We start from the raw sequence: 47,442 nt of genomic DNA on the forward strand, positions 1-47,442 counted from the left end.
GCCTCCCTGGCAGTCTGTGTCGTGTCGCAACTACCAGTGTGTCAGGCCGTCCCGTTGTCCGCCCCTCCCCGATTTTCCGTCATGAACCTTTTTTTACAGGGTGTTTTTGGCGGTTTCGCTCAGCCAGGTCAGGGCGCCCTTGGTCGAGGTCCATGTCTCCCCGCTGGACAGGACGTAGAGGACTGCCTCGTCCTTCGATCCCAGGGCGTAGTGGGGCGGGGTCTGGTTCGGCAGGTGCTTCTCGCCAAGCAGGTACGCCGGCACATGGGGGTTATTCTTGATCGCCGCGACCAAAGCCTTGTTCGCCACCGACGTGGCCCCGCCCTGTTTGTATTTCAGCAGGGCGTCGGTATAGCCCCATTCGGCGAAGTCCGGCTCCTCGTACTCGTCGAGCAGCTCCCGGGTGGCCTCGAACAGGTTCAGGTGCAGCAGTTTCGGCGCCAGCACATGGCGGAGGCCCATATTGTCATTGGGGCACAGCCGGAGCATGTCGCGCCAGTGGGCCACGGCCTCATCGCGGTCCCCCATCTCCCAGAGGCACTCGGCCAGGGCCGCCCGGGCGCGCATGTAGGGGCGCGTTTCCAGGATCCCCCAGAAGTGCCCCTCCTCCTCCTCGAAGGCCTCCTCCCCCAGGACGTGCCGCACGGCCTCTTCCCCGGCGGCCACGGCCCTTTCCAGGGCGGCCCGCCTCTCGACGACGCCCTTGGCCTCCTCCTCGGCCAGCAGCAGCCAGGCGTTGGCGCAGAGATCCGAGATCCCGAGCGCCTGTTTCGCCAGGGCGACGCGCTCCCGTTTCGTCCCGCACTCCCAGGCATCATACATGATGTCCTGCGCCGCGTGGAGCGGATCGGCCTCCGCCTCGCCCAGGAGATCGTCGGCCAGCAGGCTCCTCTGGAGGTTGGCCATCATCTTTTCCATGGCCACCCGCGGGGGAAGGTCCTCCGGAAGCGGGGCCGGGGACGTTTCGGCTTTCCGGCGTTTCCGGGGCGCCGGCTTGGGGGCCTTCGTGCCGTCCTTGCGGCGGTTCTTGCTGACGGGCACGCGCGCTCTCCCCTCTGATACTGAGCAACACTCGCATTGACTCGGCGGGCCCATGGTCTCAACGGCCCGCCGAAGAAGATGAGTCCTTGATTTTCTCGCCGCAGCGCCCCTTCGGGGCGCGCGGCTCCGCGGCTCAGGTCCTCGCCCTCGCCATACGCCCCGAGAATGCGGTCGATCTCGGCCAGCAGGCTGTGCCGTTCGTGCTCCTCAGCCTCCGTCCTTGGGGACGGCTCGCCCGTGAGGGGGCGCATACCGTTGGTGTGGCCGTAGGGGAAGTCCGGCGCGGCCTCGACCCATGCCCAGCCCTCGGCCTTGATCTCGCCCGCCAGCGCGGTCAGTCGACCGCCGACAAGGCGCTCCAGGATTGTCATGTCCTGAAACCAGCCGCCGTCATCCTCGCTGAACAGGTCGCGCATGATGATGCCGCCGGCGGCCGCGTAGGCCTCTGCGCCCACGAACCGCGCCCGGCGGTCGTCGGCCGGGATCGCCGTCTCCGTCAGCAGGCGGCGGATGGTGAAGGAGGGGCGAACCTGCCCATAGCTGGACAGCGTCTCCCAGACCTGCTCCTGCCGCGCATGGTCGTCGGTGACCGTGAACGCCATGAGTTGTTCGAGATCCATCTCACCTTCGGCGTACTGGGCGAGCAGGCGCGGCGAGACGGCGGTCAGTTTCAGGCGCTGGCGCACCACGGCGGGGGTGACGAAGAATCGCGCCGCGATATCCTCAATGGACAGGCCGCCCTTCTGAAGGGTCTGGAAGGCGCGGAACTGGTCGAGCGGATGCAGCGCCTCGCGGTGGACGTTCTCGGCCAGCGAATCTTCCGCGCCGCTGCCGTCCTCCCGCACGATGCAGGGGACGGGCGCGGTGCGGGCCAGCCGCTTCTGCTTCACCAGAAGCTGAAGCGCGCGGAACCGCCGCCCGCCGGCCGGAACCTCATAGGCGCCGGTCTCGTTGCCGTCCTCGTCCCGGATCGGGCGGACGGCCAGCGATTGCAGCAGCGTTCTGTTCGCGATGTCCTCGGCCAGGTCCTCAATGGACTGCCCGGCCTTGACCTTGCGGACATTGGCCTGCGAGAGGACCAGCTTGTTGAACGGGATCTCCCGGACAGGGCTCAGGTTGACCTTGCCGGGCTTCGATTTGCCCGGGGCGGTCTTCTTTGTGTTCGTTGTCGTGGTCGTCATGGTGACGTCTCCTTCGTTGGTGTTGCGACGGACCGGAGAAGGACCCTCCCTCTCCGCTCGAATCCGTCACAAAACCGAAGACGTCCTTTGACTCTGACTGGCACCGCCGGGCGCGATGCCGGGGATGTTCCTCACCTCCGCCCCCGCCATCGCCAAGGCGTGGGCAATCTCCTCCAGCGGCGCGTAGGACAGCGCATGGCGCGGCGGCGGACAGGGTGGCCGCCCGACGGCGGGCATGGGACCGCGCACCACCAGATCGAACAGCACGTCGAAGGGCATGGCGCGGCTATCGATCACCGGCAGGCCCGCCGCAAGGCAGGCGGCCTTGATCGGTTCCACGTCATAGCCGGACAGGGTTGCGCCCGCGCCGAAATACAGCGTGAAACCGCCATGCCCGATGGACAAATGCCCGCCCGGCGTGGCGAGCGCGCCCGTGATAACCTCGGCGGTATGGGTGGAAATGGACTCGTGCGTCATGGTCAGGTCTCCGTGACGGACCGACGGAAGCCCTCTCCCGTCTCTGAAAACCCGTCACGAAGACCCGAACGGCCTCTGACTCTGGGGCGTTGGATGTATAATAAGTTGTTATTTGCTCTTTAGTATATTATACAGGGAGTTGTTTTCGCTTGGTGCCCATCTCGGTCGCTCAGACATTAATCAACTGTGTCAATATACGGACGAATGTTACTAGTAGACTCAGGGGCAATGATAGCTTGGATCGTATTTCGCGCGGACTCTCTTCGACCTTGATCAAAGAAAATAAACGTAGATTTTTTACTTAATATGCCGATGGGCATCAAGGGAGAAGTGGAGTGTCTACCTATTTTACGGATCGTGAATACGGAACACGGCCCCAAACAATCGAAATCATCGATGAGCGTTTGTGGGCCGGCCTCTCCAGCTTGATCCAGACGGGAATTGGCAACGGCTCATTTGGCTTGCGCTTTCCGGAACAGTGCCCAGACGGGAACGGTCCATGCGGATGTGACGAGGCGGCCTTCCGCCAGGTGCTAGGCGCCGAGGTGCCTTGGATCGAATGGCCGCTTTCTCCGAACGTTGTGCCTGACACGCCAGTGATCCTCGATCTACTCGAGTTTTGCGCCAGCGCCGTGGGTGAGCCGATTCAGGGCGCTTATCATTCCTACTATCGTCACCATCACTTGAGTTGGGATCGAGACGCTGGCCTTGCGCGATTTGTGGCCGACGTGAACCTCCTGTTTCGCCGCAACGCTGTCGCCTATGAACTCACAGCGACCGGACAGGCCCGTCGCCTTCTTCCGCAGGCGATAGCCAGTACGATCGGCTGGGCCTTGTTTCACACCGATGACGCGGAAACCGACAGGCTTCTTGAAGCCGCACGACAGCGAATTCTCTCGCCAAAGCCCGATGATCGCCGCGATGCGTTGGAAAAGCTGTGGGATGCGTTTGAGCGGCTGAAGACGTTGGAACCGGGGGCCGACAAGCGCGCGCAGGCCGATGCACTGCTCGACCGTGTCGCCGCGCCGGGTTCGGGTTTTCGCCAAGCGCTCGGGCGCGAAGCCGCCGAACTGACCAAAGTTGGGAATAACTTTCGCATTCGTCACTCTGAGACGACGCAGGAAGTGCTGACTTCTCTCGATCAGGTCGATTACCTTTTTACCCGCATGTTCGCATTCGTGCGCGTGATTCTGAGAGGAACCAACCGTGGCGGATGACCTCTATGGGCGCGTCGCCGGCCTCCTTCAGGGGATGACCCACGACCAACTCAGCGAGGAGCCGCAGCGGGTCGCGGGCTTGGTTGTGCCATCCGAGAAGGGCTTGTCAAGGCGGCAGCGTATCGAACAAGCGCTGGCGAACCTGACACAGAAGCAATTGGCGCGACTCGCGCTGAAGTTTGGGGCGGATCGTGGCGACATCCCCCTTGATGAAGCGGGCCGCAAGGTACTCGAAGCAAACGACCCGCCTATATCTCACATTACACGACGAGACCTCGCACGTGTCTTCGGAGACGATCTCGCCGGCGAGCGCGGCACGGTGGAAATCGTCGGACGCTATTTTGTCCTTTCCACACCGATTGAAGACCTCCTCGGAAGCAGTGGACAAAGCCTGCGTGACCAAATCGACCGGCATATGGATCAGAATCCGGGCGACTGGTCGGTGGAACATTTATTCAGTGAAATCGGTGCCTTTGATTGCTCCAACGCCAGATTTGGCGCATTGCTCGAAGAAGCCGTTCATCCGCTTTCCCGGTCAGGTGATGATCAAGCGGGGATAGTCGTCGCCCTGAACAAGATTCTCGCGCGCGATGGATACGAGCTCGTGCAGGAAAGTGAGCTCTCCGGTCATCCGATTTTCGGCTTCCGTCCTGTCGTGCGTGGTGTCGGTGGTCGACCCAAGAACTTGATCTTTGCCTCGCGAGGACCGAAGTCTGAGATCGGCTTCGCCGATGCGATCAACAACGACATCGTCATTCTGTCTGGCGAAGAGAGTTGCTTGGTCTACGACCGGCCGATCGGCGCGAGCGGCCTTCTATGGTCGGAACTCGTCACTTGGTGGGGCGAGATTACGCCGGGGGCGGATGCCGCAAAACTCGGAGCCCGCCTCCAAGAATCCTTAGCCTCGGACGCAGAGCGCAAGCTTTTCGCGACCTACTTTAAGGCCTATCGGTCCACTCTCGGCGAGGCGCTGCCTGCGCTCCTACCCCAAGTCTACCTTCACTATGATCCCGCCGTCGTGAAAACCCTGCGCCGCCGGCTTCCGCTACCGCGTCAGCGCATGGACTTCCTGATACTGCTTCCGAGCCGTCAGCGCATCGTGATCGAGGTTGACGGCAAGCATCACTTTTCGGAAAACGACCTTCCGTCATTGAAGGTCTATGCCAACATGGTGTCGGCCGACCGCGAACTGCGCCTTGCCGGATACGAGGTCTATCGGTTCGGCGCAAATGAACTGGTCGGTGACAGCGCCGAGGCGAGGATCACAGATTTCTTCGACAAACTATTTCATTTGTATCGCATACGGCAGTGAACTTGCTTGCTGACGTACCAAGCGCCGAGGGCCACAACGGCTCGAGAGTTGATAGGCAGCTTCCCGCCCATACAGTTGTAGCATATTGAACCGGCCCGGAACGACCCCCGCCAGCTCTTGAGCGAGGACCGTGTCAGATCGCTCAGGCCCCGACGCCATCATGATCGGTGAGGACCATGTCGGGCGTGAGGCTGACGAAGAGCGGCTGGATGTTGACGGTGTTGCCGTCCTCATCCGGCGTGATGGCGACGATGGCCGAGGCCGGTTGGCCGTTTACGAAGCAGGAGAACAGGGCGAGATTGTCGTAATCGCCGCTGGTCAGCGCCTCGAACGCGTCTTGGTGGGCGGGGGTGATGTTGGTGCTCATGGTCGCCTCCCTCAAGCTGCGATGTGGCCGGCGGTGGCCGCGTCGGCGGCATAGCGGCTGATGGGCTTGGTGGCCTTGAAGTGCCGGTCGACCTCGACAGGGAGACCGAGCCGCCCGCGTACACCGGCCAGCTCCGCGAGCGACACATAGCCGAGTTCCGGGAAGCCGAGCCCCAGATCGCACAGGCCGAACGCGATGTCGGGCTCGTCCGGGTCGATCTCGGTCAGGAGCCAGGTGCAGCCTGCGTCCGGCGTGAACAGCTTCACGACGGGGTGGAAGTCGATCTCGTCTTCGGTGCCGCGCACCGGATCCTGACGGCGGCCGTTGGCCAGCAAACGGTCGTAGATGGATTTCGGCAGAAAGGTCATGGGTCGTCTCCTCGTTTTGTTGAACCGACGGGGTGGAGAAGGCCCCTCCCTCTCCGTTCAAACCCGTCAACAAAACCGAAGACGTCCTCTTCCTCTATGGTCGCGTGGTGGGCAGCGCGTCGATCATTTCAGGCAATACAAAAGGGGAAATGCTGGCCGACGTGCCGCCCGGTTCCGCCGATGCCGGAGCGGATACGCCGGACGAGAAGCGGTCCCGGGCGATCAGGCGGAGATGTAGGGCTTGACGTCGATGGTGTCGGCGCGACCGCGCATGGTGAAGACATCGAACTGGACCTGCATCGGCAACAGAAGCTCCATCGAAACGCTGAAGGCCTTCTCGATGCGCAAGGCCATTTCGGGGGACAGGGCCGCCTTCTCGTTGACGAGATCGGACAGGGTCGCGCGACGCACGCCCAGGATTTTTGCGGCCCGGGACACGGACAGACCCAGTTCGGCGAAGATTTCCTCCCGGATGAATTCGCCCGGATGGACGGGCTTCATGCCGATTTTTTCAATCCGCTCGCTCATGGGCCTTCACGCACCGTTGGGGTGAGCGTGGCTGCCTGACGCATCCGAAAAGCCGTCCAGCGACACCGGCGGACGCCCCGGAAACTCCACAGTCAGTTTCAGCGAGCCGCCCATGGCCTCGACGTAGCTGCGCAGGGTGGAGAGCATCAGGTCGCTGCGCTTTTCGAGTTGGGCCACCGTGGCCTGGCGGATACCCAGCATCTCCGCCATCTGTGCCTGCGTGAGGTCTTGGGCCTTGCGCAGTTCTTTCAGCGTCTGATAGGCGGCATGCAGACGGTCGGCCTCGGCCTCGATCCGCGCCCGGCGCTCCGGCGGCAATTCCGCCATCTTTTCCCTCAGTGTCTTGGCCATCATCCTCCTCCTTTCCTGCGGCTCATGTGCCGCTCGAACCTCTCGTCGGCCTTGGCCACGAGCGTTTTGTAGAACCGTTTCTGACTGCCGCCCGATTTGTCTCCGGCCGCCAGCAGGATGGCATTGCGTTCGGGATCAAAAGCGAAGGCCACGCGCCAGACGCCATCGGCCGCCGTGCACCGCAGTTCCTTCATGTTGGCGTGCCGCGACCCATTCAGGGTATCAACATACGGGCGGCCCAGATGCGGGCCTTCGCGCTCCAACACGGCAACGCGCGCGAGGATGGCGTCCTGGACATCCTCGGCAAACGCATCGAATTCGGGCTCGAAGGCCTCGTCAAACAGCACGTCCCACATCGTTTAAATATAGCACAGAACCTATATAGACTTCAAGCTATATTTCCGCGCCCCATATCGCGACACAGTGCCGCGCCCGGGGCGGATGCAACGCCGCTGTGTCGAGCCGTGAAGGGGAAGAGGCCGCTTATTCGGCGGCCTCGCTGATCTGTAGAATGGGATCCGCCGCGCCGGGCTGGCGGCCGTGCAGGTAATCGGCGGCGCGCTGGGCGTGGGCGGCGGCGGAGAAGATGGCCCGCTTGTCGGCCTTCAGGACGCCAAGCCAGTGGTCGATATAGGCGGCGTGATCCTCGCGGACGTGCAGCGTCAGGTCCAGATCGGCGCACAGGAACGCCGCCCCCAACTCGGCCACCAGTTCCTCGCGCGCATAGCCTTCGTCGCCGAAGGTCTTGCGCCCGAAATCCCGGGCCAGGCGGTCGGGATGGCGAGTCGCGTGCGTTGCTTCATGCCCAAGGGTCGCATAAAAGCTGTCCGCGTCGCGGAAGGCCTCAATCGGCGGGATTCGGATGCGGTCGAGCGCCACGTTGTAGCTGGCCTCGGTGCCGCCGGTGACGATCTGGACGCCGATATTGGCAAAGAACGCCTCGGCGTGGGCAATGCGCTCCGGCCCGTCGGCCCGGGGCTCGGGCTTGGTGTAGTAATGCGCGGGCAGGTCCTCGATCTGCTCGACGTTGAACACGCTGTACGCCTTCATGAAGGGGATGTGCTGTTCGACGGTCTCGCCCGCGTCGGTCTCGTCCGTGCGGGTGATCGTGTTGGCGTAGACGACCGGCGAGCCCTTCTCGCCCTTGCGCACATGCGCGCCGAGCGCCAATGCCTGCCGGAAGGTCATCCACATGGGCGAAGCGAAGCCGTGTTCCATGGCGGCCGACCAGAGCATGAGGATGTTGATCCCCGCATAGGGCACGCCGTTGTGCCGGAGGGGCCGGTTGACCCGGCCGGCGGCGTGCTCGGCGCTCCAGGGCTTCTCCCACGGCCGAACGCCCTTTTCCAGTTCGGCGATGATGCTGTCGGTGACCCGGGTGTAGATGTCCTGCCGAGGGGTGGTTTCGCGTGTCATGGTCCGTCTCCTTTGGTTCGTGCGGTCGACGGGCCGGAGAAGGACCCTCCCTCTCCTCTTGAATCCGTCACGAAACCGAAGACTTGAATCCGTCACGAAACCGAAGACGTCCTCTTCCTCTGACTGCGTTGGCCGGGCGCGGGTGCTGATCGCTCGCGTGTCGGCGAATCCTCGTGGCGACGCTATCGCCGGCCTTGTGCCGCGCGGTCGGTCTGGACCGGAGCGGCCGGGTTCGGACCACCGTGCTGGTCTGATGATCCTTCCATGCGCGTGCGGGCGGGCCGCCGCCCACGGATGCCTTCTAACCCCATGATGATGTCGGGACGGGGCGAAAGGCTCCGATGGGCGGGGCCTCCACACACGAGATGGAGGATACGACCATGCACGGTCTCACCACATCCGATCTGGTCTGGCGACCGACCGCAGAGCTGCACGGCCTGCTGCGCGCGGCGTTCAACATGATCGCCGCCAGCACACCGGACAGCCCGAACCGCCGGGCGGCCCTCGCCGCAATCACGGCAATCCGCCGGGAACTGGCCCGGCGCGGGCCTAACCCGGGGCCATGACCCGGGTCACCGACGGGCGGACCGCACATGCGGCCCGCCCGTTCGCGCGAGGAATTCCGGGGCCTGGGTCGGCCTAAACTGGCGCCATGGACACGGCACGCACATCGCGACGGACGCGCGGCACGAAACGGGATGGGGACGGATCGGCGACCCTGGACCCCCGGGTGGTCGCGCTCGTCAAACTGCTTGCGCGACAGGCGGCGCAAGCGGAGTATGAACGTCTTCTCCGCACGCATATGTCTGCCAAGCCGCTCCCGCCGGAAGAGTCCGCGCCATGACGACCGCCTCGATCTACGCCCGCTATTCCTCGGACCTGCAACGGGAAGCGTCCATTGACGATCAGGTCAGGATTTGCAGAGAACGCCTGACCCGCGAAGGCTGGCGGCTGCATCAGGTCTATTCCGACCGGGAGATTTCCGGTTCGAACCTGCTGCGCGCGGGCGTGCAGGCGCTGATGGCCGATGCCGGGCGCGGGCATTTCAACATCGTGGTCGCCGAAAGCCTCGACCGCCTCTCCCGCGATCAGGAGGACATCGCCGCGCTCTACAAGCGCTTGTCCTTCGCGGGCGTCAAGATCGTCACGCTGTCCGAGGGCGAGATCAACGAGTTGCATATCGGCCTGAAAGGCACGATGGGCGCGCTGTACCTGAAGGACCTCGCCGACAAGACCCGCCGGGGCCTGCGCGGGCGCGTCGAGGCCGGAAAGTCCGGCGGCGGCCTGACCTACGGCTACGACGTCGTGAAGGCGCTCGACGCCAACGGCGAGCCGATCCGGGGTGAGCGCACCATCAACGAAGATCAGGCCCGCATTGTCCGCCGCATTTTCGAGGAATACGCCATCGGTCGATCCTCGCGCACGATTGCCGTGGACCTGAACAAGGACGGCGTGCCCGGCCCTTCGGGCAGGGAATGGGGCCACAGCACGATCAACGGCAACCGCGAGCGCGGCACCGGCATCCTGAACAACGAACTCTATATCGGCCGTCTGGTCTGGAATCGCCTGCGCTATGTCAAGGACCCCATGACCGGCAAGCGGGTCTCGCGCCTGAACCCGGAAGAGGACTGGATTATCCAGGACGTCCCCGAGATGCGGATCGTCGATCAGGACCTCTGGGACCGGGTGAAGGCGCGGCAGCAGAAGACGGGCGTGGATACGCGCGGCAAGGCCTCCAGGGGCGATGCGCCCGCCACGGCTGCGCCGAACGATGGCTTCTGGAACCGGCGTCGCCCGAAAACTCTGTTCTCGGGTCTACTCAAGTGCGGGGTGTGCGGCGGCGGTTTTGTGAAGATCAGCACCGAGCATTTCGGCTGCGCCACGGCCCGCAACAAGGGCACCTGCGCCAACATGCGCACCATCCGCCGCGACCGGATGGAAGAGACCATCCTGTCGGGGCTCCGGAATCACCTGATAGACCCGGCGCTGTATGAGGTGTTCGCGGAGGAGTTCACCAAACACGCCAACCGCCTGCGCATGGAGCACAACGCCACGCTGGCCGGGTACAAGGCGGAGCTGGAGCGGATCGACCGGCGCATCAAGAAGCTGATCGACGCCGTCGCGGACGGCATGCCGGGCAGCGTCGTCAAGGACGAGATGATCGCGCTTGCCGACCGCAAAGAGGACCTGAAGCATCGTCTCGCCACGACGGACGAAGCACCGACGCTCCTGCACCCCAATATGGCCAAGCTGTACCGCGAGCGGATCGCCGCGCTGGCCGAAGCGCTGAACCAGCCGGACCAGCAGACCGAAGCGGCGGACATCATCCGCACGCTCGTCGACCGCATCGACCTGCGGCCCGACGAGGGCGATCCGAAGGGCCTGGTGATCGACCTTCATGGCGCGCTGGCGGGCATCCTAAGCCTTTGCGCGGAAAGCAAAAAGGCCCCCGCTGTCTCCAGCGAGGGCCCAAGGATGCTTGAACAGCAAATAAAGGTGGTTGCGGGGAGAGGATTTGAACCTCTGACCTTCAGGTTATGAGTTCTACAATTACTTCTACGGCAAAATACTTCCATATGCGGTAACGTGCGATAAAGCCCTGTTTCGGGCTCATTTTCCGATTTTCTGCTTGTCGCCCATTTACGCCCTTGTTACCCTGAACTTGCTCTCTTCTGCTACCTATGTGTTGCCCGTCGGGACCGTCAGGAGAGATGCCTGAAGGTCGTGCGGCGCGGGAGGCAGACCATGGCAAGGATCACGAAACGAGTGGTGGACAGCCTGACGCCGGGCCCCCGAGACGTCATCCATTGGGATGATGAGCTACGTGGGTTCGGCGTGCGGGTCTGGCCGACCGGGCGGAAGGTCTATGTCGCCATGACGCGGGTGAAGGGCCGCCTGCGCAAGGTGACCATTGGGTCGCACGGCACCATGACGCCGGATCAGGCACGCACCCGCGCACTCGAGATCATCTCCGAGGCCAAGGCCGGACGCGACCCCGTCCGCGACGCCGATCTGGCCCGCAAGGCGCCGACCATGCGCGGCCTCGGAGACCGCTTCCTGGCCGAGCACGTCGCCGTGCGCTGCAAGCCGTCGACCCAGTCGGAATACAAGCGCGCGGTCGAATTGTTCATCAACCCGGCGTTGGGACCACGCCGCATCACCGACATCGAACGCCGCGACATCGCCGACCTGCATCATTCCCTCCGGCACATTCCGTACCAGGCCAACCGGACGCTGGGCGTGCTGTCGAAGATGTTCAATCTGGCGGAGGTCTGGGGCCTGCGGCCCGATGGCAGCAATCCGTGCCGCCATGTGGCCAAGTACCCGGAGCGCAAGCGCGAGCGGTTCCTTTCGCCCGAAGAGTTCGCCGCCCTTGGCGAGGTTCTCCGCGATGCCGAACGGGATGGGTCGGAAACGCCCTCGGCGATCGCCGCCATCCGCCTGCTGGCCCTGACCGGCTGCCGGCTGAACGAGATCATGACCCTGCGCTGGGAGCATGTCGACCTGCGCAACCGGGCGCTGCGGCTGCCGGAGTCAAAGACGGGTGCCAAGGTGGTGCATTTCGGCGAGACGGTGGCCGCCGTGTTGCGGGGCATTGAGCGCGTCGACGGGAACCCGTGGGTCATCACCGGCCGGAAAGAGGGTTCGCGGCTCACCGACCTGCAGCATCCATGGCGGCGCATCCGCGCCAGCGCCGGCCTGAACGACGTGCGCCTCCAAGACCTGCGCCATTCCTTCGCCAGTGGCGCGCTGAGCCTCGGTGAAGGGCTGCCGATGATCGGCAAGCTGCTGGGCCACAGTCAGGTCCAGACCACGGCCCGCTACGCCCACCTTGCCGACCATCCGGTCAAAGCTGCCGCCGGAAAGGTCTCGGACTACGTTGGGGCAGCAATGATGGGTGGCCGAGATCGGGTGGCGGCGCATTACAATTCTGAAAGAGGCCTGAATAAAAACAATGGAATGAATACAGAAAGAGGCAAGCCTTAAAAAAAGCAAAAAATACTTTTGGCCGATTGAACGTGCGTGCCGTCAATACCATATAGAAAATGCTGGCAAATCATTGCCGGCATGACCCGAAAAGGGGCACTCATGTCTTTCAAAACATTCTCTCAATCGCAGCCCAGCGCAAATAAGGACAAGTCGGATGACAAGGCGGCGGGTGCGCCGGCCGCCGGGAAACCGGCCGCCCAGCCCCCCGAAAAAGAGGGCGATGTGGCTTCGGCGCAGAGGCCGAAGTGACGGGACTCGGAAGGGGGGCGCCCCCTCCGCCTGCCTCCCCCCCGCCGGGATCGTCGCGACGCGGAGTTCGCGGATGACCGTCCGCACATCAAAGAAAACCGTCGCCTTCGCAAACCCCTTCACTCTCGGTGATTTCGACGAGCTTCTCCAGCCCGGGACCTACGACGTGGAAACGGACGAGGAACGACTGGAGGGCGTGTCGTTCGAAGCCTATCGACGGGTACAAACCCTGGTCCACCTGCCCGCGACACCTGCAACTCCTGGGCGGTCGCGAACGCTGACGGTCGATCCCGATGACCTGGCGGCAGCCCTGGCGCGCGATGCGGCGGTGTCGATCCAGACCGCGCCAGAGCCGCCGACAGCCCGCTAAACGGCCCGCTCAGCGTATCCAGAGATGCGATCCCGGACACCGCCGCGCGGACATCACGTTCCGGGATGGCCGTGCCCGGACTGGCCGTGATTGAGATAACCGCTGTCGAAGCCGGCCAAGTCCTCAAGCCCCGCCAAGTCGAGAATAATCACCTGTTGGGCCTTGAGCGTGATGAGCCCGCGTTCACGCAATTGCCTGAGAATGCGGTTGACATGGATGGCGCTGAGCCCCAGCGCGTCGGCCAAAACGTATTGATTGAGAGGGCACGCGAACCCGTTGTTCGTCACCCTGCCGATCAAGGCGAGGCGTTGCCCCAGTTCCAGAAAGAAGTGCGCCGTCCGCTCGATGGCGCTTCGCCGCCCGATATTCACCAGATGCTCGACCACCATCGCCTCGTCACGGGAGGTGGCCCACATGATGGCCGTGGCCAGACGTGGAAAGTCCTGGAAAATCTGGATCATTCTTTGCTGAGACACTTCGCTGATGACGGCGTCGGTCAGGCTCTCGAAAGAATGATCGGAGGTGCGCAACAAGATACTGCGCAATCCCATGAAATCACCGGGAAGCGGGAAGCCGATAATCTGCCGGCTACCGTCGGGAACGATTTTGTAGCAGTTGGCCCAGCCCTCAAGAAGCAGCCATGCGCGATGGTCCTGCTGCCCCTCGTATACGATTTCCGTTTGCGGCGCCACGCTGCGACGGATGGATTCCAGTTCGGCAACGCACCGCAACTCGTCCGGCATCAGCGGCATGAAAGAGCCAAGCTTTCTCGCCAAGGGGCTTTCGCTTGCGGACAAGGGTCGTGCTCCCGGGTCGCACCGTCGGCACCAAGCCAACAGGCTATCCCAGATTAGCACGCGGCGCCACGGGACGCGCTAGGCTTTCTCGTACAGTCGCCCTGGAGCGCGGCACGGCATCCCGCCAGACCCCACCTCCTTGAGGACCGCACGTGAAACCTGATCCCGATATCGCCGGTTTGGCGGCCCTGTCCATCTGCGAATCGCTGCTGCTGTCAATGACCGACCTTGAGATCATCGACCGCGACGAGGCCCACGCGATCCTTGAGGACGCCGCCACGGCCCATCGCAGAGCCATGGAGGAGGCCACCAATCAGCAGGTGCATCGGGACGTCGCCGACCTGATCGAACGCATCATCAAGGGCAGGAACTCGACCCGGCCCCTCTAGTGTCCCGAATCCGAAGTTCGCCCTCTTTTTCGGTAAGCGTCAAACGAACTTCGGATTCGATCAGGACGCTAGTAAATAATTGATTCTATTGTGGTTTATGGATTTGAAGTTCCTATGCGCGCGCGCAGAAATGGTAGTAGGAACTTTAAATTCACCACACTAAAGCAAATCCCGAGCGATCGGGAATAGATCGCCCCCCACAAAACCGGGGACGAATTGCGTAAATAAAAAAAGATAGAGCGTTTTACGTGACCCAAATGTCACGCAGAACGCTCTCGTGTTCGCCCATGCGGCCTGCCTGAAAGGGGGTCTGTCCATGCATTTGCTGCTCACCACTTCCCGGTTACCCGAACGCTGCTGGAGCTTCAAATAAACGGTGGACCCTGTGCTGCCGGGCACGCGCTCGGTATCGGCCCAAACGTCTCATGGAGACGCAAGCGAGGCTTACGCTGCGGTTTCACACCAATGAGCCGACCTGCCTGAACCAAGTTGACCGCCGGCTGGATCCCCTGAAAGCCTATGGGGACAGCCTTTCCATCATGGCGGACGAACACCTGTGGGGTCGGTTTACCACCGATACGTCAGTGTTTCATCTCGTGCTGCCGGACCGAGCACCCTATGCGGTCGGACGTGCCGGGGCATGACACGACGTGACAGGCGCACCCCGACCCTCGGTCGCCGCGCGCGTCCGGACTCGACCGGGCGTCGGACGCCTGACCCGACCGCCACCGCGCCGAGGGCCACCCGCAAGAGCCGGTACCCCTGAGCCAAAGGAGACCAGGACATGGAACGCCAACAGATCGACACCGCCCACCTGGACACGGACACGCCCATCACGGACGCCGAAATGCGCTGCGCCGGGGTCACGCGTGTTTCAACCGATGTATTCCACTATCGGGAATACAAGTACACGAACCTGAAGGACGCCATGGCACAGGCGAAACGCGATGCCGACGAGAAGAACCGTTAAGAACCGTCAATCGCCGACTGGATCGTTTCGGGGCGCTCGCCCCATCGATCCCCCCTCAACCAGGAAGGGGCCGAAGCGTTCGACATGGAAAACCATGACAAAGCCAATTGTCGGACGTGCATCAAGACACGCGGGCACGCTTGTTGCCACCGCCAAAATTCAGAGCAAGGAGATTCGGCCATGGGATCGCAAAATATTGAGCCTTCGAGAACAGAAGAGACCTGTTCGGCGGATTCTACCACACAAATCACGGGGGCCCGGATCGTGCTTTCGCCCGTGGACCCCTTCTACGACCTTTACCTGAGGTACGGCAGCATGAAGAACGCCCTTCAACATTACAAAACTCAAGGTCAATATAGCCGTATCTCCGGCAAAATTATCTCCTGCGAAAAGTAGTATTATATGCGGTACAATAAATAGACCAACAATAGGAGCCAAAATATCATGGTAGAAAGTAGAGGCGGTTCGAATCGACTTTCGAAAATGAATGACAATGAAAGGGAGCGGCTTGCATACGAGAGAATTCTTTTGCAATCCCTTGTCGCCCATATGTCCTGGACGGAACCACGGTTCGTCAATCACCTGAAGGACCGGTTTGTTGCACCCATGGCGCAGGCGATTCGGGACCACGACCGCACGACGGCCGATGATCGTGGCAACGACTTCATCCGGTCCATTCTGCGCATCATCGAGAGACCCAGCCCCGATATCCAGGACGAAGCGCAAGTCGAGGCGGCCGACACCGGAGGCGATGGGGGAACGCTGCTCCCAAAGTCCACCAGTTTTACAAAAAAACTCTCGGCCGATAGGGTTGATATTATAGAAACGGATGAAGCATGGGAAGTTCGGGTTGATGACATATTCTGGGGCGACTACTTCGATAAGGAAAGCGCACATGTGGCCGCAGACTTGGTAAGGCAGTCTCTTTAAAAAATGGATAGATAAAAATGAGCCAAGATAAAGAAAATGATATAGAAAATAATGATATTGCCAAATCCGCTCGTTCAGAGCGCATTGATGAGATAGAGAGAAACATAGCACACTATATATTCCACATAACGGAAAGATTATTTCTTATTTTCATATTGACGATGACCATATGTGGAGTTGCTGTTGAAATATATCATATGTATATTGTCAAGATAATAGGGTTGCCTGATATACTTCTTATGTTTCTTTATATTGAAGTTGTCGGAATGGTGTCTGTTTATTATTCAGATCGCCGCTCTGTATTCGTATACCCGATTTTTATCGCGATAACAGCACTGACCCGATTGATCATTCTCCAGGGAAAAGAAACTGCGCCGGAAAGCGTGCTCTTCGAGGCATTTGCCATTCTTCTATTGTCTTTATCTGCCATCGTTATTGTCCGCATGAGCAGAGACTGATCCGGACGACACCGGCAATGACGGTGTTGAGGAAAAAGGGAACAGCGTCGCAAACCGGCGATCCGTTGCCCCCCGCGAGTAGGGGACCAAAGAGCTGTTTGGAACGAGACCGCATGGGGGCGCATGCGGGCCATAGCCGACGCCCGGACTGTTCTTGGAGGACCCCTGGACCATGCAGTCTCTACGGCAACCCGGCATCCGCGGGCGTCCATCCTCCACCCCCCTTTGGGTCGGGCCGGCGCCCATCCGGGAGGAGCGGTTCGGTCTTGAACGCTTGGAGCGGCACGCGCAAAGCCTTGCCGTGGCCCAGCAGGTCACGCCTAGGCCACCACGGGTCCCGCCGCTGGACCGGCGCCTGAAAAGCAACGCCGTCGCGTTGTTGGCCGATTATCGGTCGAATGCCGCCGAAGCCGAAAAGGGGGGCGACATCGTTCCTGCGGCGGAGTGGCTCCTGGACAACTATCACCTTGTCGAGAAACAGATCCGGCAGATCCACGACCATCTGCCCGCCGGCTATTACCGGCAATTGCCCAAACTGGCCGCGGGTCCCCTCGCCGGCTATCCGCGCGTGTTCGGGCTGGCCTGGGCCTTCATTGCCCATACCGACAGTCATATCGATCCGGTGACGCTGCGCTGTTTCATCAGGGCCTACCAACGCATCCAGCCGTTGATGATCGGCGAACTCTGGGCCGTCGCGATTACCCTGCGCATTGTTCTGGTGGAGAACCTGCGGCGGCTGTCGGCCCAGATCGTTCTGGGGCGTTCGGAACGGGCGGACGCGGACGCGTTGGCCGACCGACTGCTGGCGTCGGGCGGTGCGAAGGCGGCCCTGGACGCCGATATCGCCACGCGCTCCGATGGCCCGCTCTCGGAGGTCTTCGCCGCGCAACTGGCGAAGCGGTTGCGGGACCAGGACCCGACGATGACACCCGCCATCGGTTGGCTGTCCGATCGCCTTGAGCAACAAGGGGTATCCATCGAAACGGTGGTCTCGCGGGCGCAACAACGCCTGGGAACGTCGAATGTTTCCATCCGCAACGTCATCAACAGTATGCGGCTGATCTCGGACATCGACTGGACGGAGTTTGTCGAGAGCATCAGCCTGGTGGATGAAAGGCTCTGCGCCGGCAGCCGTTTTGCCTCCATGGACTTCCCGACGCGCGACCTGTACCGGGCCGCCATCGAGGCACTGGCTCGGGGCTCGGCGCTTTCGGAAGGCGACGTCACGGACCACGCCATCCGTGCCGCCACCGAAGCCGCCCGAACCGCCCCGACACCGGAGATGGCCGAACGGGTCGGCGACCCCGGCTTCCATTTGATCGGGCACGGCCGCCGCGCGCTTGAGCAGGCAATCGGGTTCCGTCCGACGTACCCGGCACGGCTCGGCCGCCTGGGCCGCGACATGGGGCTGGCCGGCTACGTCGGCGCCATGGTGGTCCTGACGACCCTGGTTCTGGCGCTGCCTCTCTGGTGCCTCTCCCTGGCCGGGCTGAGTTGGGGCGGACTGGCGATGTTTGCCATCCTGGGGGGCGTTCCCGCCACCGAGGTGGCCACCGCCCTGGTCAACCGCCTGGCGACCTGGCGCCACGGTCCCGTGATTCTGCCGGGGCTCGACCTTTCGGCGGGGATTCCAGGGTCTGCGCGCACGCTGGTGGCCGTCCCGACGCTCCTGACCCGCGAAACCGATCTTCGGGACCACATCGAAAGCATGGAGGTGCATTACCTGTCCGGCGCGGGCGGTGACATCACCTTTGCCCTGCTGTCGGATGGGGCGGACGCCGATCATGAGGTCGTCGACAGCGATGCGGGCCTGCTGTCCGTCGCCGTCGAGGCGATCGCCGCGCTGAACAGGCGACATGGCCCCGGCCCCGACGGCGACCGCTTCCTGTTTCTGCACCGCCACCGGCGTTTCAACCCGAAGCAGGGCGTGTGGATGGGGTGGGAGCGCAAGCGGGGCAAACTGGTTGAGTTGAACCGGCTTCTGCGCGGGGCCACCGACACGTCCTTCGCGACCGTGGGCGGGGTGCCGCCCCATGTGCCCGATGGTGTGCGGTATGTGATCACCCTGGACGCCGACACCCGGCTGCCGCGCGACGCGGCGCGGCGGCTGGTGGGCAAGATGAGCCATCCCCTGAACCGGCCGATCCTGGATCCGGCCCGGCGGCGGGTCTCGGACGGGTATGGCATTCTCCAGCCGCGCGTCACGCCGTCGCTGCCGCGGGGCGGGGAAGGCTCGCTGTTCCAGCGGGTGTTCTCGGGACCGGCGGGCATGGACCCTTACGCGGCGGCGGTCTCCGACGTCTACCAGGATGTGTTCGGAGAAGGATCGTTCGCCGGCAAGGGCATCTATGACGTGGATGCGTTCGAAGCCGCCCTGTCCGGCCGGGTCCCGGAAAACGCCCTGCTCAGCCACGACCTGTTCGAGGGCCTATGGGTGCGGGCCGGGCTCGCCTCCGACGTCGAGGTCGTCGAGGACTTCCCCAGCCGCCATGACGTCGCCGCCAAACGCCAGCACCGCTGGATCCGGGGCGACTGGCAGCTTCTGCCCTGGGTGTTCGGTCACTGGTCCGGTCCCGCTGCTCCGTCCCTTCTCGGGCGGTGGAAGATGCTCGACAATCTGCGACGGTCGCTCCTCGCGCCCTTCCTCCTGTTCGCACTGGCGGCCTGTTGGGTGATGCCGACGCCGGCGGCCTGGATCGGGATCGCGTTCGTCATGGCGGCCATGGCACTGCCCGCGTTCCTGCCGAGCGCCTTCGCCATTCTGCCCCGGCGCTCCGGCCTGACGGCGCGCAGCCATTTCGACACCTTGGGCAAGGGGGTGTGGCTGGCGATGGTGCAGGTTTTTCTCTCGGTCTGTTTCCTGCCCGACCAGACCCGGCGCGCCGTCGACGCCATCGGTCGCACTGTATGGCGCCTGTTCGTCACACGCCGCGATCTCCTGGAATGGACGACGGCGGCGACATCGACGGCGGCGCCCCGTCTGGACCTGCCCGGGTTTTACGGAACAATGCGCGGCGGCATGGCGCTCGGCTTGATCCTGGCGGCCGGAGCCGTGGTGATCGCGCCGTCCTCCTGGCTGTTGATCCTGCCCGTCGCCGTGTCCTGGGCGGCCATGCCCGCCATCGCGTACCGGATCAGCCGGCCGTCGCCGCGCGCGCGACGCCTTGTGGTGTCGGACGCCGACCGCTGCGCCCTGCGCCTCGTCGCCCGGCGGACCTGGCGCTTTTTCGAGACCTTCGTGACGAAGGCGGACTCTTTTTTGCCGCCCGACAATTTTCAGGTCGATCCGGCCCCCGTCCTCGCCCACCGGACCTCCCCCACCAATATCGGGCTGTACCTGCTCTCCACGGTGGCGGCGCGGGACTTCGGATGGGCGGGCACGACCGAAACCGTCGAACGCCTTGAGGCGACCCTGACGGCCATGGACGGTCTGGCGCGCTACAAGGGCCACTTCTTAAACTGGTACGACACACGGGATGGGCACGTTCTCGATCCGGCCTACGTTTCGTCGGTCGATAGCGGAAATCTGGCGGGCCATCTGATCGCGCTTGCCAATGCCTGCGAGGAGTGGGCGACCCCGGCGCCGGGCAAGCCGGACGCACCGCTGAACGCGCCCGAGGCGGATGTGCGGGCCGGGCTGATGGACACCCTGCGCCTTGCCCGTCTGGCCATCGCCGATCTGCCCGCCCCACCCCGGGGGCAGGGGCCGTCCGTGTCGGCCTGTCTCGACGAGATTGAAACCCTGCTTGAGGGGGCCCAGGGCCTCGACCTGGTTTTCGCACCCCTGAACCGCCTTGCGGGCAAGGCGGCGGAGGCCATTCGGGACAGTCTGCCCATGGCGGACGACGACGACTTGGCATCCGATCCCCTGTTCTGGATCGACGCCCTCAGGACGGCCGGCCTAAGCCATGCCCGGGATCGCCAGGCCAGCGAGGACGAGGCGCGGCATCTGGTGGATCGGGTGAGGGCACGCGCCGCGCAGGCCCGCGCCATGGCCATGGCCATGGATTTCACGGACCTGCTCAATTCCGAAAGGATGCTGCTGTCCATCGGGTATTCCCTCGCGGACAACGGGCTGGACGCGAACTGCTATGACTTGCTGGCCTCGGAAGCGCGTCTGGCCAGTCTGTTCGCCATCGCCAAGGGCGATGTGCCGACGCGGCACTGGTTCCGCCTCGGTCGGGGCGCCACGCCCATGGGCAGCGGGTCGGCCCTGATCTCCTGGTCCGGCTCCATGTTCGAATACCTGATGCCGTCGCTGGTGATGCGCGCACCCCTCGGCAGCGTGCTTGAGCAAACCAATCGGCTAGCCGTTGCGGTCCAGCAGGCCCATGCCCGCACACTGGACATCCCCTGGGGGGTCTCGGAATCCGCCTTCAACGCCCGCGACCTTGAACTGACGTATCAGTATTCCAGCTTCGGCGTGCCGGGACTTGGCCTGAAACGGGGGCTGGCGGGTGACGCCGTGGTCGCGCCCTATGCCACCGCGCTTGGAGCGATGGTCGATCCGCACGGCGCCCGCCGCAACTTCGACCGGCTGGCCGGGATGGGTGCGCTGGGACGCCATGGCTTTTTCGACGCGCTGGATTTCACCCGCTCGCGGATCCCGGGGGGCGAGACGGTCGCCATTGTGCGCACCTTCATGGCCCACCACCAGGGCATGACCATCGTCGCCCTTGCCAACACCGTGACCGGGGGCCGGATGCGCGACCGGTTCCATCGCGATCCCATGGTAAAGGCTTGCGCGCTGTTGCTTCAGGAGCGCGTCCCTCAGGATGTCGCGGTCGCCCGTCCGGCGGCGGAGGGCGTCAGGACGCCCGTTACCGCCATCGCCTCTGCAGGGGCCGCGACCCGTCGGCTGAGCGTCGCGGCCTCCGGCGCACCGGCCACGCACCTGCTGTCGAACGGGTGCTATGCGGTGATGCTGACGGCCACGGGCGGCGGATACAGCCGCTGGGGGTCCATCGCGGTGACCCGGTGGCGGGAGGACGCTGCACCCGAAGACGGAGGTACGTGCATCGTCCTCAGGGACCGGGCCACGGGAAAGCGCTGGACCGCGAGCGCCAGTCCGGCGGGCGACGAGGGCAGCCCCCCGACCGACGTCCTGTTCAGCGAGGATCACGCCCAATTCATCGGCCACGACGGGACCCTGACGACCACCATGGACGTCCTGGTGTCCGGCGAGGATGACGGGGAGGTGCGCCAGGTTTCCCTGACCAACAGTGGCGTGCGCTCCCGGGAGGTCGAGCTGACATCCTATGCCGAACTGGTTCTGGCGCCGGTGGCGGCGGACGCTGCTCATCCGGCCTTCTCCAGGATGTTCGTCCAAACCGCGCATCTTGCGGACTACGAGGCCCTCACCGCGACCCGCCGGCCCCGATCCGGGGACGAGCCGGGCGTCTGGGCGGCCCATTTCGCCGTCGTCGAGGGTGAGATCGCCGCCGATCCCGAATACGAAACCGATCGGGCGCGCTTCCTCGGCAGGGGCGGCAGCACCCTGTCCGGCGCGGTTGCGATGCGGGACGGACAGGCGCTCTCCAACACCGTGGGCACCGTCCTCGATCCGGTGTTTTCCCTCAGGCGTTGCGTGAGGATTCCCGGCGGCTCCGTTGCCCGGGTGTCCTTCTGGACCGTGGTGGCCTCCACCCAAGCGGCGCTGCTGGACCTGATCGACAAGCACCACGACCGGAACGCCTTTGACCGGGCCAAGACCCTCGCCTGGACACAGGCGCAGGTGGAACTGCGGCATATCGGGATCGGCGCGGCAGAGGCGATGGACTTCCAGACCCTGGCCGCGCCCATCCTTTACGAGGACCCGCGGTATCGGATGTCGGCGGAGGTGATCGCCCGAGGCGCGGGGCCTCAGTCCGGGCTCTGGCCGCTGGGCATCTCCGGCGACCTGCCCATCGTCCTGCTTCGCATCGACGATTCGGCGGACATGGCCGTGGTCGGCCAGATGCTTCAGGCCCATGAGTACTGGCGCATGAAGCAGGTCGCCGTTGACCTGGTGATCGTCAACGAGCATCCCGCCTCCTACATCCAGGACCTTCAGACCGCGCTTGAGGCGGCGGTTCGCAAAAGCCAGTCGCGGCCGCGCCTGGGCGAGTCCGTCGCGGCGGGTGCGGTGCATGTCCTCCGGCGCGATCTTGTCCCGCAGGAGACGCGCGACCTTCTGGCCGCCACCGCGCGTGTCGTTCTCCATGCCCAACGCGGATCCGTGGCTGACCAGATCGCACGGGCCGAGCGGCCCGCCGCCGGCGTGCGCCCCAAGCCCAGGCATCCGGACGCCAGACCCGCGCAGGGATCGCCCCACGCCGCGCCCCATTCCGCGCCCGGTGCCGCCGACCTTGAGTATTTCAACGGCTTCGGGGGCTTCGCCCGCGATGGACGGGAGTATGTCACGGTCCTGACGGGCGACGAGACCACACCCGCGCCCTGGATCAACGTGATCGCCAACGCCGAGTTCGGCTTTCAGGTGTCGGCGGAGGGCGCGGGCTACACCTGGGCCGTGAACAGCCGCGAGAACCCGCTGACGCGCTGGTCCAACGACCCGGTGATCGACCCATCGGGCGAGGCGATCCTTGTACGGGACGACGAAACCGGAGCGGTCTGGAGCCCGATGGCGTGGCCCCGGCGCGATGGGGGGACCTACGTGGCGCGCCACGGCTTCGGGTACAGCCGGTTCGAGCACGAGGCGGAGGGCGTGGCCCTCGACCTGATCCAGTTCGTTCCGCGCGCCGACCCGATCAAGATCTCGCGCCTGACCCTGCGCAACCGGTCCGGCCAACGGCGGCGTCTGTCGGTCACCGCCGCTGTCGAATGGATGGTCGGCATCGCCCCGGGAACCGCCTCGCCCTTCCTGCTGACCGGACGCGACGACGAGACCGGGGCGATTTTCACGCGCAACCCATGGGGACCGGGGTTTCCGGATCGGGTCGCCTTCACCGACCTGGGCGGACGGCAGACGAGCTGGACCACGGACCGCGCCGCGTTTCACGGGGACATCGGCGCACCGGCGTCGGACACGGCCGGCGTCGTGCTCGACCGCTGTGTGGCCTTGAGCGCCACCATCGATCTCGCGGACGGAGAGGAGACCGACGTCGTCTGGTTCATGGGCGAATGCGCCTCGGACGCCGAGGCCCGCGCCCTGATCGCCCGGTCCCGACGGGCCGATCTCGACGCCGTCCTGGCCGACGTCACGAACCTCTGGGCCGGACGGCTCGGCGCGGTGCAGGTCAGGACGCCCGATCGCGCCATGGACATCATGCTCAACGGTTGGCTGCTCTATCAAACCCTCGCGTGCCGCATCCTAGCCCGGTCGGGGTTCTATCAGGCCAGTGGCGCCTATGGCTTCCGCGACCAGTTGCAGGACGGCATGGCCCTGACCTTCGCCTGTCCGGAGGAGACGCGGGCCCATCTGCTGCGCGCCGCCGCCCGGCAGTTCGTCGAGGGCGATGTGCAGCACTGGTGGCTGCCGCACTCCGGTCAGGGCACGCGGACCCGCATTTCCGATGACCGGATCTGGTTGGTGTTCGCCGTCGCCAGCTATGTGGCGACCAGCGGGGACACGGGCGTCCTGGACGAAACCGTGTCCTTCCTGGAGGGACAGGCCCTGAGGCCGGGCGCCCACGATGCCTTTTTCACGCCGACGCTCTCGGATCGGCAGGGATCGCTGTTCGAACACTGCGCCCTGGCCCTCGACCGGAGCCTGGCCCTTCTGGGGCCGCATGGCCTGCCGCTGATGGGCACGGGCGACTGGAACGACGGCATGAACCGCGTGGGAGAGAATGGTCAGGGCGAAAGCGTGTGGCTGGCCTGGCTGATCGCGCGCACCGTCGCGCTGTTCGCGCCCCTCGCCACGGACCGCGCCGATGCCCGCGTCCAGGGGTGGCAGGCGCAGGCGGCCGGGATCGTGGCGGCGGTCGAGCGCGAGGCCTGGGACGGCGACTGGTACCGACGGGCCACCTTTGACGACGGCACGTGGCTGGGCACACGGGACGGCGATGCCTGCCACATCGATTCCATCGCCCAATCCTGGGCTGTCCTGTCAGAGGTGGCGGACCCGGACCGCGCCGCCCGCGCCATGGCCGCGCTGGACCGGCATCTGGTCCGGCGGCAGGACCGTCTGGTTCTGCTGTTCACCCCACCCTTCGACTCAACCACGCACGATCCCGGCTACATCCGGGGCTATCCCCCGGGTCTGCGCGAGAACGGCGGCCAGTACACGCATGCCGCCATGTGGGCCATCCTCGCGTTCGCCAAGCTTGGCGATGGCGCCAAAGCCGCAGAGCTGTTCGCCATGCTCAATCCCATCACGCACGCCCGACGGCATGACGATGTCCAACGATACAAGGTCGAACCTTATGTGGTCGCCGCCGATGTCTATTCCCAACCACCCCACGTCGGACGCGGCGGGTGGACATGGTACACCGGGTCGGCGGCCTGGATGTACCGCGCCGGGGTCGAGGGGATTCTTGGTCTTCGGCGGGAGGGACGCGATCTCGTCGTCGATCCGCGGATTCCGGACACCTGGCCCGGGTTCGAGGCCACCGTCACCGTGGCCGGAACCCGCTGCGACATTCGGGTGAAGACCGCCCTTGTATTCACGGAAGACCAACCCTGCGTGGCCCTGGATGGCGCCCGGCTCACCGCCCGCGCCGGCGCCGCTCGTATCCCCCTGGATGGGGCGTCCCATGCTCTTGTCATCACGCTGACAAGAGAATCCGCTCAGCCCCAATGCGACGGAGGCCATTGACGAAGATATGTGGCAGAAAAATCGGCATCTTTCCGCATAAAACCAATGAGTTAAAACACAAAGGACATCACAAAAAAATGTCCCGAAGCTTAACGATTCTTGCAACAATACATATTGGGAAATGACTTAGATTCTCTTTTTGGTCGGCATCCGCAACGGTCCGGTCGGCCGATGGTCCCGAGGTCCCCAACCTGGCAGAGGCGTCATGATGTCCAAGCGCAAGTCCTCGTTTCCCATCGTCGGAGTTGGCGCTTCGGCCGGTGGCATCGCCGCCCTGAACACCTTCTTCGACCACATGCCACCGGACAGCGGCATGGCCTTCGTGGTCATCCTGCACCTGGACCCATCCCAGGCCAGCCGCGTGGCCGAGATCATCGCCACGCACACGGCCATGCCCGTGGTCCAGGCCGAGCAGGGGATGCCGGTCCAACCGGACCGGGTCTACGTCATCCCGCCGGCCACCCTGCTGGGTCTGGGGGACGAGGCCTTCCGGCTGGAAGAGATGGACCCGGAGCGGGTGCGACGCCGCCCGGTGGACCATTTCTTCACGGCGGTGGCCGCGCTGCGCGGCGAGCGCGCGGTGGGGGTCATCCTGTCCGGCACCGGCAGCAATGGATCGGAAGGGATCAGCCGCATCAAGGAAGCGGGCGGCCTGGTCGCGGTCCAGGCCCCCGAGACGGCGGAATACACGGGCATGCCCCGGCACGCCGTCGCGACCGGACTGGCCGATATCGTCCTGCCGGTAGAGGCCCTGCCGGACACAATCCGCCACGTGATCCTGCACGACCAACCCCTCGCGCCGACACTGGAAGGACCGGGACCGGCCGCCTCATCCGCGCCGCTGGACGGAATTCTGGCCGCCGTGCGCGCCGAGACCGGGCACGAATTCCAATGCTACAAGGACGCCATGATCGGCCGACGCGTGCAGCGCCGCATGGGCCTGAAGGGCCTGCGGACGATCACCGATTATCTGAACCTCGTCCGCAAGGATCCCCAGGAAGTTTCAGCCCTGGCGCGCGACCTGCTAATCAACGTGACCAGCTTTTTCCGCGACCCGGAGGCCTGGGAAGACCTCAGGGCGCAGGTCATAGCGCCGATGGTTGCGGAGCGAGGCCCGGACCGGCCGATCCGCGCCTGGGTCGCGGGCTGCGCCACGGGCGAGGAAGCCTACACTCTTGCCATGCTGCTGATGGAGGCGGCCGAGGCGGCGCGAACATCCGTGTCCGTGCGGGTCTTCGCCACGGATGCCAGCGAGGACGCCCTGGCTGTCGGCCGAAACGGGCTGTATCCGGCCAGCGTGATCGAAACCCTGTCCCCCGGCCGCATCGACCGGTTCTTTTCACGGGAGGACGATGCCTTCCGGGTCCGTCCGATCCTGCGCGATGCCATCACGTTCGCCCCCCAGAACCTGCTGCGGGATCCGCCGTTCTCCCGAATGGACGTGGTCGTCTGTCGCAACGTGCTCATCTACCTCAAACCGGACATTCAACGGAAGCTGCTGGCGCTGTTCCAGTTCGCGTTGCGACAGGGGGGTGCGTTGTTTCTGGGCTCCGTCGAGACCGCCCTGGGCCTGGAGGATGGATTCGAAACGATCTCGAAGCGGTGGCGCATTCATCGCCGGACCGGACCGGTCCTGCGTGACGGGATCGAGTTTCCGGTCGTTGGCGGCCCATTGGCCGGGGGCAACGGCGCGGGGTCGATGGCGCGCGTCACCCCGGCAGCGCCGCGCCGCGATCACAGCGATCTGGCGCGGCGCGTCCTGCTGGACCGGTTCGCGCCGGCCGCGGTGCTGACGGACCCGGACCTTCGCATTCTGTCGGTGCACGGCGACACCACGCCCTTCCTGCGCCATCCGGACGGCGAACACACGCGCGACCTGACGCGGCACCTGCGCGATGCCCTGCCCCACACGGTGCGCAATCTGGCACAAAGAGCCCTGGCGCAGCAGCGGACACAAAGCGGTCAGGTCGTGATGACCACCGGGCAGGACCTGCACCAGGCGGTGACGGTGACCGTGGCTCCGATCCTCAGCAGTCATGACGATACGCTTCTGTTGACCACCTTTGATCGAATTGGCTCGCGCGAGACCGTGCCGCTTTGGGGTCCCCACCCCGGGGCAGCCCAGCCCTCCGCAGCCGACCAAGCCGACACGCCCGCCGTGCCGGACCCGGATCTTCTGGCGGCACAGGAACAAGTGCGGCTGACCGTGCGCCAGCTTGAAGGCACGAACGAGGACCTGAAAGCCTCGAACGAAGAAATCATGACGATGAACGAGGAGCTCCAGTCCACAAACGAGGAACTGGAAAGCTCCAAGGAGGAATTGCAGTCTCTCAACGAGGAGCTGAATACGGTCAACACGCAGCTTCAGAACAAAGTTCAGGAGTTGGAGAGCAAGAGCAACGACCTCAACAACCTTCTCAACAGCACCGATACCCCGACGCTCTTCCTGGATCGGGCCATGACCGTGCGCTGGTTCACACCCAGGTTGCGGGAACTGGTCGACCTGACGCCCGGCGACATGGGGCGCCCCTTTGCAAGCTTCGCCCGCAAAGTCATGGACGAGACCTTCGAGGCGGACGCCCGCGCCGTTCTGTCCACGCTGAGTCCCAGCGAACGACAGGTGCCCGGCACCCAGGGCAATCAGTGGTTCCTCCGGCGCATTCTCCCGTACCGGACCGAGGATGATCGTATCGACGGCATCGTGGTGACCTTCATCGACATCACCGAACGACGCCTCTACGAGCAGAGGCTTCAGTCGGCCAAAGACTTCGCCGAAGCGATCGTCGCGACCGTGCGCTCGCCCTTGCTCATCCTCGACCCCGAACAAAGGGTCGTGTCTGCGAACCCGGCGTTTTATAGCCACTTTCGGATCGCGCCGGGCCTGGCCAACGGGCGCGTCCTGTCCGAACTGGGCAACGGAGCATGGAGCATCCCTGACCTTGATACTCTCATGGCGGCCGTTCTACCGGCAAACAGAGAGGTGGAAGGCTTCGAGGTCGAGCACGATTTTCCCGGCCTTGGGACCTGCACCATTCTCATCAACGCGATGCGGCTGGACAGCATGGACCTGATCCTGGTGTCCATCGAGGACGTCACCCAGGACCGCTGGGCCGAAGAGCAGGGCCGTGAGCACGAAGCCCGTCAGGCCCTGCGGATCGAGTTGTCCGACCGTTTGCGTGACCTTTCTGATCCGGTCCGTGCCCAGGCCGTCGGATGCGAGATTCTGGCCCGAGACCTTGATGCCAACCAGGCCATCTATGCCGAGATCGACCCCGCGCGCGACGAAACCATCGTCGCGCAAGACTGGACGGATGGCACGATCCCCAGCATGGCGGGGTCCCATCGGCTCAGCGATTTCGGATCGACCGTCATGGCCGACCTTCAGAGCGGCAGGACGGTTACCGTCGGTGACGTTCATGCAGACCCGGGCATCGGGGCATCGGGCGTGCCCCGCGTTTTCGCGGCGCGTTCAATCGTGGCCTTTCTGATGGTGCCCCTTGTCAAGGGTGACAGGCTGGCCAGCGTGCTCAGTGTCCACGTATCCAGGCCGAGACACTGGAGCCCCGGCAACGTAGCCCTCGTGGAGGAGGTGGCGGCCCGGATCTGGTCCGAGGTCGAACGCGCACGGGCAGAAGAGGCGCTCCGGGACAAGGAAGAACGTCTACGGCTTGCGGTCGAGGCGAGCAGCGGTGGGGTGTTCGCGTACGATTCTATCCGCGTGGATCCCCCCTTCGTCAGTGATCGGTGCGCCGAGATTCTTGGTGTGTCCCGCACCGCACAGCCGGATCGGGATCACCTTCAGGCATGGCTGCTGAACCGGATTCATCCCAACGACACCGCCGAGGTGAAGGGTCGGGCTGCCGATCTCATCGACGGCGGGGCGGACAGATTGGACCTGGATTTCCGCGTTCGGCTGGCGAACGAAACGTGGCGCTGGGTCCGGGGCGTTGCACAGGCTGCGCGGCAGTCCGAGGAAGGCCCGGCCCGGCACATCACAGGCATTCTGTTCGATATCAATGCGCGCAAAACGATCGAGGAACGGCTCGCCCATCTGGCGTTGCATGACCCCCTAACAGGATTACCGAACCGGTCGCTGTTTTCCGACCGGCTCGAGACGGCCCTGACGCAGGCGCAACGCCAAGGCAGCCGTGTCGCCTTGGCTCTGCTCGATATCGACAAGTTCAAGGCAATCAACGACACGCTCGGTCATGCCGCCGGCGATCATATTCTCCGCCAACTGGGCAGTCAGGGGCCGGCCGCCCTGCGGCCGCTTGACACGTTCGCGCGCCTGGGCGGCGACGAGTTCGCCGTGATCCTGCCGGACCTCGAGGCCGGCACGGGCGCCAGTCGCGTGCTTGACCGCTTCCTGGCCGGCCTTGATCTCCACGTGGGAGAAGGTGACCGGAAGGTCTCGGCGTCGATCAGCATGGGCGTGGCGATTTTTCCGGAGGACGGTGAAAACCAGGAGGCGCTATTCAGTCATGCCGACCTTGCGCTTTATCGGGCAAAGGGCGTTGAGGGCAACCAGATGCGGTTTTTCGAGCCGGGCCTCGGCGCCGAGGTCAAACGCCGGCGCACACTTGCGGACGGGCTGAAGCAGGCCCTTGAGGCCGACCAGTTCGAGGTGTACTACCAGCCGCTTCTTGACCTTCATCGCGGCAGCATCACCGGAACCGAGGCGCTGGTGCGCTGGAATCATCCCACGGATGGACTGGTCATGCCGGACGATTTCATCCCGATAGCCGAAGAAACGGGGCAGATCGTTCCGCTGGGCGGGCGCGTTCTGGAGGATGCATTGCGGCAGACCCGTTTCTGGCGCAACGAAGGATTGGACCTCAAGATTGCCGTTAACCTCTCGGCCAAACAACTAAGAAACAAAAAAATTCTTGAGGATATTGATGCTTGCCTCAGTACGCATGGCCTCGAACCCGAGGACTTGGAGATCGAGCTGACGGAAAGTACTATTTTTCGCTATGATAGCCAAGAGACAGCGCGCTTTTTGGAAGGGGCTAGAAGCCGTCACTTCGCGCTGGTCATCGACGATTTCGGAACCGGTTTCAGTGCGTTCAGTTATCTGCACTACCTCCCCATCACCAAGATCAAGCTGGACCGGTCGTTCATTGCCACGATCAGCGATGCGGACCACGAGGCCCTGGTCGGCGGACTGGTGGACCTGGGCCATCGGCTTAGCTGCCGGGTCACGGGCGAGGGGGTCGAGACCGCCGAACAGCTGCAGTTCCTCCTCCGCGTTGGCTGCGACGAGGCCCAAGGGTTTCTGATTGCGCCTCCGACGCCGGCGGGGGAGGTGTCGGCTGTCGTGCGAGAGATCAACCGGCGCGGCGTGTCGGCGTTTCTGTCGGACGCGACGTGACCCTGCCTCGAACCGCGCCATGACATGGCGGGGCCGGCGCCTCGACCGGCGCCACGGTGGGGAACACTAGGTGATCGAAGCCGCGCTAACCTCGATCAGCACGGCCCGTCCCGGCACCGTGTACCGTTTCCGCTCAAGATCATGGGGCCCGAACACCCGGGTGGACCATCATCCACCGGCACGGAAGCGATCTCGTGCCTGGAAGGAAACGCCCAATATGCACCATTTCGAGACTGGGGCCGTGTTTATCGCAAGGTCAACCTGGCGCCTCTTTGTGGCCGCGCTCCTTGTCTTTCTGTTCGTGTCTGTTTCTGTCGCCCAGGATCAGACCGGCTCGACTCCTGAGAATGCGCATGACCGTGCTTTTGGCGGAGGCTGGGACTGCGACGACGGGTACCGTCCGGAGGACGGGGCCTGCATCGCCATCGTTGTTCCCGAGAACGCGTTTGTCACCGGGCGTTCGTACGGCCCAGGCTGGGAATGTCGGCACGGTTTCACGGACATAGACGGGGTGATCTGTCGTGAAGTCATCGTTCCACCGAATGCGTTCCTGAAATCGACCGGCGAGGCTTGGGCCTGCGACCGTGGTTACAGGCGGGTACGCGACGGATGTGAGCCCGTCGAACGCCCCGAGAACTCGTTTCTCTCCAACGATGCCTATGGGGCCGGATGGGAGTGTGATCGCGGCTTTTCAAAAGAAGCGGGCGGATGCGTGACAATCAACGTTCCAGACAACGCCTACCTAACGAACAAGCGCTATGGCTCGCCATGGGCCTGCGACCGGGGGTTCGTGGAGAAGAACGGTCGATGTGCGCACATCGTGGTTCCGGACAACGCGTTTCTTGTGGGGGGTGAATTCGGGACGGGTTGGCAATGCGAGCGCGGGTACGCGCAGGACGGAAACACATGCATCCTGATCGTTCCCCCGCAAAACGCGCACATTGATCGTTCGGGGAACCGCTGGGCCTGCAACAGGGGCTTCCGGATGCTGGGCGGACACTGCGTGTTGGCGCGTTGAATGCTTCATCGCGCGGGCAGAGACGTGGGCCGTGCGCGCCGCCGACACACGACGCCTTGGAAACGGGAGGAAAGCATGACCCAAAAAAATGACCTCCGCCAGGACACGACAGCGTTTCAGGCGCCCATCCTGGGCAAGAGCATCGTCCAGGTCGTCACCTCCTTTGGCGGGTTTTTCGCCACGTGCGCCGTGATGTATCTGGCGAACGCCGTATCCGTCTGGCTCGCCCTTGCGCTTGCGCCGCTGGCGGCCGGATTCCTGGTGCGCATCTTCATCATTCAGCATGATTGCGGGCACATGGCCTTCTTCCGCGGACGGCGCGCGAACGACGTGCTCGGGTTTGCCTGCAGTCTGCTGACGCTGGCCCCGTATCGGTCCTGGCGGCGGCAACACGCCGGGCATCATGGGGGCTGGAACGACCTCGACCGCCGTGACCGTGGGGCCGACATCTATTCGTCCTGCCTGACCGTGGCCGAATACCGGGCGCTGCCCTCATGGCGACGCCTGTGGTATCGCACGACCCGGCACCCGATCGTCGCCAATGTTCTCGTGCCGCCCTTGGTCTTCATCGGCCTTTACCGATTTCCGTTCGATACGCCGAAAGCATGGCGGCAGGAGCGGCGCGCCGTTTTTGTCACCGATCTGGCTTTGGTGGCGATGTTCGGCGGGTTGGGGCTGCTGCTGGGGTTTGGCGCGGTCGCCGCCGTCCAGATCCCGGTCATGATCGCGGCCTCGATCATCGGCGTCTTCCTGTTTTCCGTGCAGCATCGGGGCGATACGGTGGTGTGGGCCCGACACAAGGACTGGGACTCGATCTCGGCGTCCTTGCAAAGCTCGAGCTACCTGCGTCTCCCGGCGGGTCTGCAATGGTTCACGGGAAACATCGGGTTTCATCACGTGCATCATCTGAACCTGCGCATTCCCAACTATCGGCTTCAGGAGTGCCACGAGGCCATCCCCGCGCTGCGGGGTGTTGTGCCCTTGTCCCTCGGCGACGGGTTCCGCGCCGTGCGGTCGGTCTTGTGGGATGAAGAGAGCGGCCGCATGGTGACGCTCAGGCAGACAGACGCCATACGGCATGGAGACCGCGCTTGAGTGCCCTCACGGTCCGTCACCGCACCACCTACCACTATCGCGAACCGATGGGCTTCGGCCCGCATCGCCTGATGCTCCGGCCGCGCGAGAGCCGCACCGTGCGGCTTCACACGCACGACCTGGAGATCTCTCCGCCCGCTACCGTCACCTGGGCCCACGACGTCGCCGGCAACGCCGTGGCGACGGCCACGTTCCGAACTCCGGCGGACACGCTGGTCATCGACAGCCTCGCCACGCTGACGCTTGATGTCGAACAATGGCCGGTCTTCGAGATTGCCGCCTCGGCCGTCACGTATCCGTTTCTGCTCAGTGACGACGACATGACCGATCTGGGCCCGCTCCGGCTGCAGGCCTACCTCGACTCCGGGGGACATCTGCACGACTGGGCGCGGGGGTTCGTTGCCGGCCCAGCCACGGACACCCTGTCGCTGCTGAAGGATATCAGCAACGGCGTGGCCGCGCGGATCGCGTATGAGGCCCGGGACGAAGAGACCGTTCAGACCCCCGTCGAGACGCTGGCGCGGGGCCGGGGCTCGTGCCGCGATTTCGCGGTGCTGTTCGTCGATGCCGTCCGAAGCCTGGGGTTCGGCGCGCGGATCGTGTCCGGCTATCTGTACGACCCCGACTTGAACACCCTCGGGTCAGCCGACAGCGGCTCGACCCACGCCTGGGCCGAAGTCTACGTGCCCGGCGCCGGCTGGATCACGTTCGATCCGACCAACCGCAGCGTCGGCGGGTTTAACCTGATACCGGTCGCCGTGGCGCGCCACATCCGCCAGACCGCACCGGTTGCCGGCCGGTTCGTCGGCGCGGCCGCGGCCTGCAGCGCGCTGGAGGTGTCCGTATCGGTTGAGCCCTTGAACCGTCCAGCGGGTGCTGGAGGCGAGGTGGTGTGATGCCGGCGGCATCTGACGATGACTGCGGGAGGGTCCGTGGCCGGCCTGTCCCCTGTGCGGAGAGCCTCCCACGCCGGGCCAGCGATGTCGCGCCCTAGGGCCTGTGGACAATTGGGGCACGGCCACGGTTGAGACGAAAACGGTCCGAGACAAGGAGCGAGGACGAAGGACATGCTGCGCATATTCGAGGACGAGCGACGCAGTCTTGGGCCGTTTTCGTCCAATCCCATAGGGACGGACCAGGGTTTCCCGCTGGCAGCGTCGCGGATGGCTTATGTGGAACCTGCCACACGGCGCCATCCGCTTCTTGCCAGCGAAAAACCCTGGTCCGCCGTGACCGCGCCCTAATTGTCCACAGGCCCTAATCCGTCCGGCCGCTTTGCGGGCGCACACCGTAGAGCCTGACGATGCCGGCGATATCCCCGTCGGTCAGGGAATCGAGCTCCTCCTGATAGCTGTACGCCATCAGCACGCCCCGTGACCCCGGATGATCGAGGCCGACGGCATGTCCGATCTCGTGGGCCAGGACGCGGCTGAGTTCGAAGGTTCTGGTCGTATCGTCCGCCGTGCCGCCCGCCCGCCAGGTCGCCATGGGATTGAGGCAGACCGTGGCTTGACCAAGCCTCGCGAAGGACCGGCCCGCCACCGGCTCGGACTGGATGTTGGTGTAGGCAACGCCGCGCGGCTCGGCCTGTGCGCCGATCACGATGTCCGATGTCTCTGGCGACGCCGCGCGCACGAAGGTGATATCGGCGGCGGACTGCCACAGGGCCAGGGCCGACGTCAGGCGTTCGGTGAACGTCGCCATATCGAGCCCCGCGCGGCTCAGCAGACCCTCCAGCCGGGTCATCGCCTTGCAGTTGATCGCGTCCGGATCCCGCCGCGCCTCCGTCAGAAGCGCGTAGCTGACCGTCGCACCGGACCCGAAACGCGGCGCACCCCACTTGATATAGGCGCCTTGCAGGCGGAGCAGGGTGAAGTCGCTCTCCGATCCCCTGGTCGGCTCCTGTCCCGCCTGGGCCGTAACCGCGACCAACGCCAGGGTCGCGGCGACGATCGCCACCCGCGCCCGGCGCCATCCTGGGCGCCTGTCCACCATCTCAACTGGTTGTCGCATTCCCCACTCCCCTGAATTCAGAGCCCGCGCCCAAGACTGCATGCGCCGGGAATATGTCGAGCCTGCCCCACGCGAATGAAAAAACCGTTGAAAGGACAGGATCAGACGCCGGACATGAGTAGATTCCGAGGCTGCCCAAACCGCCAAAAACTTTGTATTCATTTGGAATAGGCCAGAACCCGCCTTCTCAAGGCGACAAAGGAAACCGTGAAAACGGCTCTGGCCCGGCACAGAAGGATGGAAACGTCTCATGCGAACCGCACGGGGCCTTCTCTTTTCTTCGACGGAATGAAGGGCTGCAGCATGAAAAAGATCACTGTATTCGGAACGATCCTGACCGTCCCGATGCTTGCGCTGGTCGCTGGTACCGCGATGGCGGCGGATCCGGCACCCAGCGTCAGCGACACCGGCGCCACGGCTGGTGACACCATGAAACCAGCGGCCTCTGACACGCAGGCACCCGAAACGCCCGCGAACGCAGCCGCACGGACGGCCATGCCGACCAAGGCGGCGATCGGACGGGAGGTCGTCAATACGAAGGGCGATACGGTCGGCGAGGTTTCGGCGATCACCGGTGACCGCGTGATCGTCGATGTCGGCGGGTTCCTCGGCATGGGCACGCATGGAGTCGCGCTCAACTGGCGCGACCTGACCCCCATCGGCAGCGGCGAGGGCATGACGCTTCAGACGGCGCTGACCAAGCAGCAGATCGAGGACCTGCCGAAAGCGGAGTCCGGCGCTCAGGACACCGCGCAGACAGGCGAGGCTTCCGATCAGATGACCGACTCCGCCGCGCAAACGGGTATGTCGTCGCAGAAGGCGGACATGCCGACCAAGGCCATGATCGGACGGGAGGTCGTCAATGCCGAGGGTGATACCGTCGGCGAGGTTTCGGCGGTCGCTGGCAACAGGGTGATCGTCGAGGTCGGCGGGTTTCTCGGCATTGGCGCGCGCGGGGTTGCGCTCAATTGGCGCGACCTCACCCCCATCGGCAGCGGCGAGGACATGAAACTCGAGACGACTCTCACCGATGCGCAGATCAAGGACCTGCCGAAGTACGATCAGTAGGACTCGCGGGCCATGAAACGGTCCCGTCCGTTTCATGGCCTCCGCCGCCTCTGTGGTGCCGACGTCACCCCATTGTGGCGGCAGGGTCGCGACGCGGCGGATTGCGCTCGTCCCGGCGGGCCGGGCGTAACAAGCTGGCCGGTGTCAGATCGGCCAGGATTGCGCGTTTGGGCCGGCGGCCAGGGCCAGTCGTGTCAATCCCGGGAGGGACCGCGCCCCGGTTTTCCGCATGATCGCGGACCGGTGGTTCTCGACCGTGCGCTGGCTGATGCCAAGGGTGGCGGCGATGATCTTGCTGGGCTGCCCCGCGAGGACAAGGGCCAGAACCTGCTGTTGCCTGGGTGTCAGGCCGGCAACGCTGCCGGTCGCGCGTTCATGCTGAGCTTCGGCCGTTCTCGACGCCCGCGACCACTCCAGCGCGCGGCCGATGCTGGTGAGCGCCGCTTGGCCGCACACCGGCTTTTGAAGAAAGTCCATCGCGCCCGCCTTCATGGCCGCAACGGCGACGGAGATGGCGCTGCCCCTGCCCATCATGATCGCCGGAAGACGACGGTCGGACTGACGGAGCCACCGCAGAAGATCGAGTCCGCTCAGTCCACCGCGCAGATCGGCGTCGATCAGAACGCAGACGTCCCGCCGGCCCGGCTGTTTGGCCGGATCCGCGCTCAGGAACGCGTCGCTGGACGGAAACCCCTCAACCTGCCAGCCCCATTGACCGACCAACCCGCGTAGGTTCTCGCAGGTGTCCGGGTCGGGATCGACCACAAGGATGACAGGCGAGGCATTGGGGCCGGCGCACACCGTTGCCTCTGGCACGGCGCGCGGCGGCGGCGATCGCGTGCCGTCCCAGCCCTGTGCGCGTGCGCCGGCGGGTAGGCCCTGGACCTCCCAGAAGCGCCCGACTTTGATGACGAACACCGACCCCACACCCGGACGCCCCCGCATGATGACCGGACAGCCGATCAGATCGCCCAGCCGCCGTGCCTCGGCAAAGCTGGGATCAGGATCATGGTCATGGTTCTGAGGTGGCGTGTCTCGCAGGACGTGGTTCCCAATGATGTCCTGAATTGGGCGTCTCGGAAAGCCCGTCCCGGTTTCCCGGATCTCGATGCTCAGGTGTCCGCCGCGGCGTTGGCACCCGATCAGAATCATGCCGTGCCGCGAGTGGTGCAGCACATTCAGAAGAAGGATCCGCACGATCTGGGTAAGGTGGCGCGGATCGCCGTCTATGGACAGGGGGCACGATGCCACGCGCAGGACAAGGCCCTCGGCGTCGGCCTGAGATGTGAAGTCTTCCCTCAAGGGGTCGAGCACGGTGTTGAGCGGAAACCGGATGCTCTCCACCAGGCCAGGGTCGGCCTTGATGGTGAGGTCGGGATCATCCGCTGCAGATGGACGCATGTCGGCGGCCGGGCGATGCGGTTCGCGCGCCGCGGCGGCGGTGTGACGGGGCGTGACGGACGTTGCGTTTGCAGCCGCCCGAGAGAGCATGGCCGTGTGGCGGACCGTGTCGTGTTTGCCTGAATCCATCGCGAAACCTCCACCTGGATGCGTTGGGCACCGGGCCTTTGCGGGCCACCGCGCCAAACGGCGCCGGCGCCCGGATTCAGCCAATCGGCGTCCCTCACTCGGATCGGATAGCCACACCAAAGTGTGGCGGGGTGTCTGTCGTTCTTCTGGGAATGGGGCGGACGCGCCGGACGACTGGGGTCCCGGCACCGTGCCGCTAGAGAAGATTCACGTGAATCTTTTCTAAATCAAACAGTTAGGGCGGACTCACGCGTCGCAATTGCCCTGCGGAGCGGGTCAATTGCGACGCGATCCGCCCTCGGCGTTTGCTACGCTGAACGGAGCTCGCCACCACACGTCCCTCATCGGGGGCGCGCGGGATCTCTCGAAAGGCTGTTCGCAGGGCCTCCCCCACGCCCACCGCAGGTCATGGGTAGGGCGTGGTGCCCTCGGGCGGGACAAACCGTGGGTCCACGATCATCCTGAAAAGAGTGGGATCCGACGTCACGGGAACAGGCGTCACGGGCAGGACAGACCGACGGTCCTCGTCTTGCTGTCCCCACCGCATAATCGGGCCATGACCGGGCCATGACCGCACGCGCGGGGCGGATCGCGTTTCGCTCAAGGCGACCAAACCCACGCGGTTACTTTATGACCAGATCGTTACGGACCTGCCGGACACCGGTCACGTCGGCGGCAACAGCGCCGGCGCGCTGCCTGGATGCGGCGGAGTCCACGAATCCGCTCAGTTGCACGACGCCTTTGTAGGTTTCGACATCGATCTTGAAGGCCGTCAGGCCCTGGTCGCCGAGAATGGCGGTGCGCACCGTGCTGCTGATGACCGTGTCGTCCAGGTACTCACCCGTGCTTTCGCTGGTCGGGGTCGAGGTGCAGGCGGCCATCGACCCGACGGTCAGCCCGGCAAGCACGAGCAGGGCGGGCAGAAGGGCGCGATGGATGAAGCGGGGGCTCGTCACGATGGGATCCCTTCGGCAGTGCCGCGCGGGGCGCGGGGGGGATGATTCGGCGGCCTGAACATCGGACCGAAGCGTGTTCCCTCCCGGCACGGCATGAGCGGTCAGATGCGGCCAAGCACCATCAGAACGATCAAGACGATCAGAACCGTGCCGAGGACACCGACCCCGACATGACCGAAGCCATAGCCATACCCCCCGAAGCGTCCGCTGAATCCGCCAAGCAGAAAAACGACAAGAAGGATGATGAGGATCAGGCTGAGCGACATCGCGGTTCTCCTGGACGTCAGGGTGCCACCGGGGTTCCGAATGGCACTGAGTGTTGGCCGTGTCGCGCGGTGTGCCGAAGGGACGGCATCGCCGGGCTTCGGCGACCGGTCCCGATGGGGCACCCGATGGGGCAATTGCCGTCGATGGATACCCCACGGCCGTCGATCGTGATATCGACGCTACTCTGGCGTTCCTAGTAATAGAGGTACCCGGTCGCGGCGGCGGTTACGGTTAGCGCCACGATGGCGACAAGAAGAGAAGTCCAACTCATGAGCCCGTGCCTCGCCAAATCTCTGACCCTTACGGACAGCGCCGACGGCACCATGCAGACCGTGCTTCGCCGTTGCGGCCACGGCCGTCAAGCGTCGCGGATGGTATCCTTGACCCCGCCGACGGCATTCTGGACCTTGCCCTCGATCTTGTCGGCCTCGCCGTCCGATTCGAGCTTTTTGTCGCCGATCCCCTTGCCGACTGCGGCCTTCACCTTGCCTTTGATCACTTTCGCGGCGCCGATCACACGGTCCTTGTCCATGACGTTCTCCTTTCTGCTCTGCGGCGATCCGCCGGAGACGTGTCTGGCGGGCAGGTCTCACCTGAACAGGTTTCGACCGTGTCCGCACTGACGCAGATTAGCCTGTGGTAGAAAGCCGCCACGGCCCTCTTTGGGCGCCGCGCGGAGGGAAGGCGGGCCGCCGGGCGGGATTGACCCTGTTCACTGATGATGGCCTGCGGGTACCGACCCGGGCCTGTTCCTCGCGGATCTGATCGCAGGAATAATCGGCGTACTGGTTGGGCGAGACATAGGCGGCGGCGATGTTCTCGCTGCTGCTGGCGCGGCCGGCCAGCGCCAGCGCGGTCGACAGGGTGGCAACGGACGCGGCGGAGACGAAGCGGTTCGACATGGAGGTGTGTCCTTCCCTTGGCTGCTCATCGAAGACCGGGATCGACCGGCGGGAGCCAGCAATCCCAGGCCTCACCATCGCATCAAGGGGTGCCACGTCCGGGCGCATGCCCGCCAAGGGTGACGGACCTTGGTGTGCCGGCAGGACGGCATCGCCAGAGGCCGGGTCAACAATGACTACGGAAGGCCGGGCGGGTCCTTGACCCCACCAGCCGGCCTTTCCCTCGCTCACCTCGGCGCGTTCCGACTCCAAACCAGGTTGGCGGTTTCGCCACCGCCGTCCGGGAACAGGGCGGCGGTGATGGGTCTGGGCAAACCCGGATCGTCAAGGCGAACGCGCAGGTAGTCGCGCGGGGGCTCGGCTTTGGAGCGCGCGGCCCAGGCATCGCCGATGCGGTGGCCGGCGATCATGACGCGGAAGGCCGGCGCCCGCTCGGTCTCCCGGCTGTCGTTGGGAACGAAGCGGACCCCCGCGTCCAGGGTCAGGGTGCGGATGGTGCCGATCCAGCCGCCGTCGCGCGACGGCGAGAAGGTCCCGATAACGCTGATGACGCTTATGACTTGGTTTCCTGGCTGGTGGGTTCGGGACCGTCGGTGCTTCCCGCCCCCGCCGGTTTCCGCTGGCGGCGGCGCGGTGCGGCCGGATCGTCGCCCTCGCCCAGCCCATCCTTGCGAGCGCGGTTGAAAGCGCGGTCGCCGTCCAGGAAGGCGCGCACCATGAAGGGGATCAGGTCGGCCACGCTTTCCGTCTCGCCGTAGGTGGCTTCGTAAAGGGCCGCGTTATGCTGACTCTTCGGACCTGTCTCATTGCCAGGCGGCGCCGAGGGCTGCACGATCCTTCCGGGCTCGCACGCAGACGTCCGGGTCAAGCTCGGCGATGATGCGGTCGGTGATCTCCGAATACAGGTTGGCGCGGTCGCCGTTGGACCGCCGGGCGGGTGCGCGGGACATGGCGTGTCTCCCCGACGGGCCGGCGGAAGGCCACTCCCTCCGCCATCCAAACCCGTCGCGGATCCCCCACCGACCCTCCGCCTCCAGCAGGTTCCCGCTCACCGGAGGAGGTCGCGATACCCCCGGGCCGCCATGTGGTCGGCGCCCCGGACCAGTCTCTGAACCCGCAGGCGCAGATAGTCCGACTGCCCGGCCCAGTCCTGCGCCGCCCGGTCCGCGCCGAAGATCGCGGCGGCAATCTGGCGCTGGGACGCTCCGGCCCGTCGCGCGTCGAAGGCGCGCAGCATGTTCAGCCAGCGCCCGGCACGCCGTTCCGGCGTGTACAGGCGGTCGGGAAGCATCTGGGCGCTTCGGATATGGAGGAACCGCCGCAAGGCCAGCAGGCGCGGTTCGTCCTCTGGCGCTGGCCATAGCGGAACCAGAAGGCGGACCGGATGCCGCACGGGATGCCGGGCCGCCCCATCGGCCACGACCTCGATCTGAAGGGATCGTGCCCCGTCCTGGATCAGCAACTGCCGGGCACTGTTCGGTTGCCGCAGCAGCATGACCGGCAGCGGAAGCCGGCCAAGGTCGAACGGCTCGGCCGCGGTGGCATCCCCAGCCCGGGCCTCGACGGTCAGGACGCTCGGCACCATCTCGCTCGACCAGAACACCAGGTCCATCGTCTCGTCGGCGAAACAGGACACCCCATTGGTGGTCCATCTCGGCACGGGGCGAGATCACGACCCGGGGCGCGGGCGTCCTGGCAATGGGTGTGCTCGCGTACGGCCGGGTCCGCCGCACCGACACGAGGAAGTCCGGGTTGCGTTTCAGCCACTGCCAGGCCCAGGCGGTTCGGTCGAGCGCCAGCAGGGGGCGATAGGTCGCGGCATTCCGCCAGTCTGGCGGCGGAAAGGGTGGCGGAGGAAAGCGGCGCCTCTCGATCATGGAACGGCCCTCCTCAAGGATCACGGCGCGAAACGGCGCAACCGGCCGACGATGTCGCACCGGATGTGGACGGGATCAGAGGATGTTCGGAGTTCCGGCCGTTCTACCTGATGCGGCCCTGTCGATGACTATCGACAACCCTGGCAAGAGCGGCTTCCACAAAATGCCGGAGCATGGTGCGATGTGAGCGGAAACAATGGGGGAACAGCGCAAAACATATCTGTTTCATCAAAAGCGATGTGAATTGACATAAAATAAAAACGTTCCAGGCGTCGCCATATATCAGTTCAAAATTCGTCAGCCCTTGACACAATTAAGACAAGAAGATTCTGAACCATGATCGTAGCCTTGCCGTGCCTTTTACGCCTGCGCGCGGCTCGAGTGCACTTGGGGGAGCATCGACCGCACCGATCATGGAGCGCTTGCCATGACGGACATCCTGACGATCGATTTCCAGGCGGACACGTTGGTCCTGTGCGACACCCTGACCGAGCGGGCGACCGGCAACGGCCTGATCGTCTGCCGCTGTCGGTTCCCGCCCTATCCCGGGCACTGGACGAAGTTCCTGCAGACGGTGCTCGTGCGGCCGGCCGGGCCGGTGACGGCTCGTTGGCGAAGCCTGGACGCGCCGGAGAACCAGATGGTGTCGCTGTCCGGAACCGCCTTCCATCTGATCCCGGTAGATCGGCCGGTGCGGATCGAATGGGACGGGTGTGACGCGGCCCTCATCGTGGCACTGACGCCGGGTTTCGTGGAAGCAATGGTAGCGCCGGTGTTCCAGGGGAGGTTACCGCGTCTCAACCCATGCGCCATGATCAAGGACGCGGTGCTGTCGGACATGATGCCATGGTTCGCCGAGGCGTTGCGCCAGGATGCGGACAGGGCGAGGAAGTCCCTGGACCAATTCAGCGTGGCGTTCGCGCTCCAGTTGTTCGAAAAGTACGGCATTGATGACAACAGCTGGCTGCGAATCTCCGGCGGCCTCGGGGCATCGCGACAGAGACGGATCACGGCCTTCATCGACGCCAACCTCGACCGCACCGTCCCGCTTTCCGAGATGGCCAGGACCGTCGGCCTCGGGCGGTCGCATTTCGGCAAGGCGTTCCATGCCTCGTTCGGCCGCAGCCCGTACCAGTATCTCCATGAACGGCGGGTCGAGAAGGCGAAGGAACTCCTACTGGACGACCGCCGGACGATCGTTAGCGTCGCTCTGGACGTGGGCTTCTCCAGCCACGGGCATTTCACCAAAGTGTTCCGCAACGTGACCGGGATGACGCCGTCGCAGTTCCGGCGGGACAGGGTGTGACTGCGAGCTGGTTCGAAATGGTGCCATCTGCCCAGCCGGGCATTGCCAAAAATTCAACAAAATCAGCGTGGTCGCGGGCCGCCATGCGCAGCCTGACTTCATGGCCCGGCCAGGCTCTCACGCAACCGGGTCCAGCGCCGCCGTCCCGAGGCGTTGCGGACAGCGATGGCGACCGCCTTGCGCTGGCCGACCAACACGACCAGCTTTCGCCCGCGGGTGACACCGGTGTAGAGAAGGTTCCGCTGAAGCATGGCGTAATGCTGAGTCATCACCGGAATGATGACGGCGGGGTATTCCGAACCCTGTGCCTTGTGGATCGTCGCGGCGTAGGCCAGCACCAGGGCGTCGAGATCGCCCAGGCCGTAAACGACGTTGTGGGCATCGAACCGGACTGCGAGCTCGCCCGCTTCGGCGTCGACGGTTTCGATGAAGCCGATGTCGCCGTTGTACACCTCGCGGTCGTAGTCATTCTCGATCTGCATGACCTTGTCGCCGGGTGCGAAGGTCCAGCCGAACTTCTCAACGCGGGCCGGCGGGTCGGGGTTCAGGGCCGCTTGCAGATCGATGTTCAGCGAGCGTGCCCCCATGCCGCCCCGGTTCATGGGGCACAGGACCTGAACATCCCGGATGGGATCGAGGCCGAAGCGGGCGGGGATGCGCACCCGCACCAGTTCGATGATGCGGGCCAGGGCGGTCTCCGGGTCGTCGGCCGGGACGAAGTAGAAATCGCTCTCGCCTTCGGGTCTCGTCAGGTCGGGGATGTGGCCCTCGTTGATCCGGTGCGCGGTCGTGATGATGCAACTCCGCGCGGCTTGGCGAAACACCTCGGTCAGGCGCACCACGGGAACCGCCCCGGAGGCGATGATATCGGCGAGCACCTGCCCCGGTCCCACCGACGGCAACTGGTCGATGTCGCCCACGATCAGGACGGCCGCCGTGTCCGGCACGGCGCGCAGCAGCGCGTGCATCAACAGCACGTCGACCATTGAGGTCTCGTCAATGACCAGCAGGTCGCAGTCGAGCGCATTCTCGGCGCCGCGCTTGAAGCCGCCCGTCGTCGGGTCGACCTCGAGGACGCGGTGAATGGTCCGCGCCTCGTATCCGGTCGCCTCGCTCATGCGCTTGGCGGCCCGTCCGGTCGGCGCGCACAGCATCAGGCGTATGCCCTTGGCGGCAAGGATGCGCAGGATGGCGTTGAGGATGGTCGTCTTGCCCACACCTGGGCCGCCGGTGATGACCAACACCCGTGACAGAAGAGCCAGACGCACGGCGGCCTTCTGGCTATCGGCGAGGTCCAGTCCGATCTTTTCCTCGATCCAGGGGATGGCCTTGTCTGGATCGATCCACGGCCAGGGCAGCGGCCCGTCGCGCAGGGCCATCACCCGTTCGGCGATCCCCTGCTCGGCGCGGTACAGCCCAGCCAGGAACACGCACCGGATCTCACCCAGCGCGGTCTCGATGACGGCGCCCTCGGCAAGTTCGTCGGCGAGCGCGCTCTCGACGAGCGACGGGTCGACCTCGAGCAGGGTCCGGGCCAGCGGAACCAGTTCGGTCACCGGGAGACCGCAATGGCCCTCGTCCATGGCCTCGGTGAGCGCATAGCCAATGCCGGCCCGCACCCGGATTATGGCGGTGGGCTCGATGCCCAAGCGCATGGCGATCTGGTCGGCGGTCTTGAACCCGATGCCACGGATATCCCGTGCCAGCCGGTACGGGTTCTCGCTCATGACCTGGACGGCATCGGCGCCATAGGTCTTGAAGATGCGCACCGCCCGGGCCGTTCCGACGCCATGGCTGTGCAGGAACACCATGATCTCGCGGACGACCTTCTGCTCGGCCCACGCGTCGACGATCCGCCGGGCGCGGACCGATCCGATGCCGTCAACCTCGCGCAGGCGATGCGGTTCGGTCTCGATGATGTCGAACACACGGTCCCGGAAAGCACGAACCAGCTTCTTGGCGTAGACGGGCCCGATGCCCCGGATCATGCCGGACCCGAGGTATTTCTCGATGCCATCAACGGACGTGGGCGCGGAGGTTTTCAGGAACCGGGCCTTGAACTGCAAGCCATGTGTCCGGTCGTTGACCCATTCGCCGCTGGCGGTCACCCACTCGCCGGCGGAGATGGTGGCGGCATGGCCGACCACGGTCACCAGGTCGCGGTGACCCCGTGCCTTCAGGCGCAGCACGCAGAAGCCGTTCTCCGCATTGTGGAAGGTGACGCGCTCGATCAGGCCGGCCAATACCTCCCGGTCGGACTGGTCCTGTGGGCCGGTCACCGGCCGATCCGCGGCGCGTCGGCGACCTCGTCGGCCTCGCCGGTTTCACCATGGAGTTCCTCGCGGATGAGCCGGTCCGTGATCTCGGCGAGATAGCTCGAAAGGACCATGTTCAGTTCCTGGAACTCGGGCCACAGGACGCCGTCGATGAAACTGGGTGGCCCCTTGACCAACACGGTCTGACGATGCATGCGGCGATACCGGAACGGCTTCAGCCCATAGCGCCGGCACAGGGCGACGAACAGATGTCGGGCCCAGGGGTCTTGCAGGCTGAACTTGAACTCCTCGGGCCGCTCGGACTCGACGGCCTCGCGCAGGCGGGCGCGCAACCGATCCGCTGCCGCCCCGGCGGCGGCCTTCTCGCCGGGAGTCGCCGCGCCGGCAAACAAGGCCTCGATCTTGCGCAGCTTATCGCGCAGGTCCTGGTCTGTGGTCATCGCTGGTCTCTGCCCGCGTTCCGTCGTCTGCCGGCAAGCGTGCCCGGTTCAGGCCCAGGTGGCGCATCACTCGACGAAGATCTCATCTTGCTCCCGTTTCGCCCATAAGCAACGATGGCACGATACCGGGAATGATGAACATCATGAATGGGAAGACTCTGAAAAGTGGACCATCAGCGCCGAAACGCAGGCGAGCACAAGTTCCGCAGGACGCCCTTGGTCGCGCCACAGGGCCCGGGCTGTCCGCTGCGATGCACGTGAGTACCGCCTGACCATGGCCATCAACCTCGTCATCGCCGTGACCGACGGGGACTGGTTCGACATGCTGCGCCAGCGGCCGCACCTCGGCGAGGTGAATTTCTGGGCTCCCTCGGCCTCGAACTTTCGCGCTTTGCGGCCTGGCGAACTCTTCCTCTTCAAGCTTCACGCTCCACGCAATTTCATCGTCGGCGGCGGAATCTTTGCCTACGCCAATGCCTTGCCCTGTTCGCTGGCCTGGGAGGCCTTCACGGAAGCGAACGGCGCGCATTCGGCGCAGGACATGCGGGCACGCATCGCCCACTACCGGCGGACCGCCCCAAATGGCCGGAGCGACTTCGAGATCGGCTGTCGCATCCTCACCCAGCCATTCTTCTTCGAGGAAGCTGACTTGATCCCCGTTCCACCCAGTTGGGCACGGAACATCGTTTCGTTCAAAACGTATTCGACGGCTGATGCCGATGGGCTGGCCGTTTGGGAGGCGGTGAATGACAGGCTCACCCGGCCGCAGTTTCCTGGCATGGCTGAAGACCAAGGCCGATTTGGCGGCCCGCACCTCATTCAGCCGCGCCTCGGGCAGGGCGCATTCCGCATTTTGGTGACGGACATCTACCAGCGTCGCTGCGCCGTGACCCGGGAACGCACGCTGCCGGCGTTGGACGCCGCCCACATTCGCCCGTACGCGGACGGTGGGGCGCACGAAGCCCAGAACGGCTTGCTGCTTCGCCGCGATGTGCACAGCCTGTTCGACGCAGGATACGTGACTGTTACCCCGGAGTTCCGCTTCGAAGTCAGTGGTCGTATCAAGGAAGAGTTCGAGAATGGCCGGGATTATTATGCCCTGCATGGCCGGCCCGTCTGCATGCCACCTGCAATGGCGCAACGCCCCGACGCTCGCGCTCTGCGGTGGCACAACGAGAGCTGCTACAAGGGCTGAGGCGAGCAATCGTGACCCAGCAACGCTTCAACCGTTATGTCGGCATCGACTATTCCGGAGCCGAGACGCCAACGGCGAGCCTGAAGGGCCTTCGGGTCTATATGGCTGTCGCTGGCGGCGAACCGGAAGAGGTCCTTCCACCACCCAGTCCCCGCAAATACTCGACCCGCAAAGGCATCGCCGCTTGGCTGGTTGAAAGGCTGTCCGAGGATGTTCCCACACTGATTGGCATCGACCACGCGTTTTCATTCCCCTTGCGGTATTTCCACAGCCACCGGCTTCGGCTAGATTGGCCCGAATTCCTTGAAGACTTCCACGAGCACTGGCCTACGGATCATGACGACGTTTACGTTCGGAACGTCCGAGATGGGTCCGGCAAGGCTCGGATGGGCGATTCCCATTGGAAGCGTCTAACAGACAAACGGGCCAAACCGGCGAAGTCCGTGTTTCATTTCGGCGTGCAAGGTGAAGTGGCAACATCCACCCACGCCGGCATCCCGTGGCTGCGCGTCATCCGGAACCAGCTTGGGAGCCGTGTCCATTTCTGGCCCTTCGACGGCTGGGACATCCCAGAGGGTCGGTCGACCATCGCTGAAGTCTACCCAGCGCTTTGGTCGCACGCCTTTTCGCGCAACGGCCGCACCGATGACCAGCACGCCGCGTTCAGCGTCGCCGCCTGGATGTCGCGGGCGGACAGGAACAGGACACTGGGGGCCGCACTTCATTCACGGCTCGCTGACCCCGACGACATTGTTGCCCGGGTGGAGGGGTGGATCCTTGGCGCCGATCGCCCGGTGGCCCCATGATGGGCGGACGCTGTCGGAGCGGGTCACGGAAGAGGGGCGCCCCGCCGGCTGCTACGCTCTGGATAACGTACCATTTCTTTCGCACTTTCGGATTGGGCGGCTCCTTCTATCCTGATGGAAGGAGCTTGGAATGGACGATCAGAAGGGCGTGACACC

General features: G+C 64.6%; 41 protein-coding genes and 1 pseudogene. 19 read left to right on the top strand and 23 right to left on the bottom strand.

What is annotated here, in order from left to right; all coding sequences use genetic code 11:
* Window positions 1-93: 93 nt before the first annotated feature.
* The 3 genes from GGD82_RS18665 to GGD82_RS18675 form a co-directional block, all read right to left on the bottom strand.
* Window positions 94-918: a hypothetical protein gene (locus tag GGD82_RS18665; RefSeq protein WP_246164002.1), complete on the bottom strand. Its 825-nt coding sequence runs from the start codon at window positions 916-918 to the stop codon at window positions 94-96.
* The gene (locus GGD82_RS18670) at window positions 906-2,222 is read right to left on the bottom strand and encodes a ParB/RepB/Spo0J family partition protein (RefSeq protein WP_150063868.1); all 1,317 of its coding nucleotides are present in this window, start codon (window positions 2,220-2,222) and stop codon (window positions 906-908) included. Before GGD82_RS18670 ends, GGD82_RS18665 begins: the two co-directional genes overlap by 13 nt.
* Before the next feature lie 66 nt (window positions 2,223-2,288).
* Window positions 2,289-2,699 carry a hypothetical protein gene (locus GGD82_RS18675; protein ID WP_150063867.1) on the bottom strand — a complete coding sequence of 137 codons (411 nt, stop codon included), beginning with the start codon at window positions 2,697-2,699 and terminating at the stop codon, window positions 2,289-2,291.
* A gap of 335 nt (window positions 2,700-3,034) precedes the next feature.
* Between GGD82_RS18675 and GGD82_RS18680 the strand changes: the two genes are divergently transcribed.
* Both GGD82_RS18680 and GGD82_RS18685 read left to right on the top strand, forming a co-directional pair.
* Entirely contained in the window at window positions 3,035-3,916 is an 882-nt protein-coding gene (locus GGD82_RS18680; RefSeq protein WP_150063866.1) for a hypothetical protein, read from the top strand.
* Window positions 3,906-5,228: an AbiJ-related protein gene (locus GGD82_RS18685; protein ID WP_150063865.1), complete on the top strand. Its 1,323-nt coding sequence runs from the start codon at window positions 3,906-3,908 to the stop codon at window positions 5,226-5,228. Before GGD82_RS18680 ends, GGD82_RS18685 begins: the two co-directional genes overlap by 11 nt.
* Before the next feature lie 142 nt (window positions 5,229-5,370).
* Here the strand turns inward: GGD82_RS18685 and GGD82_RS18690 are convergent, their stop codons facing one another.
* From GGD82_RS18690 to GGD82_RS18715, 6 genes are all read right to left on the bottom strand, one after another.
* Window positions 5,371-5,595, bottom strand: coding sequence for a hypothetical protein (locus tag GGD82_RS18690; RefSeq protein ID WP_150063864.1), 225 nt, complete (start codon window positions 5,593-5,595; stop codon window positions 5,371-5,373).
* 11 nt (window positions 5,596-5,606) lie between these two features.
* The gene (locus GGD82_RS18695; protein WP_150063863.1) at window positions 5,607-5,963 is read right to left on the bottom strand and encodes a DUF2958 domain-containing protein; all 357 of its coding nucleotides are present in this window, start codon (window positions 5,961-5,963) and stop codon (window positions 5,607-5,609) included.
* Between the two features lie 222 nt (window positions 5,964-6,185).
* Window positions 6,186-6,491: a HigA family addiction module antitoxin gene (locus tag GGD82_RS18700; RefSeq protein WP_150063862.1), complete on the bottom strand. Its 306-nt coding sequence runs from the start codon at window positions 6,489-6,491 to the stop codon at window positions 6,186-6,188.
* Between the two features lie 6 nt (window positions 6,492-6,497).
* Window positions 6,498-6,845 (bottom strand): helix-turn-helix domain-containing protein, encoded by a 348-nt coding sequence (locus tag GGD82_RS18705; protein WP_246164000.1) that lies wholly within the window; start codon window positions 6,843-6,845, stop codon window positions 6,498-6,500.
* A complete protein-coding gene (locus tag GGD82_RS18710; protein ID WP_150063861.1) occupies window positions 6,842-7,198 on the bottom strand; it encodes a type II toxin-antitoxin system RelE/ParE family toxin in 357 nt (118 codons plus the stop codon). Before GGD82_RS18710 ends, GGD82_RS18705 begins: the two co-directional genes overlap by 4 nt.
* 127 nt (window positions 7,199-7,325) lie before the next feature.
* A complete protein-coding gene (locus GGD82_RS18715) occupies window positions 7,326-8,258 on the bottom strand; it encodes an ArdC family protein (protein ID WP_150063860.1) in 933 nt (310 codons plus the stop codon).
* A gap of 380 nt (window positions 8,259-8,638) precedes the next feature.
* On the opposite strand from GGD82_RS18715, the gene GGD82_RS18720 reads away from it, so the two are divergent.
* From GGD82_RS18720 to GGD82_RS18735, 4 genes are all read left to right on the top strand, one after another.
* Window positions 8,639-8,824 (top strand): hypothetical protein, encoded by a 186-nt coding sequence (locus tag GGD82_RS18720; protein WP_150063859.1) that lies wholly within the window; start codon window positions 8,639-8,641, stop codon window positions 8,822-8,824.
* A 274-nt stretch (window positions 8,825-9,098) separates the two neighbouring features.
* Window positions 9,099-10,799, top strand: coding sequence for a recombinase family protein (locus GGD82_RS18725; RefSeq protein WP_150063858.1), 1,701 nt, complete (start codon window positions 9,099-9,101; stop codon window positions 10,797-10,799).
* A gap of 204 nt (window positions 10,800-11,003) precedes the next feature.
* The gene (locus tag GGD82_RS18730) at window positions 11,004-12,245 is read left to right on the top strand and encodes a site-specific integrase (RefSeq protein WP_150063857.1); all 1,242 of its coding nucleotides are present in this window, start codon (window positions 11,004-11,006) and stop codon (window positions 12,243-12,245) included.
* Between the two features lie 325 nt (window positions 12,246-12,570).
* A complete protein-coding gene (locus GGD82_RS18735) occupies window positions 12,571-12,867 on the top strand; it encodes a hypothetical protein (protein WP_150063856.1) in 297 nt (98 codons plus the stop codon).
* A 53-nt stretch (window positions 12,868-12,920) separates the two neighbouring features.
* On the opposite strand, the gene GGD82_RS18740 is transcribed toward GGD82_RS18735, so the two are convergent.
* Window positions 12,921-13,619 (bottom strand): Crp/Fnr family transcriptional regulator, encoded by a 699-nt coding sequence (locus GGD82_RS18740; RefSeq protein WP_150063855.1) that lies wholly within the window; start codon window positions 13,617-13,619, stop codon window positions 12,921-12,923.
* Between the two features lie 197 nt (window positions 13,620-13,816).
* Between GGD82_RS18740 and GGD82_RS18745 the strand changes: the two genes are divergently transcribed.
* The 9 genes from GGD82_RS18745 (at window position 13,817) to GGD82_RS18785 (ending at window position 33,546) form a co-directional block, all read left to right on the top strand.
* Entirely contained in the window at window positions 13,817-14,053 is a 237-nt protein-coding gene (locus tag GGD82_RS18745) for a hypothetical protein (RefSeq protein ID WP_150063854.1), read from the top strand.
* Between the two features lie 784 nt (window positions 14,054-14,837).
* Window positions 14,838-15,023 (top strand): hypothetical protein, encoded by a 186-nt coding sequence (locus tag GGD82_RS18750; RefSeq protein WP_150063853.1) that lies wholly within the window; start codon window positions 14,838-14,840, stop codon window positions 15,021-15,023.
* 483 nt (window positions 15,024-15,506) lie between these two features.
* Window positions 15,507-15,953 carry a hypothetical protein gene (locus GGD82_RS18755; RefSeq protein WP_150063852.1) on the top strand — a complete coding sequence of 149 codons (447 nt, stop codon included), beginning with the start codon at window positions 15,507-15,509 and terminating at the stop codon, window positions 15,951-15,953.
* A gap of 17 nt (window positions 15,954-15,970) precedes the next feature.
* Entirely contained in the window at window positions 15,971-16,411 is a 441-nt protein-coding gene (locus GGD82_RS18760) for a phosphate-starvation-inducible protein PsiE (RefSeq protein WP_150063851.1), read from the top strand.
* 172 nt (window positions 16,412-16,583) lie between these two features.
* Window positions 16,584-25,166: a glycoside hydrolase family 94 protein gene (locus GGD82_RS18765; protein ID WP_150063850.1), complete on the top strand. Its 8,583-nt coding sequence runs from the start codon at window positions 16,584-16,586 to the stop codon at window positions 25,164-25,166.
* A gap of 205 nt (window positions 25,167-25,371) precedes the next feature.
* Window positions 25,372-30,537 (top strand): EAL domain-containing protein, encoded by a 5,166-nt coding sequence (locus GGD82_RS18770; protein ID WP_150063849.1) that lies wholly within the window; start codon window positions 25,372-25,374, stop codon window positions 30,535-30,537.
* A gap of 217 nt (window positions 30,538-30,754) precedes the next feature.
* Window positions 30,755-31,555: a hypothetical protein gene (locus GGD82_RS18775; protein ID WP_150063848.1), complete on the top strand. Its 801-nt coding sequence runs from the start codon at window positions 30,755-30,757 to the stop codon at window positions 31,553-31,555.
* Between the two features lie 75 nt (window positions 31,556-31,630).
* Window positions 31,631-32,650, top strand: coding sequence for a fatty acid desaturase (locus GGD82_RS18780; RefSeq protein WP_150063847.1), 1,020 nt, complete (start codon window positions 31,631-31,633; stop codon window positions 32,648-32,650).
* Window positions 32,647-33,546: a transglutaminase family protein gene (locus tag GGD82_RS18785; protein ID WP_150063846.1), complete on the top strand. Its 900-nt coding sequence runs from the start codon at window positions 32,647-32,649 to the stop codon at window positions 33,544-33,546. The genes GGD82_RS18780 and GGD82_RS18785 overlap by 4 nt, the downstream gene beginning before the upstream one ends.
* A 361-nt stretch (window positions 33,547-33,907) precedes the next feature.
* On the opposite strand, the gene GGD82_RS18790 is transcribed toward GGD82_RS18785, so the two are convergent.
* Entirely contained in the window at window positions 33,908-34,663 is a 756-nt protein-coding gene (locus GGD82_RS18790; RefSeq protein ID WP_170284453.1) for a matrixin family metalloprotease, read from the bottom strand.
* Between the two features lie 303 nt (window positions 34,664-34,966).
* Here GGD82_RS18790 and GGD82_RS18795 point away from each other — a divergent pair, with 303 nt between their 5' ends.
* On the top strand, window positions 34,967-35,731 hold the full coding sequence (locus tag GGD82_RS18795) for a PRC-barrel domain-containing protein (protein WP_170284452.1): 765 nt from the start codon (window positions 34,967-34,969) through the stop codon (window positions 35,729-35,731).
* A 144-nt stretch (window positions 35,732-35,875) separates the two neighbouring features.
* Here the strand turns inward: GGD82_RS18795 and GGD82_RS18800 are convergent, their stop codons facing one another.
* The 10 genes and pseudogenes from GGD82_RS18800 to GGD82_RS21640 all read right to left on the bottom strand — a co-directional run.
* On the bottom strand, window positions 35,876-37,261 hold the full coding sequence (locus GGD82_RS18800; protein WP_150063844.1) for a LuxR C-terminal-related transcriptional regulator: 1,386 nt from the start codon (window positions 37,259-37,261) through the stop codon (window positions 35,876-35,878).
* A gap of 623 nt (window positions 37,262-37,884) precedes the next feature.
* Window positions 37,885-38,217, bottom strand: coding sequence for a BON domain-containing protein (locus GGD82_RS18805; protein ID WP_211364844.1), 333 nt, complete (start codon window positions 38,215-38,217; stop codon window positions 37,885-37,887).
* A 101-nt stretch (window positions 38,218-38,318) separates the two neighbouring features.
* Window positions 38,319-38,483: a DUF3309 family protein gene (locus GGD82_RS18810; RefSeq protein ID WP_150063843.1), complete on the bottom strand. Its 165-nt coding sequence runs from the start codon at window positions 38,481-38,483 to the stop codon at window positions 38,319-38,321.
* A gap of 359 nt (window positions 38,484-38,842) precedes the next feature.
* On the bottom strand, window positions 38,843-39,016 hold the full coding sequence (locus GGD82_RS18815) for a CsbD family protein (protein ID WP_150063842.1): 174 nt from the start codon (window positions 39,014-39,016) through the stop codon (window positions 38,843-38,845).
* Window positions 39,017-39,113: 97 nt separating this feature from the next.
* On the bottom strand, window positions 39,114-39,386 hold the full coding sequence (locus GGD82_RS18820; RefSeq protein ID WP_150063841.1) for a hypothetical protein: 273 nt from the start codon (window positions 39,384-39,386) through the stop codon (window positions 39,114-39,116).
* Window positions 39,387-39,613: 227 nt separating this feature from the next.
* The gene (locus tag GGD82_RS18825) at window positions 39,614-39,943 is read right to left on the bottom strand and encodes a DUF736 domain-containing protein (protein WP_211364845.1); all 330 of its coding nucleotides are present in this window, start codon (window positions 39,941-39,943) and stop codon (window positions 39,614-39,616) included.
* Window positions 39,940-40,218 (bottom strand): DUF2274 domain-containing protein, encoded by a 279-nt coding sequence (locus GGD82_RS21265; RefSeq protein ID WP_375782138.1) that lies wholly within the window; start codon window positions 40,216-40,218, stop codon window positions 39,940-39,942. Before GGD82_RS21265 ends, GGD82_RS18825 begins: the two co-directional genes overlap by 4 nt.
* Window positions 40,190-40,336 (bottom strand): hypothetical protein, encoded by a 147-nt coding sequence (locus GGD82_RS18835; protein ID WP_170284450.1) that lies wholly within the window; start codon window positions 40,334-40,336, stop codon window positions 40,190-40,192. Before GGD82_RS18835 ends, GGD82_RS21265 begins: the two co-directional genes overlap by 29 nt.
* Window positions 40,337-40,434: 98 nt before the next feature.
* Complete coding sequence (locus GGD82_RS18840) at window positions 40,435-41,046, bottom strand: DUF2285 domain-containing protein (RefSeq protein ID WP_221240829.1); 612 nt, start codon at window positions 41,044-41,046, stop codon at window positions 40,435-40,437.
* Window positions 41,047-41,068: 22 nt separating this feature from the next.
* Window positions 41,069-41,263 (bottom strand): annotated as a pseudogene (locus tag GGD82_RS21640) (transcriptional regulator domain-containing protein); the annotation flags it as partial.
* Between the two features lie 427 nt (window positions 41,264-41,690).
* Here GGD82_RS21640 and GGD82_RS18845 point away from each other — a divergent pair.
* The gene (locus GGD82_RS18845) at window positions 41,691-42,569 is read left to right on the top strand and encodes a helix-turn-helix domain-containing protein (protein ID WP_150063838.1); all 879 of its coding nucleotides are present in this window, start codon (window positions 41,691-41,693) and stop codon (window positions 42,567-42,569) included.
* A 98-nt stretch (window positions 42,570-42,667) separates the two neighbouring features.
* Here GGD82_RS18845 and recD2 read toward each other — a convergent pair whose 3' ends face one another.
* Together recD2 and GGD82_RS18855 are read right to left on the bottom strand one after the other, a co-directional pair.
* A complete protein-coding gene (gene recD2, locus GGD82_RS18850) occupies window positions 42,668-44,848 on the bottom strand; it encodes an SF1B family DNA helicase RecD2 (RefSeq protein ID WP_150063837.1) in 2,181 nt (726 codons plus the stop codon).
* Complete coding sequence (locus GGD82_RS18855) at window positions 44,845-45,285, bottom strand: hypothetical protein (RefSeq protein ID WP_150063836.1); 441 nt, start codon at window positions 45,283-45,285, stop codon at window positions 44,845-44,847. Before GGD82_RS18855 ends, recD2 begins: the two co-directional genes overlap by 4 nt.
* Before the next feature lie 274 nt (window positions 45,286-45,559).
* Between GGD82_RS18855 and GGD82_RS18860 the strand changes: the two genes are divergently transcribed.
* Window positions 45,560-46,480, top strand: a complete 921-nt coding sequence (locus tag GGD82_RS18860; RefSeq protein WP_150063835.1) for an HNH endonuclease — start codon at window positions 45,560-45,562, stop codon at window positions 46,478-46,480.
* Between the two features lie 11 nt (window positions 46,481-46,491).
* On the top strand, window positions 46,492-47,286 hold the full coding sequence (locus GGD82_RS18865) for a hypothetical protein (RefSeq protein ID WP_150063834.1): 795 nt from the start codon (window positions 46,492-46,494) through the stop codon (window positions 47,284-47,286).
* Window positions 47,287-47,442 lie beyond the last annotated feature (156 nt).

The sequence above is a fragment of the Roseospira marina genome (genome assembly GCF_014197855.1).
In the GTDB taxonomy this organism is placed as follows: Bacteria; Pseudomonadota; Alphaproteobacteria; order Rhodospirillales; family Rhodospirillaceae; genus Rhodospira; species Rhodospira marina.

What these genes read in the sequence shown, in the direction of transcription:
- GGD82_RS18665 (WP_246164002.1), bottom strand. Translation starts at nt 918, where the DNA reads ATGGAAAAGATGATGGCCAACCTCCAGAGGAGCCTGCTGGCCGACGAT.
- GGD82_RS18670 (WP_150063868.1), bottom strand. Translation starts at nt 2,222, where the DNA reads ATGACGACCACGACAACGAACACAAAGAAGACCGCCCCGGGCAAATCG.
- GGD82_RS18675 (WP_150063867.1), bottom strand. Translation starts at nt 2,699, where the DNA reads ATGACGCACGAGTCCATTTCCACCCATACCGCCGAGGTTATCACGGGC.
- GGD82_RS18690 (WP_150063864.1), bottom strand. Translation starts at nt 5,595, where the DNA reads ATGAGCACCAACATCACCCCCGCCCACCAAGACGCGTTCGAGGCGCTG.
- GGD82_RS18695 (WP_150063863.1), bottom strand. Translation starts at nt 5,963, where the DNA reads ATGACCTTTCTGCCGAAATCCATCTACGACCGTTTGCTGGCCAACGGC.
- GGD82_RS18700 (WP_150063862.1), bottom strand. Translation starts at nt 6,491, where the DNA reads ATGAGCGAGCGGATTGAAAAAATCGGCATGAAGCCCGTCCATCCGGGC.
- GGD82_RS18705 (WP_246164000.1), bottom strand. Translation starts at nt 6,845, where the DNA reads ATGATGGCCAAGACACTGAGGGAAAAGATGGCGGAATTGCCGCCGGAG.
- GGD82_RS18710 (WP_150063861.1), bottom strand. Translation starts at nt 7,198, where the DNA reads ATGTGGGACGTGCTGTTTGACGAGGCCTTCGAGCCCGAATTCGATGCG.
- GGD82_RS18715 (WP_150063860.1), bottom strand. Translation starts at nt 8,258, where the DNA reads ATGACACGCGAAACCACCCCTCGGCAGGACATCTACACCCGGGTCACC.
- GGD82_RS18720 (WP_150063859.1), top strand. Translation starts at nt 8,639, where the DNA reads ATGCACGGTCTCACCACATCCGATCTGGTCTGGCGACCGACCGCAGAG.
- GGD82_RS18725 (WP_150063858.1), top strand. Translation starts at nt 9,099, where the DNA reads ATGACGACCGCCTCGATCTACGCCCGCTATTCCTCGGACCTGCAACGG.
- GGD82_RS18730 (WP_150063857.1), top strand. Translation starts at nt 11,004, where the DNA reads ATGGCAAGGATCACGAAACGAGTGGTGGACAGCCTGACGCCGGGCCCC.
- GGD82_RS18735 (WP_150063856.1), top strand. Translation starts at nt 12,571, where the DNA reads ATGACCGTCCGCACATCAAAGAAAACCGTCGCCTTCGCAAACCCCTTC.
- GGD82_RS18740 (WP_150063855.1), bottom strand. Translation starts at nt 13,619, where the DNA reads ATGCCGCTGATGCCGGACGAGTTGCGGTGCGTTGCCGAACTGGAATCC.
- GGD82_RS18750 (WP_150063853.1), top strand. Translation starts at nt 14,838, where the DNA reads ATGGAACGCCAACAGATCGACACCGCCCACCTGGACACGGACACGCCC.
- GGD82_RS18755 (WP_150063852.1), top strand. Translation starts at nt 15,507, where the DNA reads ATGAATGACAATGAAAGGGAGCGGCTTGCATACGAGAGAATTCTTTTG.
- GGD82_RS18760 (WP_150063851.1), top strand. Translation starts at nt 15,971, where the DNA reads ATGAGCCAAGATAAAGAAAATGATATAGAAAATAATGATATTGCCAAA.
- GGD82_RS18765 (WP_150063850.1), top strand. Translation starts at nt 16,584, where the DNA reads ATGCAGTCTCTACGGCAACCCGGCATCCGCGGGCGTCCATCCTCCACC.
- GGD82_RS18770 (WP_150063849.1), top strand. Translation starts at nt 25,372, where the DNA reads ATGATGTCCAAGCGCAAGTCCTCGTTTCCCATCGTCGGAGTTGGCGCT.
- GGD82_RS18775 (WP_150063848.1), top strand. Translation starts at nt 30,755, where the DNA reads ATGCACCATTTCGAGACTGGGGCCGTGTTTATCGCAAGGTCAACCTGG.
- GGD82_RS18780 (WP_150063847.1), top strand. Translation starts at nt 31,631, where the DNA reads ATGACCCAAAAAAATGACCTCCGCCAGGACACGACAGCGTTTCAGGCG.
- GGD82_RS18790 (WP_170284453.1), bottom strand. Translation starts at nt 34,663, where the DNA reads ATGCGACAACCAGTTGAGATGGTGGACAGGCGCCCAGGATGGCGCCGG.
- GGD82_RS18795 (WP_170284452.1), top strand. Translation starts at nt 34,967, where the DNA reads ATGAAAAAGATCACTGTATTCGGAACGATCCTGACCGTCCCGATGCTT.
- GGD82_RS18800 (WP_150063844.1), bottom strand. Translation starts at nt 37,261, where the DNA reads ATGGATTCAGGCAAACACGACACGGTCCGCCACACGGCCATGCTCTCT.
- GGD82_RS18810 (WP_150063843.1), bottom strand. Translation starts at nt 38,483, where the DNA reads ATGTCGCTCAGCCTGATCCTCATCATCCTTCTTGTCGTTTTTCTGCTT.
- GGD82_RS18815 (WP_150063842.1), bottom strand. Translation starts at nt 39,016, where the DNA reads ATGGACAAGGACCGTGTGATCGGCGCCGCGAAAGTGATCAAAGGCAAG.
- GGD82_RS18820 (WP_150063841.1), bottom strand. Translation starts at nt 39,386, where the DNA reads ATGTCGAACCGCTTCGTCTCCGCCGCGTCCGTTGCCACCCTGTCGACC.
- GGD82_RS18835 (WP_170284450.1), bottom strand. Translation starts at nt 40,336, where the DNA reads ATGTCCCGCGCACCCGCCCGGCGGTCCAACGGCGACCGCGCCAACCTG.
- GGD82_RS18845 (WP_150063838.1), top strand. Translation starts at nt 41,691, where the DNA reads ATGACGGACATCCTGACGATCGATTTCCAGGCGGACACGTTGGTCCTG.
- GGD82_RS18855 (WP_150063836.1), bottom strand. Translation starts at nt 45,285, where the DNA reads ATGACCACAGACCAGGACCTGCGCGATAAGCTGCGCAAGATCGAGGCC.
- GGD82_RS18860 (WP_150063835.1), top strand. Translation starts at nt 45,560, where the DNA reads ATGGCCATCAACCTCGTCATCGCCGTGACCGACGGGGACTGGTTCGAC.